The 56,614-nt window shown below is 76.0% G+C and carries 55 protein-coding genes (2 of these 55 cut by a window edge); 23 read left to right on the top strand and 32 right to left on the bottom strand.

Annotation, left to right across the window (positions count from 1 at the left end; genetic code table 11):
* The 3 genes from BLS21_RS20480 to BLS21_RS20470 all read right to left on the bottom strand — a co-directional run.
* On the bottom strand, positions 1-1,160 hold the 5' portion of the coding sequence (locus tag BLS21_RS20480; protein ID WP_175479674.1) for a putative nucleotidyltransferase substrate binding domain-containing protein. It extends 676 nt beyond the left edge of the window; only the first 1,160 of its 1,836 coding nucleotides appear in the window; the start codon lies at positions 1,158-1,160; its stop codon lies beyond the left edge, outside the window.
* 70 nt (positions 1,161-1,230) lie between these two features.
* Entirely contained in the window at positions 1,231-2,874 is a 1,644-nt protein-coding gene (locus tag BLS21_RS20475; RefSeq protein ID WP_091222909.1) for an APC family permease, read from the bottom strand.
* Positions 2,875-2,911: 37 nt separating this feature from the next.
* Entirely contained in the window at positions 2,912-4,378 is a 1,467-nt protein-coding gene (locus tag BLS21_RS20470) for an aldehyde dehydrogenase family protein (RefSeq protein ID WP_091222907.1), read from the bottom strand.
* Positions 4,379-4,700: 322 nt separating this feature from the next.
* Here BLS21_RS20470 and BLS21_RS20465 point away from each other — a divergent pair, with 322 nt between their 5' ends.
* A complete protein-coding gene (locus BLS21_RS20465; RefSeq protein ID WP_091222905.1) occupies positions 4,701-5,321 on the top strand; it encodes an antibiotic biosynthesis monooxygenase in 621 nt (206 codons plus the stop codon).
* A 102-nt stretch (positions 5,322-5,423) separates the two neighbouring features.
* Positions 5,424-6,044: a hypothetical protein gene (locus BLS21_RS20460; protein ID WP_091222901.1), complete on the top strand. Its 621-nt coding sequence runs from the start codon at positions 5,424-5,426 to the stop codon at positions 6,042-6,044.
* A 197-nt stretch (positions 6,045-6,241) separates the two neighbouring features.
* Here BLS21_RS20460 and BLS21_RS20455 read toward each other — a convergent pair whose 3' ends face one another.
* From BLS21_RS20455 to BLS21_RS20435, 5 genes are all read right to left on the bottom strand, one after another.
* Entirely contained in the window at positions 6,242-7,315 is a 1,074-nt protein-coding gene (locus tag BLS21_RS20455; RefSeq protein ID WP_091222899.1) for an acyl-CoA dehydrogenase family protein, read from the bottom strand.
* Positions 7,315-8,481, bottom strand: a complete 1,167-nt coding sequence (locus BLS21_RS20450) for an acyl-CoA dehydrogenase family protein (RefSeq protein ID WP_091222896.1) — start codon at positions 8,479-8,481, stop codon at positions 7,315-7,317. Before BLS21_RS20450 ends, BLS21_RS20455 begins: the two co-directional genes overlap by 1 nt.
* A gap of 90 nt (positions 8,482-8,571) precedes the next feature.
* A complete protein-coding gene (locus BLS21_RS20445) occupies positions 8,572-8,925 on the bottom strand; it encodes a hypothetical protein (protein ID WP_091222893.1) in 354 nt (117 codons plus the stop codon).
* Positions 8,926-9,031: 106 nt separating this feature from the next.
* On the bottom strand, positions 9,032-11,305 hold the full coding sequence (locus BLS21_RS20440) for a SpoIIE family protein phosphatase (protein ID WP_091222959.1): 2,274 nt from the start codon (positions 11,303-11,305) through the stop codon (positions 9,032-9,034).
* A 7-nt stretch (positions 11,306-11,312) separates the two neighbouring features.
* Complete coding sequence (locus tag BLS21_RS20435; RefSeq protein WP_091222891.1) at positions 11,313-12,107, bottom strand: alpha/beta fold hydrolase; 795 nt, start codon at positions 12,105-12,107, stop codon at positions 11,313-11,315.
* 156 nt (positions 12,108-12,263) lie between these two features.
* Here BLS21_RS20435 and BLS21_RS20430 point away from each other — a divergent pair, with 156 nt between their 5' ends.
* Positions 12,264-12,989, top strand: coding sequence for a hemerythrin domain-containing protein (locus BLS21_RS20430; protein WP_091222888.1), 726 nt, complete (start codon positions 12,264-12,266; stop codon positions 12,987-12,989).
* An 82-nt stretch (positions 12,990-13,071) separates the two neighbouring features.
* Here the strand turns inward: BLS21_RS20430 and BLS21_RS25330 are convergent, their stop codons facing one another.
* The 4 genes from BLS21_RS25330 to larE form a co-directional block, all read right to left on the bottom strand.
* A complete protein-coding gene (locus BLS21_RS25330; RefSeq protein ID WP_175479673.1) occupies positions 13,072-13,239 on the bottom strand; it encodes a hypothetical protein in 168 nt (55 codons plus the stop codon).
* A gap of 91 nt (positions 13,240-13,330) precedes the next feature.
* Positions 13,331-14,512, bottom strand: a complete 1,182-nt coding sequence (gene larC, locus BLS21_RS20425) for a nickel pincer cofactor biosynthesis protein LarC (protein WP_091222885.1) — start codon at positions 14,510-14,512, stop codon at positions 13,331-13,333.
* A complete protein-coding gene (gene larB / locus BLS21_RS20420; RefSeq protein ID WP_091222883.1) occupies positions 14,509-15,237 on the bottom strand; it encodes a nickel pincer cofactor biosynthesis protein LarB in 729 nt (242 codons plus the stop codon). The genes larC and larB overlap by 4 nt, the downstream gene beginning before the upstream one ends.
* Entirely contained in the window at positions 15,234-16,043 is an 810-nt protein-coding gene (gene larE, locus BLS21_RS20415; protein WP_091222881.1) for an ATP-dependent sacrificial sulfur transferase LarE, read from the bottom strand. The genes larB and larE overlap by 4 nt, the downstream gene beginning before the upstream one ends.
* A 163-nt stretch (positions 16,044-16,206) precedes the next feature.
* Here larE and larA point away from each other — a divergent pair, with 163 nt between their 5' ends.
* Positions 16,207-17,490 carry a nickel-dependent lactate racemase gene (larA, locus tag BLS21_RS20410; RefSeq protein WP_091222878.1) on the top strand — a complete coding sequence of 428 codons (1,284 nt, stop codon included), beginning with the start codon at positions 16,207-16,209 and terminating at the stop codon, positions 17,488-17,490.
* A 9-nt stretch (positions 17,491-17,499) separates the two neighbouring features.
* Here the strand turns inward: larA and BLS21_RS20405 are convergent, their stop codons facing one another.
* Both BLS21_RS20405 and BLS21_RS20400 read right to left on the bottom strand, forming a co-directional pair.
* The gene (locus tag BLS21_RS20405) at positions 17,500-18,627 is read right to left on the bottom strand and encodes an aminotransferase class I/II-fold pyridoxal phosphate-dependent enzyme (RefSeq protein ID WP_091222875.1); all 1,128 of its coding nucleotides are present in this window, start codon (positions 18,625-18,627) and stop codon (positions 17,500-17,502) included.
* Positions 18,624-19,574, bottom strand: a complete 951-nt coding sequence (locus BLS21_RS20400) for an ornithine cyclodeaminase family protein (protein ID WP_091222872.1) — start codon at positions 19,572-19,574, stop codon at positions 18,624-18,626. Before BLS21_RS20400 ends, BLS21_RS20405 begins: the two co-directional genes overlap by 4 nt.
* Before the next feature lie 83 nt (positions 19,575-19,657).
* Here BLS21_RS20400 and BLS21_RS20395 point away from each other — a divergent pair, with 83 nt between their 5' ends.
* Both BLS21_RS20395 and BLS21_RS20390 read left to right on the top strand, forming a co-directional pair.
* Positions 19,658-20,131 carry an Lrp/AsnC family transcriptional regulator gene (locus BLS21_RS20395; protein WP_091222869.1) on the top strand — a complete coding sequence of 158 codons (474 nt, stop codon included), beginning with the start codon at positions 19,658-19,660 and terminating at the stop codon, positions 20,129-20,131.
* Between the two features lie 173 nt (positions 20,132-20,304).
* Positions 20,305-22,632, top strand: a complete 2,328-nt coding sequence (locus BLS21_RS20390) for a HelD family protein (RefSeq protein WP_091222867.1) — start codon at positions 20,305-20,307, stop codon at positions 22,630-22,632.
* 107 nt (positions 22,633-22,739) lie between these two features.
* Here BLS21_RS20390 and BLS21_RS20385 read toward each other — a convergent pair whose 3' ends face one another.
* The 4 genes from BLS21_RS20385 to BLS21_RS20370 all read right to left on the bottom strand — a co-directional run bounded on the left by BLS21_RS20385 (position 22,740) and on the right by BLS21_RS20370 (position 26,716).
* On the bottom strand, positions 22,740-22,943 hold the full coding sequence (locus tag BLS21_RS20385; protein WP_091222864.1) for a hypothetical protein: 204 nt from the start codon (positions 22,941-22,943) through the stop codon (positions 22,740-22,742).
* A 98-nt stretch (positions 22,944-23,041) separates the two neighbouring features.
* Positions 23,042-24,277, bottom strand: a complete 1,236-nt coding sequence (locus tag BLS21_RS20380) for a cytochrome P450 (RefSeq protein WP_091222861.1) — start codon at positions 24,275-24,277, stop codon at positions 23,042-23,044.
* A 116-nt stretch (positions 24,278-24,393) separates the two neighbouring features.
* A complete protein-coding gene (locus BLS21_RS20375) occupies positions 24,394-26,019 on the bottom strand; it encodes an SIR2 family NAD-dependent protein deacylase (RefSeq protein ID WP_091222858.1) in 1,626 nt (541 codons plus the stop codon).
* Positions 26,020-26,092: 73 nt separating this feature from the next.
* Positions 26,093-26,716 (bottom strand): hypothetical protein, encoded by a 624-nt coding sequence (locus BLS21_RS20370; protein ID WP_139177238.1) that lies wholly within the window; start codon positions 26,714-26,716, stop codon positions 26,093-26,095.
* A gap of 97 nt (positions 26,717-26,813) precedes the next feature.
* Here BLS21_RS20370 and BLS21_RS20365 point away from each other — a divergent pair, with 97 nt between their 5' ends.
* Complete coding sequence (locus BLS21_RS20365; RefSeq protein WP_139177236.1) at positions 26,814-27,677, top strand: DUF1206 domain-containing protein; 864 nt, start codon at positions 26,814-26,816, stop codon at positions 27,675-27,677.
* A 185-nt stretch (positions 27,678-27,862) separates the two neighbouring features.
* On the top strand, positions 27,863-28,699 hold the full coding sequence (locus BLS21_RS20360) for a DUF1206 domain-containing protein (protein WP_091222848.1): 837 nt from the start codon (positions 27,863-27,865) through the stop codon (positions 28,697-28,699).
* A gap of 44 nt (positions 28,700-28,743) precedes the next feature.
* On the opposite strand, the gene fabG is transcribed toward BLS21_RS20360, so the two are convergent.
* Together fabG and BLS21_RS20350 are read right to left on the bottom strand one after the other, a co-directional pair.
* Positions 28,744-29,517 (bottom strand): 3-oxoacyl-ACP reductase FabG, encoded by a 774-nt coding sequence (gene fabG, locus BLS21_RS20355; RefSeq protein ID WP_091222845.1) that lies wholly within the window; start codon positions 29,515-29,517, stop codon positions 28,744-28,746.
* Between the two features lie 83 nt (positions 29,518-29,600).
* Positions 29,601-30,812: an acetyl-CoA C-acetyltransferase gene (locus tag BLS21_RS20350; protein WP_091222842.1), complete on the bottom strand. Its 1,212-nt coding sequence runs from the start codon at positions 30,810-30,812 to the stop codon at positions 29,601-29,603.
* 139 nt (positions 30,813-30,951) lie between these two features.
* Here BLS21_RS20350 and BLS21_RS20345 point away from each other — a divergent pair, with 139 nt between their 5' ends.
* Positions 30,952-32,085 (top strand): MFS transporter, encoded by a 1,134-nt coding sequence (locus tag BLS21_RS20345; RefSeq protein WP_091222840.1) that lies wholly within the window; start codon positions 30,952-30,954, stop codon positions 32,083-32,085.
* 39 nt (positions 32,086-32,124) lie between these two features.
* Here BLS21_RS20345 and BLS21_RS20340 read toward each other — a convergent pair whose 3' ends face one another.
* Positions 32,125-32,493, bottom strand: a complete 369-nt coding sequence (locus BLS21_RS20340; protein WP_217636222.1) for a substrate-binding domain-containing protein — start codon at positions 32,491-32,493, stop codon at positions 32,125-32,127.
* Between BLS21_RS20340 and BLS21_RS25325 the strand changes: the two genes are divergently transcribed.
* The gene (locus BLS21_RS25325; RefSeq protein ID WP_175479662.1) at positions 32,492-32,638 is read left to right on the top strand and encodes a hypothetical protein; all 147 of its coding nucleotides are present in this window, start codon (positions 32,492-32,494) and stop codon (positions 32,636-32,638) included. The two genes, BLS21_RS20340 and BLS21_RS25325, sit on opposite strands and share 2 nt — an antisense overlap.
* 99 nt (positions 32,639-32,737) lie before the next feature.
* Here the strand turns inward: BLS21_RS25325 and BLS21_RS20335 are convergent, their stop codons facing one another.
* The 8 genes from BLS21_RS20335 to BLS21_RS20300 all read right to left on the bottom strand — a co-directional run bounded on the left by BLS21_RS20335 (position 32,738) and on the right by BLS21_RS20300 (position 39,986).
* Positions 32,738-33,046, bottom strand: a complete 309-nt coding sequence (locus BLS21_RS20335) for a hypothetical protein (RefSeq protein ID WP_091222834.1) — start codon at positions 33,044-33,046, stop codon at positions 32,738-32,740.
* A gap of 78 nt (positions 33,047-33,124) precedes the next feature.
* The gene (locus BLS21_RS20330; RefSeq protein ID WP_217636221.1) at positions 33,125-34,018 is read right to left on the bottom strand and encodes an endonuclease I family protein; all 894 of its coding nucleotides are present in this window, start codon (positions 34,016-34,018) and stop codon (positions 33,125-33,127) included.
* Between the two features lie 173 nt (positions 34,019-34,191).
* Positions 34,192-35,436: an ABC transporter substrate-binding protein gene (locus BLS21_RS20325; RefSeq protein WP_091222831.1), complete on the bottom strand. Its 1,245-nt coding sequence runs from the start codon at positions 35,434-35,436 to the stop codon at positions 34,192-34,194.
* Positions 35,433-36,683: a branched-chain amino acid ABC transporter permease gene (locus BLS21_RS20320; protein WP_091222829.1), complete on the bottom strand. Its 1,251-nt coding sequence runs from the start codon at positions 36,681-36,683 to the stop codon at positions 35,433-35,435. Before BLS21_RS20320 ends, BLS21_RS20325 begins: the two co-directional genes overlap by 4 nt.
* Positions 36,676-37,566 carry a branched-chain amino acid ABC transporter permease gene (locus BLS21_RS20315; protein WP_091222826.1) on the bottom strand — a complete coding sequence of 297 codons (891 nt, stop codon included), beginning with the start codon at positions 37,564-37,566 and terminating at the stop codon, positions 36,676-36,678. The genes BLS21_RS20320 and BLS21_RS20315 overlap by 8 nt, the downstream gene beginning before the upstream one ends.
* Complete coding sequence (locus BLS21_RS20310; protein ID WP_245700617.1) at positions 37,563-38,429, bottom strand: ABC transporter ATP-binding protein; 867 nt, start codon at positions 38,427-38,429, stop codon at positions 37,563-37,565. The genes BLS21_RS20315 and BLS21_RS20310 overlap by 4 nt, the downstream gene beginning before the upstream one ends.
* On the bottom strand, positions 38,417-39,205 hold the full coding sequence (locus tag BLS21_RS20305) for an ABC transporter ATP-binding protein (RefSeq protein WP_091222824.1): 789 nt from the start codon (positions 39,203-39,205) through the stop codon (positions 38,417-38,419). Before BLS21_RS20305 ends, BLS21_RS20310 begins: the two co-directional genes overlap by 13 nt.
* 415 nt (positions 39,206-39,620) lie before the next feature.
* Positions 39,621-39,986: an STAS domain-containing protein gene (locus BLS21_RS20300; RefSeq protein WP_091222821.1), complete on the bottom strand. Its 366-nt coding sequence runs from the start codon at positions 39,984-39,986 to the stop codon at positions 39,621-39,623.
* A gap of 230 nt (positions 39,987-40,216) precedes the next feature.
* Between BLS21_RS20300 and BLS21_RS20295 the strand changes: the two genes are divergently transcribed.
* Both BLS21_RS20295 and BLS21_RS20290 read left to right on the top strand, forming a co-directional pair.
* Positions 40,217-40,510 (top strand): hypothetical protein, encoded by a 294-nt coding sequence (locus BLS21_RS20295; RefSeq protein WP_091222818.1) that lies wholly within the window; start codon positions 40,217-40,219, stop codon positions 40,508-40,510.
* A 210-nt stretch (positions 40,511-40,720) separates the two neighbouring features.
* Positions 40,721-41,083, top strand: a complete 363-nt coding sequence (locus BLS21_RS20290) for a hypothetical protein (protein ID WP_091222816.1) — start codon at positions 40,721-40,723, stop codon at positions 41,081-41,083.
* Positions 41,084-41,180: 97 nt separating this feature from the next.
* On the opposite strand, the gene BLS21_RS20285 is transcribed toward BLS21_RS20290, so the two are convergent.
* Positions 41,181-44,309 (bottom strand): hypothetical protein, encoded by a 3,129-nt coding sequence (locus BLS21_RS20285; RefSeq protein ID WP_091222813.1) that lies wholly within the window; start codon positions 44,307-44,309, stop codon positions 41,181-41,183.
* A gap of 42 nt (positions 44,310-44,351) precedes the next feature.
* Here BLS21_RS20285 and ppk2 point away from each other — a divergent pair, with 42 nt between their 5' ends.
* From ppk2 to BLS21_RS20260, 5 genes are all read left to right on the top strand, one after another.
* Positions 44,352-45,284: a polyphosphate kinase 2 gene (ppk2, locus tag BLS21_RS20280; protein WP_091222810.1), complete on the top strand. Its 933-nt coding sequence runs from the start codon at positions 44,352-44,354 to the stop codon at positions 45,282-45,284.
* Between the two features lie 46 nt (positions 45,285-45,330).
* Positions 45,331-46,842 carry an aldehyde dehydrogenase family protein gene (locus BLS21_RS20275; RefSeq protein WP_091222807.1) on the top strand — a complete coding sequence of 504 codons (1,512 nt, stop codon included), beginning with the start codon at positions 45,331-45,333 and terminating at the stop codon, positions 46,840-46,842.
* Positions 46,839-48,452, top strand: coding sequence for a GMC family oxidoreductase (locus tag BLS21_RS20270; protein WP_091222804.1), 1,614 nt, complete (start codon positions 46,839-46,841; stop codon positions 48,450-48,452). Before BLS21_RS20275 ends, BLS21_RS20270 begins: the two co-directional genes overlap by 4 nt.
* A gap of 70 nt (positions 48,453-48,522) precedes the next feature.
* On the top strand, positions 48,523-48,867 hold the full coding sequence (locus tag BLS21_RS20265) for a nuclear transport factor 2 family protein (RefSeq protein WP_091222801.1): 345 nt from the start codon (positions 48,523-48,525) through the stop codon (positions 48,865-48,867).
* 65 nt (positions 48,868-48,932) lie between these two features.
* Positions 48,933-49,271 (top strand): hypothetical protein, encoded by a 339-nt coding sequence (locus BLS21_RS20260; RefSeq protein WP_091222798.1) that lies wholly within the window; start codon positions 48,933-48,935, stop codon positions 49,269-49,271.
* Positions 49,272-49,296: 25 nt separating this feature from the next.
* Here BLS21_RS20260 and BLS21_RS20255 read toward each other — a convergent pair whose 3' ends face one another.
* Positions 49,297-50,616, bottom strand: a complete 1,320-nt coding sequence (locus BLS21_RS20255) for an MFS transporter (protein ID WP_245700616.1) — start codon at positions 50,614-50,616, stop codon at positions 49,297-49,299.
* 120 nt (positions 50,617-50,736) lie between these two features.
* Between BLS21_RS20255 and BLS21_RS20250 the strand changes: the two genes are divergently transcribed.
* The 3 genes from BLS21_RS20250 to BLS21_RS20240 all read left to right on the top strand — a co-directional run bounded on the left by BLS21_RS20250 (position 50,737) and on the right by BLS21_RS20240 (position 54,167).
* Entirely contained in the window at positions 50,737-51,756 is a 1,020-nt protein-coding gene (locus tag BLS21_RS20250) for a GlxA family transcriptional regulator (protein WP_091222954.1), read from the top strand.
* Between the two features lie 219 nt (positions 51,757-51,975).
* Complete coding sequence (locus BLS21_RS20245) at positions 51,976-53,565, top strand: DEAD/DEAH box helicase (RefSeq protein ID WP_245700615.1); 1,590 nt, start codon at positions 51,976-51,978, stop codon at positions 53,563-53,565.
* 101 nt (positions 53,566-53,666) lie between these two features.
* Positions 53,667-54,167, top strand: coding sequence for a hypothetical protein (locus BLS21_RS20240; protein ID WP_091222793.1), 501 nt, complete (start codon positions 53,667-53,669; stop codon positions 54,165-54,167).
* Between the two features lie 34 nt (positions 54,168-54,201).
* Here BLS21_RS20240 and BLS21_RS20235 read toward each other — a convergent pair whose 3' ends face one another.
* Positions 54,202-54,732: a helix-turn-helix domain-containing protein gene (locus BLS21_RS20235; RefSeq protein WP_091222790.1), complete on the bottom strand. Its 531-nt coding sequence runs from the start codon at positions 54,730-54,732 to the stop codon at positions 54,202-54,204.
* Between the two features lie 63 nt (positions 54,733-54,795).
* On the opposite strand from BLS21_RS20235, the gene BLS21_RS20230 reads away from it, so the two are divergent.
* From BLS21_RS20230 to BLS21_RS20220, 3 genes are all read left to right on the top strand, one after another.
* Positions 54,796-55,134, top strand: coding sequence for a hypothetical protein (locus BLS21_RS20230; protein WP_217636220.1), 339 nt, complete (start codon positions 54,796-54,798; stop codon positions 55,132-55,134).
* A gap of 1 nt (position 55,135) precedes the next feature.
* Entirely contained in the window at positions 55,136-56,077 is a 942-nt protein-coding gene (locus BLS21_RS20225; RefSeq protein ID WP_091222785.1) for an alpha/beta hydrolase family protein, read from the top strand.
* A gap of 104 nt (positions 56,078-56,181) precedes the next feature.
* Positions 56,182-56,614: the 5' portion of a plastocyanin/azurin family copper-binding protein gene (locus BLS21_RS20220; RefSeq protein ID WP_091222781.1), read on the top strand. The gene runs 65 nt beyond the window's last position; 433 of the gene's 498 nt are visible here — the first part of the coding sequence; the start codon lies at positions 56,182-56,184; its stop codon lies off the right edge, out of view.

Raw genomic sequence — 56,614 nt, 5'->3', positions numbered from 1 at the left:
AGGCCGGCCACCACGGCCTCGGCGACGGCGCGCAGCTCGGCCTGCATGGCCTCGTCGGCAGCGCCGTACCAGACCAGCGCGCTGTCGACGTCGGACGACGGCACGGCCTCCCGGCGCGCGAGGCTCCCCAGCGCCAGCCAGGTGAAGGGCACCGACGGCTCGCCGACCTCGGCGACGGTGAGCTGGACCAGGCGCCGGGTCAGCGCGTCGGACACCACCGAGTGGATGCCGGCGATGTCCGTGGCGGCCACCCGGGCGTCGTGGAGGGCGAGCACCGCAGGGCGCAGCTGGGCGGACGCGGCCACCAGGTCCTGCACCGTGCGGGCGCGGGCGATCGCCGACCGCAGGTGGAAGCTGCTGCGCGGGGCGGCGGCGAGCAGGTCGGCGTCCTCCAGCACGCCCAGCACGCGGCCGTCGGGGCTGAGCACCGGCAGGTGCCGGATCCCCCGCTCCAGCATGTCCAGGAGCACCTCGCCGCTCATGCCGTCGGCGGCGACCGTGTGCGCCGGGAAGCTCATGACCTCCTCGACCGGCGTGTCGGTGGCGACCCCCCGGGCGACGACCCGCGCCCGCAGGTCCCGGTCGGTCACGATGCCGAGCTCGCCCCCGCGCACGGCGACGACGGCCGCGGTCGCGCCCACCTCGGTCATCCGCTCGGCGGCCTCCCGCACCGGCGTGCCGGGGGCACAGACGACGGGTTCGGTGCGCAGCAGGTCGGCGACCGCGCGGTGGGCGGCGTCCACGACCGGCTCGACGTCGTGCCGGCGCGGCACCGGGTCGGCGAGCAGCGAGCGGGCCACGAAGCGCAGGCCGGCCGGCTGGGTCAGCACCGGCCGCGCGGCCGCGGCGGGGATGCGGTAGCAGAGCGTGTCCTCGGCGGCCACCACGCTGAAGCGGGCCGGCAGCCCGGAGAGCATCGACGCCTGTCCGAACAGCTCCCCCACACCGAGCTCGTCCAGGACCCGGCCGTCGTGGACGATGTCCAGCGCTCCCCGGCGGACGACGCGCAGGTGCTCGACGGGTGCCTCGCCCTGCTCGATGAGCACGGTCCCGGCCGGGAGGTACTCGACCTCGGCGGCGTCGGCGACCCGCTGCAGCTCCTCGGCGGAGAGCGCGTCGAACGGTGGCCAGCCCTGCAGGAACTCGGCGACGTCCCTCACGGCACCGTCCGGCCACCCTCCAGGGCCCCGCGCCGAGCCTGCGAGGTGCGGGCGGGAGGGTGGTCCTCCCTCAGCGCAGGCCGCCCACCGGGACGTCGGCGCGCCCCGGGTCCTCGTCCGGGTCGCCGAGGCGCGCGGCCGGGACCGCCGTCCCGACACCCGACGGGGCGGGTGCACCCGGCACCGTGCCGACGGCGTGCTCGGGCAGCACGCCGGTGTTGTGCCGGGCCCGCAGCAGGTAGTAGGCCAGCCCGACCAGCGCGATGGCACCGATGAAGACGAAGGCACCCCACTGCAGGTACCAGTGGTGCGGCTCGGTCGCGTTGTAGACCTCGCGCCGCGGCCAGGCCAGGTTCAACGCCATGCCCCCGCCCCACAGCACCGCCAGGATATTGACCGGCAGGCCCCAGCGGCCGAGCGAGAAGTACCTCCCGTCGTTGCGCTCCCCGGGGACCGGCCAGCGGCCCCGCAGCCGGCTGAGCAGCATCGGCACGGTGACCAGCAGGTAGGCCAGGTAGATCATGATGATCGCGATGCTGGTGATCACCGTGAAGATCTGCGGCTGCCGGATGTTGATCAGCAGGATGCTGATGGACAGGACGCCGATGACGACCGCGGGCACGACCGGCGTCTTGCGCTTGGGGTCGACCTTCGACAGCCGGGAGCTGAACGGCAGGTTGTTGTCGCGCGCCATCGCGAACATCATGCGGATCGTCGCGGTGTGCACCGCCAGGCAGCACACGGTGATGGCGATCATGATGCAGACCAGGAACGCCTTGCCCAGCCCGGTGCCTGCGACCTGGAGCAGCACGTACTGCAGGCCGCCGGTGCTCGAGGACAGCTGCGGGTCGTTCAGGTCCTGGACCGCCATCAGGCCGAAGAGCAGGATCAGGCCGCCGAGGAGGAACGACGCGGTGACCGCACGGACGATGGCCTTCGGGGCGGTGCGCCGCGGGTCGATCGTCTCCTCGCCCAGCGAGCTGGCGGTGTCGAAGCCGTACATCACGTACGCCGAGGCCAGCGCGGCGACGAGGAAGGCGCCCAGGTAGCCCAGGTCCCGGCCCTCGCCCATCCCGGCGGTGTCCGTGAGGACCTCGACCGGGCTGCGGGTCATCGCCACGGCCAGGATCACGATGATCAGCACGGCCGCGACCAGCTCGATGAAGACGCCGGCGCTGTTGATCCGCGCCATGAGCTTCACGCCGTAGGCGTTCACCGCCGTGGTGAACAGGATGAGGGCGCTGCCGAGGATGACGGCGTTGACGGCGAAGTCGTAGGTGCCGGTGCCGTCACCGACGACCTGGAAGCCCGACCACAGCTGGGGCAGCGTGATCTGGTAGGCGAGGACGGTCGCCGAGAGCGTCACGATCGAGGCCGTGAGCATCATCCAGCCGGTCATCCACGAGGTGGTCCGGCTGCCCAGTCGCTTGGTCCAGTTGTAGAGCGACCCGGCCACGGGGTACTTCGCGGCCAGCTCGGCGAAGCACAGCGCCACCATCAGCTGGCCGAGGAAGACCATCGGCCAGGACCACAGGTAGGCCGGGCCGCCGGCGCCGTAGCCGAAGTAGAACAGCTGGAACGTGCCGGTCAGGATCGAGATGTAGCTGACGCCGGCCGCGAAGCTGGAGAACTTGCCGATGCTGCGGTCGAGTTCCTGCTTGTAGCCGAACTCGGCGAGGTGGGAGTCGCCATCCGGCGTGGGGTGCGCGCTCATGGGCTGTCCGTCCGGTGGATGAGGTGGGGGGGAGAGGTCAGCCCTTGAACCAGCGGACTGGCCCGGGGGCGGTGTTGTGCCAGATGTGCTTGGCCTCGCGGTACTCGGCGAGGCCGGACGGCCCGAGCTCACGCCCGTTCCCCGACCGTCCGAACCCGCCCCACTCCGCCTGCGGCAGGTAGGGGCCGAAGTCGTTGATCCACACCGTCCCGTGCCGCAGGGCTCGCGCCACCCGCTCGGCCCGGGCGGTGTCGGCGGTCCAGACCGCGCCGGCGAGCCCGTAGTCGGTGTCGTTGCCGAGCGCGATCGCCTCCTCCTCCGTGGTGAACCGCTCCACGGTGAGGACGGGCCCGAAGGACTCCTCCTGCACGATCCGCATGTCGCGGCGGCAGTCGGCGAACACCGTCGGCAGGTAGAAGAACCCACCGGCGAGCTCCGGCTCCTCGGGACGGCGGCCCCCGGTGACGAGCCGGGCACCCTCGCGGACACCGGCCGCGACGTACTCCTCCACGCCCGCCCGGTGCTGCGCGGAGACCAGCGGGCCGCTCTCGGTCTCCGGGTCGAACCCGTTGCCGAGGCGGATGCGCTCGGCGCGCTCGGCCACGGCCGCGACGAACTCGTCGTGGATCTCGTCCTGGACGATGAGCCGGGTGCCGGCGGAGCACACCTGGCCGGCGTGCAGGAAGACCGCCGTCAGGGCGTTGTCGACGGCGGTCTCGAGGTCGACGTCGGCGAAGACGATGTTGGGGTTCTTGCCGCCCAGCTCGACGGTCACCTTCTTCACCGTCTCGGCCGCCGCCCGCAGGATCGACTGCCCGGTGCTGAGGCCGCCGGTGAACGACACCAGGTCCACGCCGGGGTGCTCGACCATCGCCGCCCCCACCTCGCGGCCACCGAGGACGAGGTTCACCACGCCCGCGGGGGCGCCGGCCTCCTCCAGCAGCTCGGTGAGCCGGATGGTGGTCAGCGGGGTGACCTCGCTGGGCTTGACGACGATCGTGTTGCCGGCCGCGAGCGCCGGTGCGACCTTCCAGGACACCTGCAGGAGCGGGTAGTTCCACGGCGTGATGAGCGAGCAGACGCCCACGGGCTCGTAGACGACCCGGCTGATCACGTCGGTGCGGCCGGCGTCGACCAGGCGGCCTGGGTCCTTGTCCGCGAGGTCGGCGTAGTAGCGGAACACCGAGGCCACGTCGTCGACGTCCTGCCGGCTCTCACCGACGGTCTTGCCGGTGTCCAGGGTCTCCAGCCGGGCGATGTCCTCCCGGTCCCTCACCAGGAGGTCGGCGACGCGGCGCAGCAGCGCGCCGCGCTCGGCCGCCGGGGTGCCCGACCACGCGCCCGCGTCGAAGGCCGCCCGGGCGGCACCGACGGCGGCGGCGACGTCCTCGACGGTCGCCTCGTCGACCTTCGCGACGACGCTCTGGTCGAACGGGTTGACGACCTCGCGCTGGTCCGACGAGGACCCCGGCCGCCAGGTGCCGCCGATGAAGAGGCTGGGCATGACCCTCCGATATCTGTTGCGGTATGCGGGACTGTTGTGGTCAGCGAGACAGCTTGGTAGGTGGCTCCGGCCACGTCAAGGATCGCCCGCCGATCGGTCGGGGGGGTCGGCGGGGTCGGCTGGTGGGGTGTGCGGTCAGGGCACCCGCTACCGGGCCGCCCGAGGCCGGCAGCCGCTGCCCGTCCGGCTCCGGGGCCCGTCCCGGCGCAGGGCGCACCAGGTCGTTGCCACGTGCTGCCGCCGCGAGGACCCTGGGCGCCGCGGCGATGCCGCAGGAGCACCGCCGTCCTGGAACCGCTGCGTCCTGGAGAGGAACGGTGCCGTGTACGCACGCTCGACCACCATCCGTGGCAACCCGCAGTCGATGGACGCGGGGATCGACTTCGTCCGCGACGAGTTGATGCCCGCCGTCCGCGGCATGGACGGCTGCGTCGGGCTGTCCCTGCTCGCCGACCGGGACTCCGGGATGTGCATCGTCACGACGTCCTGGCGCGACCGGGAGGCGATGCAGGCCAGCGCCGAGGGGGTGCGGCCGATGCGGGACCGGGCGGTGGAGGTCTTCGGCGGCGGGTACGAGGTGCAGGAGTGGGAGGTGTCGGCCATGCACCGCCGGCACGAGGCCCACCACGGCGCCTGCGCCCGCGTGACGTGGATCCGCGGCGAGCCCGACGGCATGGAGCGCGCCATCGACGCCTTCCGGATGAGCGTCATGCCGCGGCTGGACGACCTCGCCGGCTTCTGCAGCGTCAGCCTCATGACCCACCCGGCCGAGGGCATGGCCGTCTCGGCGGTCACCTACGACAGCCGGGAGGACATGGTCGAGAACCGCGAGAGCGCCCGCGCGCTGCGCGACGACTTCGCGACGAGGATGGGCCTGGCCGTCACCGACGTCCGGGAGTTCGACCTGGTCCTCGCCCACCTGCGGGTACCCGAGACCGCGTGAAGAAGGACCTCCCTGCCCCCACCGCTCCCAGGCTCGCGGCGGGACCCTGCAGGGAGGCCATCCGCAACCCCCCGGCCGGGCCGCCGGGAGAGGAGAGAGCACGTGTACGCACGCACCACCACCGTCCAGGGCGACCCGGCGGCCATCGACGAGGGCGTCGCCTTCCTGCGGGACCGGGTCATGCCGGCCGTCGAGGGACTGCCCGGCTACGTGGGCCTGTCCATGCTCGCCGACCGTGACTCCGGGCGCTGCATCGCCACCACGTCCTGGAAGGACGAGGCCGCCATGGCCGACACCGGCGAGCAGCTGCGGCCGCTGCGGGCCCGCTTCGCCGAGGTCCTCGGCGGCTCGGTGGAGCTGCACACGTGGGAGATCGCCGTGGTGCACCGGGTGCGCGAGGCGCCCGACGGAGCGTGCACCCGGGTCACCTGGACCCGGACCGACCCCAGCCGGATGGCGCCGGCCCTCGACGCCTACCGGACGCGCCTGCTGCCGCGGCTCGAGGAGCTCGACGGCTTCTGCAGCGCCAGCCTGCTCGTCGACCCCCGGGAGGGCCGGGCCGCCGCCTCGGCCACCTACGCCGACCGCCTGACGCTGGAGCGCTCCCGGACCGACGCCACGGCCGTCCGCGAGGAGTTCGCCGCCGCGGGGAACGGGGAGATCACCGAGGTGGCCGAGTTCGAGCTCGTCCTCGCCCACCTGCGGGTCCCCGACACCGCGTGAGCACGGCGGGGCCGGTCGGCCGACCGGCCCCGCGACGGGGTGTGGCGCCCCGGGTCCCCGCCCGCCCGGGTCTCCTCCTGCGACCTCCACCGCTGCTTCCAGGAGGAAGCAGCGGTGGAGGTCGCAGGGACCACGTCCCCCCTCGCCCGCTCGGGGCGGCCTCGGGAGGGACGGCAGCAGGGGCAGGGAGCCCTTCCTCAGACCACCCGGGTCAGGGCCGGCCAGAGCCCGTCGCCGCCCTGGGCGAGCAGGCCCACGCCCAGCACCTGCGACCAGGTCAGCTCGGAGCCGGCCTCGTCGCGCCACGACCACAGCCGCCGGGTCAGGTGGTGCAGCCGGTGCTCCTGGGTGAACCCGATCGCGCCGTGCACCTGGTGCGCGAGCCGGGCCACGACCTCGACCGCCGCACCGGCGCGCACCTTCGCCGCCGCCGCGGCCAGCACGACGTCCTCATCGCGGTCCAGCGTCTGGACGGCGGCGTCGACCAGGGCGGTCACCGCCGTGACCTCGCCGGCCATCTCCGCCAGCTCCATCTGCACCGCCTGGAACCTGCCCAGCGGCCGGCCGAACTGGTGCCGCTCCCCGGCGTACTGCACCGTCCAGGCCAGCACCTGCTCCAGCGCCGCCGCCAGCTGCACGGCCCGCGCCAGCGCGTAGCGGGCCCGCACCTCGCCGGCCTGGGCGGCGGTCAGCAGCGCGCCGGACGCCGCGGTGCCCCCGAGCACCAGCGACCCGCGCGGCTCCCCGGCCAGGTTGCGCGCGTCGCTGGTCGCCAGTTCCTCGGCGTCCACCAGCGCGAGCACGGCGCCCTCGATGCCCTCGGGCGGCTGCGCCAGGACGGCGACGTGCCTGGCGACCCCCGCCCACGCGACGTCGGTCGCGGTGCCGGTCAGCGTCCAGCGCCCCGGCCCGTCGCCGTCGTCCGACGGCTCGGCGTGCACCGCGCCCGCGATCGCCAGCGTCAGCGGCTCGGCCGGGTCGGGCAGGTCGAGGTCGGCGGCCAGCAGCGCCGGCCCCGCGGCCAGCAGCTGCTCGGCCACCGGCACCGCTCCCGCGCCGGCGGCCAGCGTGCGGACGACGGCCACCGCGTCGGCCAGCTCGCCGCCGGAACCGCCGGCCTCCTCGGGCAGCCCCACCCCGGTCAGCCCGGCCTCGGCCAGATCGGCCCACAGCCCGGCGTCCCACGCGGTGTCGGCGGTGAGGGCGAACGGCTCGTGCGACGAGAGGATGTCCCGGACGGTCTCGACCACCAGGTCCTGGTCGGATGCCATCAGCGCAGCCCCAGCCCGCGCGCCACGATCCCGCGCAGGATCTCGTTGGTCCCGCCCCGCAGCGTGTAGCCCGGCGCGTGCAGCTGTGCCTCCGCCAGCGCCCGCCCCAGCGGGTCCGGCGAGTCCAGCGACGGCGTCACCTCGACCACCCGGCGGATCTCGTCGGCCACGTCGGCCTCGAAGGTCGTCCCCACGTCCTTGACCAGCGCCGCCGGGATGTCGGGCAGCTCGCCGCGGTCCAGCGCTGCCGCGATCCGCAGGGAGAGCTGGCGCAGCGCCAGCAGCCGCGCCGAGAGCCGGCCCAGCGTGGCCAGCTGCGCGCGGTCGCCGGTGTCGCAGGCGCGCCGGCCGAACTCCGCGAGGAGGGGGTAGGTCGACAGGAACCGCTCCGGCCCGGACCGCTCGAAGGCCAGCTCCGCGGTCACCTGGTGCCAGCCGGCGCCCTCCTCCCCGAGCAGCATGTCGCCGGGGACGACGACGTCCTCGAACACGACCTCGTTGAAGTGGTGGCCGCCGTCGAGGATGCGGATCGGGTTGATGGCGATGCCCGGCAGCGACAGGTCGACCAGCAGCTGGGTCAGGCCCTGGTGCTTGCCACGCGGGCCCTCCCCGGGCGGGCCGGTGCGCACGAGCGTGATCGCGTAGTGCGAGTGGTGCGCGTTCGACGTCCACACCTTGGCGCCGTTGACCACCCAGTCGCCGTCGGCGTTGCGGGCCGCGCGGGTGCGGATCGAGGCGAGGTCGGAGCCGGAGTCCGGCTCGCTCATGCCGATGACGAAGTAGCACTCCCCCGCGGCGATCCGCGGCAGGATCGCCTGCCGCTGCGCCTCGGTGCCGTAGCGGAGCAGGTTCGGCCCGGACTGGCGGTCGGCGATCCAGTGCGCCGCCACGGGGGCGCCGGCGGCCAGCAGCTCCTCGGTCACCGCGTAGCGCTCCATCGCCGAGCGCTCGTGCCCGCCGTACCGCTTCGGCCAGGTCATCCCCAGCCAGCCGCGCTCGCCCAGCTTGCGGGAGAACGCGGGGTCGACGCCGGACAGCCACGTGTCGACGTGCGTGGTGAAGGTGCCCGCGGCCAGCTCGTCGGCCAGGAACCCCCGCACCTGGGTGCGGACCTCCTCGGCGGCCTCGGACGGCGGCGCGGGCGCCAGGGTCAGGGAACTGCTCATGCGGTGCGACTCCCCACGTCGGTGTGGCTGTGCCCCCCTGGTTGTACAGGGCGGTGGCGTGGGCAGCGCGCCGGCGTCCGGGGACCCCGGTCAGCCGGGAGACGCCTGCGGGGGGACGTCGGGCGGGTCGCCGTCGTCCTCCTCGCCCTCGTCCTCCTCGGGACCGCGGGTGAGCTGGCGCAGCTCGGCGACGACGTCCCCGGCCACGGTCGCCAGCGAGGTCACCGCGCCGGACACCAGCCGCCGCACCCCCGGGCCGTCGAGGCCGAGCAGCGCGCCGAAGCCGGCCGCGACGTCGACCCCGGGGAGGGCACCGGGCACACCGTCCGCCCGCGCCTGGCCGTCGGCCAGCTCCGGCGACCACCGCATCGCGTCGCCGGACATCGTGATGTCGCCGGTGGCCCCGTCGATCGACTCGGTCACCGCGTTGGGTCGACGCTCCATGGCCGCCTCCCGCGCCACACGTGCCTGCGCTCGATGGTGGCCCGCGCAGGCCCAGGAAGCCAGGGCTGTCCGAGGGAACCCGTGCCGGGACCGCGGCGTGTCGGACCTAGGGCGACCGACCGATCGCCAGCAGCGCCACGTCGTCGGCGCGCACCCCGCTCGCCAGCTCGGCCAGCAACCGGTCGCACAGCTCGTCGGGGTCGGTCGTGCCGGCCCGCACCGCCGCGTCCCGCAGCGCGGCCAGGCCCCGGTCGAGGTCGGCGTCCCGGCTCTCCACCAGCCCGTCGGTGTAGAGCAGCAGCGTCGCCTCCGGGGCGAGCACCCCCGCCCACTCCACCGCGGGGCCCGGCGCCGCCGGGGCACCGAGCATCCGGCTGGGTCGCACCTCGAGCAGCTCCGCCGTCCCGCCGGCGACCAGCAGCGGCGCCAGGTGCCCGGCCGAGGCGACCCGCAGCCGGCCGCTGCCCGGGTCGAGCACCGCGAACAGGGCGGTGGCCATGAGCTGCAGGCCCAGCAGCGACCAGCTCGCCTGCAGCCGGTCGATGACCGCGCTCGGCGGCGGCCGGTCGACCAGCAGCGCCCGGTAGACGCTGCGCAGCTGGCCCATCACCGCCGCCGCGCGGATGTCGTGCCCGACGACGTCCCCCACCGCCAGGGCCACCTGTCCGCCCGGCAGGGGGACGACGTCGTAGAAGTCGCCGCCCACGTCGGCACCACGGCTGGCCGGCAGGTACCGGACGGCGACCGACAGCCCCGGCACCGGCGGCGGCGCCGGCGGCAGCAGGTTGGCCTGCAGCGTGTGCGACGTCCGGGTCTCCAGCTCCAGGCGCTGCGCCTTGTCCACCACCTGCGACACCTGCAGCGCCAGCTGCTCGGCCACCTCGACGTCGGCCGGCGTGAACGGCCCGCGCCGCCGGTCGCTGCCCAGGCTGAGGACACCGAGGACGCGCCCGTCGGCCAGCAGCGGCACGCAGACGAGGTTGACCAGCTCCAGGGCGCGGGCGAGCTCCAGGTGCTCCTCGTCGGCGGTGATCTCGGCCAGCCACCGGTCGGTCACCTCGCGGATCCACACCGTCCGGCCCAGCTCCACGGCCTGCACGGCCGGGTGCGGTGACTCGTGGTGCGGCAGGTGCCGCTCCTGCAGCGCGGCGGCCAGGCCCTGCCGCGACGGGTCGCCGTGCCGGGCGGCCGCCCGGACCAGGCCGTGCTCGACGGTCAGGTCGATGACGCAGACGTCGGCCAGCCGCGGGACCGCCAGCTCGGCCAGCCGCTCCGCGGTCTCGGTGACGTCCCCGGCCGAGGCCATCAGCTTGGCCGCGTCGAGCAGGAACGCCGAGCGCTCCGCGTGCCGCGCGGTCTCCTCGTACAGCCGCACCCGCTCGATCGCCTGGCCCGCCTGGCGACCGACGGTGGCCAGCAGGTCGGCGTCGGCCTGGACCAGCTGACCCCGTTCGCCCGGCGGGGTGAGGTCGATCAGCCCGGTGTCCCCCGCGACGCCGAGCAGCAGCACCAGCGCGCCCAGGTGGCGGGCGTCGGCGTCCACCGGGACGACGACCAGCGCCTCCTGCCCGGCCTCCTCCATCGCCGTGGCCAGCCCCGGCCACACCGACCGCAGCCCCGCGCCCAGCGGCACCGTGTGCACCCCGCCGTCGCGCACGAGCTCCGCGCCGCCGAAGGCCGCGGCCTCCATCGCCTCCAGCAGCTCGGGGGCGATCCCGTCGGCGGCGGCGAGCTCCAGCGGCGGCACCGACGGCCCGGTCCGCGGGCTGGCCCGCCGCTCGGTGGCCAGCCACAGGGCCGCGCCGCTGGCCCCGACCGCCTCCCGGCTGCGCCGCACGATCACCTCGGCCACGTCACCCGCCGAGGACGCCGCCGACACCTCCGAGACGACCTGCTGCAGCGTGTGCGCCCGGCGCTCGGACTCCGCCGCCGCGCGCTGGGCCGCCAGCAGCGCCCGCTCGTACCGGCGCCGGGACGTCGCCTCGAACACCGTCGCCCGCACCAGCAGCGGCGCGCCCTTGTCGTCGCGCACCTCGACGGCGTTGAGCAGGCACGGCAGCAGCGACCCGTCGGCGCGGACCAGGTCGAGCGCCACCTCCCGCACCATCCCCTGCATCCGCAGCAGCGGCGCCAGGTGGGTCTCGTAGAACACCCGGCCGCCGATGCTCAGCAGGTCCTGGAAGCGCAGCCCGATCAGCTGGCCGACCGGCCGCCCGCTCCACTCGCAGAAGGTGCGGTTGGCCTTGACGAGCTGCCCGTCGGGGAGTGCGGAGAAGTAGCCGCACGGGGCGTTCTCGTACAGGTCGGCCGGGTCGTCCTCCAGCAGCCGGCGCAGCCCGGCGGGACCCTCGCGGGGGTCCGGTCGCCGCGGCTCGTCCATCACCGCGCTACCCGAGGAAGGCCCGGATCGCGGCGGTCGTCTCCTCCGGCGCCGACAGGTGCGGGCAGTGCCCGGTGGCCGCCAGCTGGGTGAAGACGCTGCCCGGCACCTGGGCGTGCACGTACCGGCCGACCACCTCGGGGGCGATGGCGTCGTCGGTGCACTGCAGCACCAGCGTGGGCACCCGGACGCCGGGCAGGTCGGCGCGGTTGTCGGAGAGGAAGGTGACGCGGGCGAACTGCCGGGCGATCTCGGGGTCGGTGCGGCAGAAGCTGTTGGTCAGCTCGGCGGTGAGCTCGGGCCGGTCGGTGTTGCCCATGATCACCGGCGCCATCGCAGCCGACCAGCCCAGGTGGTTGCTGTCGAGGGACTCCAGCAGCGCGGCGATGTCCTCCCGCGAGAAGCCGCCGGTGTAGTCGCCGTCGTCGACGTAGCGGGGGTTGGGCCCCACCATGACCAGCGCGCCGAACAGCCCCGGGGCGCGGGCCGCGGCCAGCACGCCCATCATCGCGCTCACCGAGTGCCCGACGAAGACGACGTCGTCCAGCCCCAGCTCGAGGCAGATCTCCACGACGTCGGCGGCGTACCCGTCCAGCGACCCGTACTTGACCGGGTCGTAGGCCGACAGGTCCGACCGGCCCGACCCGACGTGGTCGAAGAGGACGACGCGGTGGTCGACCGCGAACTCCGGGGCGACGAGGCGCCACATCTCCTGGTCGCACCCGAACCCGTGCGCGAAGACCACCGGCCGCCCGTCCTCCACCCCGCTCACGCGGACCCGGTTCCGGGCGATCACGCTCACCGCGGCAACGTAACCGCCGCGGGGCCCTCCTGTCCCTCCCCCGTCCGCGAGTCGTGACCCGGGCGGAGGGACGCGGCAGGGACCCGAAGCCCTGTCGCGCGGGGGCCGCCGGCCCTAGGCTCGCCGCGTCCGGACCCCCGTCTCCGGAGGTGTGCCATGCCCACCTTCCCGGCGCTCCACCACTCCCCCGCCCGCACGGCCGCGGCCGGTCGCCCGGACGACGTCCCGACCTCCCGCGCGGTCGCCTCCGAGCTGGTGCTGCACCGGCTGGTGCGCCGCGAGCTGGGCCTGCTGGCCGAGCTGTGCGCGTGGGCGTCCGCCGACGACGCCGACCGCACCCGGGACCTGACCCGGCACGCCGACCTGCTCGCCCGCCTGCTGCTGCACCACCACGCCGTCGAGCGCGAGCTGCTGTGGCCGGCGCTGCTGCGCGCGGCGCCGGCCGCGCGGCCGCGGGTGGAGGCGTGGCACGCCCGCGTCGCCGGCCTCGACTCGCGGCTGCGCGGCCTCTCCACGGCCGCGCGGCAGTGGGCGGTCGCCGCCTCGGGCAAGGCCCGCGACGCCGTCACGCTGGCCTGCATGGACCTCGCCGACGCCGTCGACGCGCAGACCGCCGAGGAGGAACGGGAGCTGCTGCCGCTGCTCGGCGCGCACCTGTCCCCCGCGGCGTGGGCGGAGGTCACCCGGGCGGCACGCTGCCCGCTGTCGCGGCGCGAGCGCTCGCTGGTGCTCGGCCTGGCGCTCGAGGACGCGTGCGCCGCCGACCGGGCGCGGCTGCTCGCCGGGCTGCCGGCGTCCACCCGGCTGGCCTGGCGGCTGGTCGGCCGGCGCCGCCACCGCGCGACCGTCGTCCGGCTGCGCGGCGAACCGCCCGCTCGCTGAGGCCCCCGGCCCCCTCCCGAGGCTCGCCGCGGCCCCGTCCCGGGTCCCGCCCCGAGCCCGCGGTGGGGAGGACGGGGTCCTCTCAGTAGCGAGAGGTGCCGCAGTCCGCGCAGCGCTTGCGCGGGGGCAGGGTCTGCTGCTCGCAGTTGGCGCAGGTCCAGGCGCTGCGGTCGATGCGCGCGTGGCGGCGGGCGCGTGGGCTGCGCCGGAGCCGGGCATCGGTCCGGGTCTCGGTGGTGGTCGGGCTCATGGCACCTCCTGGGGTCGCAGCCCTCACGCTAGGCAGCCGACGTGTCACGGAGATGACATCCGGGTTGCCGTCGTCCACCATCCCGGGACGGTCAGCCGCCGGCCAGCGACTGCGCCAGCCCCAGGGCCTGCGCCAGGACCGCCTTCACCGGCCGGTCCAGCGCCGCGGCCGCCCGGACGACGTCCTCCCACTCGGGCACGGCGTTGAGGACCTCCCCGTCGGGCCCGAGGCCGAGCTTGACGGCCACCGGCTGGCCGCCCACGTCCACCGTCCGGAACCGGCGGGCCAGCACCTGCCGGGCCACCCCGGACTCACGGACCCCCAGCGTGGTCGTCCCCCGGAACAGCACGGCCCGCACTGCCGGGACGGCGAGCGGCTCGGCCAGCGCGCTGACCACGTGCGCCGGGCGTCCCTTCTTCATCAGCACCGGCGTGAGCCAGGCGTCGAGGGCCCCGGCGGCCAGCAGGTCGGCGAGGACCGCCGGCCAGGCCCGCGGGTCGAGGTCGTCGACGTTGGCCTCGAGCACCACCACCTGCTGCGGGTGCTCCGCCGCGAGGGCCTCCCCCACCACCAGCCGCACCACGTTCGGCCGGTCCGCGGGGTCCCGGCCGCCGGCTCCCGTGCCGGTCCCCGTGGGCCGCATCGGCGGCAGGGGGCCGTACCCCGAGGCCAGGCTGGTCACCAGCGCCACCCCCGTCGGCGTCGCCAGCTCCTCGCCGGCCGGTCCGCCGGAGGCCGGCGCCGACGCGTCGGCGAGCAACGCCAGGACGGCGGGTCCGGGGACGGGCAGCAGCCCGTGCGCCGTCCGCACCGACCCGCCGCCCAGGGCGATCGGGGAGGCGACCAGCCGGTCCAGGCCGAGGGCGGCCACGCCGGCGCACACCCCGACCACGTCGGCGACCGCGTCCAGGGCACCCACCTCGTGGAAGTGGACGTCGTCGGCGGGGACGCCGTGCACGGCGGCCTCCGCGCGGGCGAGCGCGGCGAAGACGTCGGACGCCGACGAGCGCAGCGGCTCGGCCAGCCGGTCCAGCAGTCCCCGCACGTCGGCCCACGTCCGGTGCGGCTGGTCCCCGGCCGGCACGTCGACGTGCACCCGGACGGCGGCCAGCCCGCCGCGCCGGACGTCCTCGCGGCGCAGGGTGATCGGCAACCCGAGCGGCTCGAGGGCCGCGGACATCGTGGCCAGCGGGATCCCGGCACCGACCAGCGCCCCGAGGAGCATGTCGCCGGAGACGCCGCTGCCCAGGTCGAGCCAGCCGACCCGGCTCACGCCGGCGGCTCGCCGGAGCGACCGGCAGCGGTGCTGCGGGCGGAGTCGACGGCGCGGGCCACCCGGGCGGCGAAGACCCCGGCGCCGAACCCGTTGTCGATGTTGCAGACGACCACCCCGGGGGCGCAGGAGTTGAGCATCCCCAGCAGCGCGGACAGCCCGCCGAAGCTGGCGCCGTAGCCGACGCTGGTCGGCACCGCGACGACCGGCGTCCCGACCAGCCCGCCGACGACGCTCGGCAGGGCGCCCTCCATCCCGGCGACCACGACCACCACGTCGGCGTCCCGGAGCACCGGCCGGGCGTCGAGGACGCGGTGCAGGCCGGCGACCCCGACGTCGGTGACCCGGACGACGCCGGCGCCGTGCACGCGCAGGGTGGTGGCCGCCTCGGTGGCCACGGGCTCGTCGGAGGTGCCGGCGCTGACCACGGCGACCAGCCCGGCCGGCCGGGGCAGCGGCCCGACCGCGACCGTGGACCGCTCGACCAGCGCGTCGGGCCAGCGCGCGGCCAGCTCGGCGACGGTCTCGGGCACCGCGCGGGTCACCAGCGCCGGCCGGTCCGGCGCGGCCGCGCGCAGCGTCGCGACGATGGCGACCACCTCCTCGGTGGTCTTGCCGGCGGCGTAGACGACCTCCGGGTCCCCGGTGCGGGCGCGCCGGTCGGTGTCGACGCGGGCGAACCCGAGGTCCACGTACCCCCGGCCGGCGGGGACGGGGTCGGTCACCGCGGCACCGGGGTCAGGGTGAACGCGCGCCCCGGGCGGTAGGGCTCGTCGTCGAGGACAGCGGTGCGGATGCCGGGGTCCACGGCGCGCATGGCGGCCAGCACCGCGGAGACGACGTCGGGGGTAACGCGGTCCCGGTCGGCGGCACCGACCTCGATGCGCACGTCGTCCTGCCGCAGCCGGCAGCGCACCACCGCCACCCCGGTGCGGGCGGTCAGCAGCGCCTCGCCCACCTCGACGGCGTGCAGCCGCGCGGGCGTCACCGCCGTCCCGGTGTAGAGCCGGCTGGCCAGGCACGGCGACGCGGGCAGGTCCGCGTGCGGCAGGCCCAGCTCGCGGGCCAGCGCCCGGACGTCGTCCTTGGTCGCCCCGACCTCGACGAAGGGGTGCCGCACCCCGGCCTCGGCCGCGGCCTGCAGCCCGGGGCGGTACTCCCCGAGGTCGTCGACGTTGGCGCCGCTGAGCAGGACGTGCCCGCCCCCGGCCACGGCCACCAGGTCGCCCATCGCGTCGTAGAGGTGGGACTTGCAGACGTAGCACCGGTTCCGCGGGTTGGCCAGGTAGCCCTCGTCCTCGAACTCCCGCGACCGCACGGTGCGCAGGTCCCAGCCCTCCGCCGCCGCCGTCCCGAGCACCCGCGCCGTGGCCGCCGCGGGGACGGCCGGGGTCACGCTGTGCACGACCAGCGTGGTGCCCGGCGCGGCCCGGTGCGCGGCCGCGGCCAGGGTCAGGCTGTCCACGCCCCCGCTGCAGGCGACCGCCCGGTACGGCAGGCCGGCCAGCAGGTCCAGCAGCCGCGCCCTCATGTCAGGTCCTCTCCTCGTGCGACCGACGGGCCGCCGTCCCATCCTGCGGCATCCGCGCCGGGCGGACCCGTCCGCGGTCCGCCGCCGCGGTGGGGCCGTGGCTAGGCTGCCGTCGTCGGTCGCCGCCCGGCCGACGTCCCGCCGGCAGATGGAGGACGGTCCGATGACGGCTGCACCCCCGACCGTGTCCCTCGCCTACGGCCGCGGCGCGATCGACGTCCCGCTGCAGGACGGGGCCCTGGTGATCACCCCGCAGGACGACCCGGCGCTCCCCGACCCGGCGACGAGCCTGCGCGACGCCCTGCGCGACCCCCTCGGGGTACCCCCGCTGCGCGAGCAGGTGCGCCCCGGGATGACCGTCGCGATCTCCGTCTGCGACGGGACCCGGGCCCAGCCGCGCCGGCCGGTCCTGCACGCCCTGCTGGAGGAGATCGACGCCGCCGCGCCGGGGTGCGAGGTCGTCGTCCTCGTGGCCACCGGCACGCACCGGGGCAACACCGCCGAGGAGCTGCGCGAGATGCTCGGCGCCGACGTGCTGTCCCGGTGCCGGGTCGTGAACCACGACGCGCGGGACCGCAGCTCGCTCACCTCCCTGGGCACCGCCGGGGACGGCGTGCCGCTGGAGCTGAACACCCTGTGGGTCCAGGCCGACCTGCGGATCACCACCGGGTTCGTCGAGCCGCACTTCTTCGCCGGCTTCAGCGGCGGGCCGAAGATGGTGGCCCCCGGCCTGGCCGGGATCGACACCGTGATGGTGCTGCACGACGCCACCCGCATCGGGAGCCCGCTGGCCACCTGGGGCGTCGTCGAGGACAACCCGGTGCACCGCGACATCCGGGCGTGCGCGGCGCTCGCCCCTCCCCACCTGGCCCTCGACGTGCTGCTGGACCGCGCCAAGCGGATCACCCACGTCGTCTGCGGGGAGCTGTTCGCGATGCACGCCCGCGCCTGCGAGCTCGCCCGCGCTGCCGCCATGCGGGCCGTGCCCGAGCCGATGGACGTCGTCGTCACGACCAACTCCGGCTTCCCGCTGGACCAGAACCTCTACCAGGCGGTGAAGGGGATGGCCGCCGCCGAGCGCGTGGTGCGCCCGGGCGGCAGCGTCCTGGTGGCCGCCGAGTGCGCCGACGGCCTGCCCGACCACGGCTCCTTCGCCGAGGTCCTCGGCGCGGCCGACGACCCCGCGGGCCTGATCGAGCTGATCTCCTCGGAGGGGTTCAGCGTGCCCGACCAGTGGCAGGTGCAGATCCTGGCCCGCATCCTCGGCAAGGCCGACGTCCAGCTGTACTGCGACGGACTGGGCCCCGACGCGGTGCGCGCCGCCCACCTGACCCCCACCGCGGACCTGACCGCCTCGATCGCCGAGGCGGTGGAGCGGCACGGTCCGCGAGCGCGGGTCTGCTACCTCCCCGAGGGACCGCAGACCATCCCCTACCTGGCGGGCTGACCCACCCGGTCAGGCCGCGCCCAGCGCGGTCAGCACGTCGGCGACCCGGTCCAGCGCCGCCGCGGTCCGGGCCGGGTCGAGCGCGTGGCTGAGCCGCAGGTGCCCCTCGGCGCCCAGGTACGCGCCCGGGCAGACGAGCACACCCGCCCGCTCCCGGATCGCGGTCGCGACGGCGACCGAGTCGGTCTGCCGCAGCAGCCGCGGCAGGCCGAGCGCCGTCGCGGCCGGGGGGTCGAGCTCGACGAGGTCGGGGTGCGCCGCGACCCAGTCGAGCAGGGTGCGCCGGCCGGCGCGGGCCAGGGTCCGCTGCCGGTCGAGCAGCCGGGAGCGGGTGGCGGGCTCGAGCGCCCGCTCGGCGAGGAGCATCGACAGGCTGGCGGTGGCGATGGCGGCGTACTCGTGGCGCCGCCAGAGCGCCTCGACGGCGTCCTGCGGTCCCACGACCCAGCCGACCCGCAGCCCGCTCAGGCCGTACGCCTTGGACAGGCTGCCGACCACGAGCACCCGGTCGGAGCGTCCCCAGGCACTCGGCGCCTCGGGACCGTCGAGCTCCGATCCGCGGTACACCTCGTCCGAGTGCAGCCAGGCCCCGCTCCGCTCGGCCGCGGCCACGACGTCGTCCAGCTCGGCGTCGGTGAGGACGGTGCCGGTCGGGTTGTTCGGCGTGTTGACCGAGACCAGCGCCGTCCCGGGGCGCACGGCGTCGGCGAGCGCGTCGAGGTCGGGACGCCAGCCCTGCTCCTGCCGCAGTGGCAGGTCGACCACGTGGGCACCGGCGTTGGCGGCGAGTCCGCGGACCTGCTGGTAGCCCGGCGTCATCACCGCCACGCGGTCGCCGGCCCCGGCGAGCAGCTGCACGACGAGGCTGTTGGCCTCGGCCGCGCCGACGGTGACGAGCACCTGCTCGGGCCGGCAGCCGGGGTGGAGGGCGGCGATGCGCTCGCGCAGCCGCTGGGTGCCGTTGACCTCGGGGTAGTGCAGGGGGTGCCCGGCGAGCGGGCCGAGGTCGCCGTCGAGCAGCGCGCCGAGCGGCACGGGGTCGACGCCGCTGTCGGCGAGGTTCACCTCGACGCGCTGCTCCCAGTCGGACTGCCACCGCTCCAGGTCGAAGGCGGCGAAGGGCGGGGGCGTGGTCATGCGGTCTCCGTTCCGGGGTCGACCAGCAGGGCGGCGACGGCCAGGTCCTCGATGCCGAGGCCGACCGAGCGGAAGAACGCGCGGCCCGGCGGGCGCGGCGGTGCGGTCCCCGTGACGAGCTCGGGGAGGTCGGCGAGGACCTCGACGCGGCCGGCCTCGACCAGTGGCCGCAGCTCGCCCGCGGCCACGGGGGCGCCGGCGCGGCTGTCGACGTAGACGGCGCAGCGGGCGACGTCCCCGGGAGCCAGCTCGTGGGCGCCAGGGGCGTTGGTGGACAGGGAGGTCACGAGGGCGTCCTCGAGGGTGTCGGCGAGGTCCACCACCGGGCGCGCGGCCGAGGTGCACAGGCAGACGACGTCGGCGTCGCGGACGGCCGTGGCCGCGTCGGGGACGACCTCGACCTCGACCGCCAGCGCCCGCAGGGCCGCCAGCCGCGCCGGGTCCCCCGCGGCGAGCGCCGGGGAGCTGACGACGACCCGCCGCCACGCCCGGACGTCGCGGACGTGGCGCAGGTGGGCCAGCCCGACCGGCCCGGCGCCGACGACGGCGAGCGTGCCGGCGTCCGCGGGGGCCAGGGCGTCGACCGCCACCGCGGTCGTGCCCGCGGTGCGCTCGACCGTCAACCGGGCGCTGTCGCACAGGAGCAGCGGCTGCCCGTCCCCGGTCGAGAGCAGCAGGGTCCAGGCGGTGACCCGCTCCCCGGCCGGTCGGGCGGCCAGGTACGGCGACAGCTTGACGCCCGCGGCCCGCGGACCGCAGAGCGCCCCCGGGTAGACGATCACGTCGCTCGCCCCGTCGGGGAGGGGCAGCCGCACCTGCGGGGGCTGGGCGGCCGTGCCGGCCGCCAGCTCGGCGAAGCCCCGGCGCAGGGCCGCGCGGACGGCGGCCACGCCGGGCAGCCGGCGGTCGACGTCGGCGGCGTCGAGGACCAGCGGAGAGGGGCTCATGGCGGTCGAGCCTGCGGGACACCTGCCGCTCGTGACAACGAACTGGTCACCATCGGCATCGAGGACGCAACTATCGTCGGCTCGTGCGCTTCCTGGACGACGTCGATTGCGCGATCGTGCGCCAGCTGCAGGAGCAGGGCGACCTGCCGAACGTGGCGCTGGCCCGGAGGATCGGGCTGTCCCCGGCTGCGACGCTGCGCCGGGTGCAGCAGCTGCGCCAGGACGGCGTGGTCACCGGGGTCCACGCCGTCGTCGACCACGAGCAGGTCGGCCTGCGGGTCGAGGCGTTCGTCCTCGTCGTGCTCCGCGAGCACACGCCCGAGGGCGACGCGCGGTTCGCCCGGGAGCTGGCCCGGCTGCCCGGCGTCCTGCGTGCCGACTCCGTCACCGGGGCCGACGACGTCCTCCTCCACGTCGCCGCCGCCGACACCCGTGAGCTGCAGGAGGTGCTGCGCACCCTGCCCAGGATCGGCGCGTCGCGCGTGACCACCCTGCTCCGCCTGGAGTCCGTGAAGCCGCCGTCGCCCGCACCGGTGCGCCCGACGCCCCGGCGGTGAGTGGTGCCGACGGCGGTCCGACGCAGCACCGCCACCGCGCTCGCCCGCCGGGTGGGCCCCGCGTCCGGTGCGTGGCCGACCGCACGGCGGCGCCTGGACCCGGCAGCGGGAATGCGCGGGCACCATGGACGTTCGTCTGTTGCCGCAGACGAGTACCGACGGAGAGACGCGCAGTGTCGACGACGCAGCCCGAGGCCGTACCCCATCCCGAGATCGAGACCGAGCAGCAGTACGTCCGAGAGCTCTACGGCCGCCTGGACGCCGCCCGCGACCTGGCCGAGCGACGGCTGAAGCAGGCCATCTCCTGGCCGGCGGTGGACCCGCAGGCGCTGCAGGAGCGCGACGCCACGGTCCGCTTCCAGACCGAGCGGGTCACCGCCCTCGACGCCGCCGAGGCGGGCCTGTGCGTGGGCCGCATCGACCGCACCGACGACGGCCCGCTCTACATCGGCCGGATCGGGCTGGCCGCCGACGACGCCGGTGGCGACCCCGCGCTGGTCGACTGGCGGGCGCCCGCGGCGCGGCCCTTCTACACCGCCACCCCGGTGCACCCGCTGGGCGTGGCGCGCCGTCGGCACATCCGCACCCGCGGGCGGACCGTCGTCCGGCTCGACGACGAGGTCCTCGACGGCGGCGTGCTCACCGACGGGGCCGCCGGGTCGGGCCTGACCGGCGAGGCCGCGCTGATGGCCGCCCTCGACACCGCGCGCACCGGCCGGATGACCGACATCGTGCGCACCATCCAGGCCGAGCAGGACCGCATCATCCGCGCCGACGACCGCGGCGTCCTGGTCGTCCAGGGCGGGCCGGGCACCGGCAAGACCGCGGTCGCGCTGCACCGCGCGGCGTACCTGCTCTACACGTACCGCGAGCGGCTGGCCCGCCGCGGCCTGCTCGTCGTCGGCCCCACGCCGACGTTCCTGCGCTACATCGCCGACGTGCTGCCCTCCCTCGGCGAGACCGGCGTGCTGCTGGCCGGGCTGGGCCAGCTGCGCCCCGGCCTCGACGCCCGCGGCACCGAGTCGCCGCAGACCGCCGCGGTCAAGGGGCGGCTGGAGATGGTCGGGGTGCTCGAGCGCGCCGTCGCCGACCGCCAGGTGGTGCCCGACGGCCCCCGCGAGGTGACCGTCGACGGGTTCGCGCTGCGGCTGCGGCCGATCGACGTCAAGCGGGCGCAGAACGCCGCCCGCAGGGCCGAGCGGCTGCACAACCTGGCCCGGCCGGTGTTCGCCCGCCGCGTGGTCGACCTGCTCACCCGGCGCTACGCCGAGCGCATCGGGACGGGCATCGACGGCGGCGCGGACCTGTTCGACCGCGAGGACACCGCCGCGCTGCGCCGCGAGGTCGCCGAGGAGCCCGCCGTCCGGCTGCTGATCGACGACCTGTGGCCGGTGCTCACCCCCGAGCGGCTGCTCACCGAGCTGTTCGCCGACCCGGCCCGCGTCGCCGCCGCCACCCCGGGCTGGGACGACGCGACGCGCGCGCTGCTGCACCGCCCCCGCGGGTCGGCCACGTCGTCCCAGCAGTGGACGCCGGCCGACGTCCCCCTGCTCGAGGAGGCCGAGGAGCTGCTCGGCTTCGACGACAGCGCGCAGCGGGCCCGCGCCGAGCGGGACCGCCGGCGCCGGCTGGCCGAGGCGCAGGAGACCCTCGACGTGCTGCACGGCTCGCGCTCCATCGACCTGGAGGACGAGCACCTGGAGGCCGAGGTGCTCAGCGCAGGCGACCTCATCAGCGCCGAGGAGCTGGCCGAGCGGCAGCGGGCGCTCGACACCCGCACCACCGCCGAGCGCGCCGCCGCCGACCGCACCTGGACCTTCGGGCACGTCGTGGTCGACGAGGCCCAGGAGCTCTCCCCCATGGCCTGGCGGCTGCTGGTGCGTCGCTGCCCCACCCGGTCGATGACCGCCGTCGGCGACCTCGCCCAGACCGGCACGCTCGCCGGCGCCGCCGCCTGGGACGAGACGCTGCGCCCGCACGTCGGCGACGCCTGGCGGCTGGAGGAGCTGACGGTCAACTACCGGACGCCCGCGGAGATCATGGCCGTGGCCGCCGACGTCCTCGCCGCGGGCGGCACGGGGGCCGGCGCCCCGCGCTCGGTCCGGCCCGGCACCGTGCCGCCCTGGGCGGAGGTGACCGGCGAGGCCGGGCTGGCCGCGCGGGCCGCCGAGGTGGTCGAGGAGTGGGCCGGGCACGAGGGCACCACCGCCGTGATCGCGCCGGCCGGCCGGGTTCCCGAGCTCGCCGCCGCGGTCGCGGCCCGGGTGGACGGCGTGTCCTGCGGTCCGGACGCCGACTCGTCGCGGGGGCCGGTGGTGCTCACGCCGGGCGAGGCCAAGGGCCTGGAGTTCGACGCGGTGCTCGTCGTCGACCCGCAGCGGGTCCTCGACGAGGGCGTGCGCGGGCACAACGACCTCTACGTGGCGCTCACCCGGGCCACCCAGCGGCTCGGCGTGCTCTCCCCCGGCGACCTGCCCGCGGAGCTCGCTCGCCTCGCCTGAGGGAGGACCACCTCCCCCGTCCGGCCCCGTCCCGAGGCTCGCCCCGAGCGTGCGAGGGGTGAGGAGGACGGGGTCCTCCCGCCTGCGGGCGGGCTGGGACCGGCCGGTCAGTGGCGCGGGAGCGCCTCCCGGCGGCGGGTGGCGACCTCGACGGAGGCGGCCACGACGGCCGCGGCCACGAGCAGGACGCCGCCGACGCCGACCAGCGGCACACCGCCCATGGTGTCCCTGTCCAGCTCGGCCCAGACCACGCCGGCGACGAGCGTCAGCAGCCCGACCACGCCCACCAGCGGCGCCAGCCACCTGCCCATGTCGCCCCCTCGTCCGTACGGCCCTGCGATGAGACCACGCGCTGGCGACACCCCGCGGCCGCTCCCGTGCGCCGGTGACGCTGCGCGACCGGTCCGGTTCACTGGGTCCTGCGGACCCGCAGCACCACGCCGCTGGCCGGCTTGGCCGGGATGCGCCGCAGCGAGATGGACAGGTCCTGCGGCGGGACGTCGGCCTCCAGCCGGGCCAGCCGCACGGCCAGCGCCGACAGGACGGCGACGGTGACCTGCTCGCCCGGGCAGCGGTGGTTGGTGCGCGGGTCACCGGCGCCCTGGGGCACGAGCTCGAAGGCGCCGATCCCGCGGCCGAGGAACCGCTCGGGCCGGAAGGCGTACGGGTCGCCCCAGAGCTCCGGGTCGTGGTCCTGCCCGTAGAGGTCGAGCAGCACCATCGAGTGCTGCGGCACCCGCTCGCCGTCCCACTCGACCTCGCGCGGCGCGCGCCCGCCGATGAACGGCGCGAACGGGTAGAAGCGCCGCACCTCGTGCGCCCACGCCTCGGCGAACGCGGGGTCGCCCGAGGCCAGCCGCTCGCCGTACTCCGGCCAGCGGGCCAGGGCGTGCCCGGAGAAGGCGACGAACCAGCTGATCGCCACGGTCGGCCGGACCACGTTGAGCACCTCGACCGCGGCGGTGTGCGGGTCGAGCCGCTCGCCGTCGGCGTCGCGGTGCCGGGCGACGACGTCGACGACCGAGCCGTCGGGGACCGTCGCCGCGCCGCTGCGCACGTCCTCCACCAACCGGGCCAGCCACGCCTCGCGGCGGCCGCGCGCCCGGCGGGCCCGCCAGTGCCGGGGTCCGGCGGTGGCGAAGCCGTCGACCATCGCGGTCAGGTCCCGGGCCACGGAGGGCAGCTCGTCGTCGGACAGCGGGACGCCGGCCCAGTCGCACACCGCGCGGGTGAGCACCCCGGCGGCCTCGTCGAAGAGCACGACCTCCCCGCGGCGCGCCCAGCCGGGCGCCGCGGCGTCCCAGGCGGCGGTGGCGGCGTCGACCAGGGCGGCGACCCGGTCGCCGTCCATCAGCAGACCCACGAACATCGCCTTGCGGATGCGGTGCGCCTCGCCGTCGAGGGTGTGCACAGCGCCCTTGCCGAACAGCGTGCCCTGCACCGGCTCCGGGATGGCGTGCGAGCGGCGCACGTGGTGCTCGTCGTAGAGGAACCGGGCCGCGGCGGGGCCCTCGATGCCGAGGACGGGCAGGCCGCCGAGCCGGGCGGCGACGGTGCGGCGGCCCCGCGCCCGCCGGGCGTCGGGCAGCCAGCCGTAGCCCTTGGCGATCAGGAGCGGGCTGTTCTCGAGTCGGGGTCGGCGCACGGGCTCCCGTTTGCCCAGGCCCGCGTCCCCTCACACAGCGGGCGTGTGCGAGACGGCGGCCCTCTGCAGGGTCCCGCCCCGAGCCCGCGAGCGGTGAGGGGCAGAGGGGTCCTCTCTCAGCCGGGGCGCTGCTGCTGCAGACGGTCGTCGCGCGGGGCGCTGGCCTCGTCCGACGGCGGTTCGCCGGGCGCGCACACCTGCGAGCCCAGCCGGCGCAGCAGCGCGGTGACCTCGCCGACCGCCGAGGACGACGCCCCCTCGGGCACCGTGCGCTCCACCTGCTGCAGCGCCTCGGCCAGGGCCCGTTCCTCGTCGGAGAGCATGCCCCGGTAGGCCGGGTCGAGCAGGTAGCCGGTCGGCGGGGTGGACAGGCAGCCGATGCAGTCCAGCAGCACCTCCAGCAGCCGGGCGGCCTCGCTCGGTGGGATGTCGGCCGGCGCGATCGCCACCGTCTGCACGTCCTGCTCCCACAGCCGTGCGCGGGCCGGGTCCTCCAGCAGCGCCAGCACCGTGCCGCTGCGCTGCCGCGGTGCCGCGCCCGGGGCCCGGGTGGCGCTGCGCACCTGGTGGGCGATGCGGATCAGGTCGTCGTCCTGCATCGAGGTGCCGACGAAGAGCACGTGCCGGGTGAGCAGCAGCGAGTGCAGCACCCCGGCCAGGGCCGCGCGGGTGTCGCCGAACTGCAGGTACTCCTCCCGGGTGAGCACGACGCTCTCGGGGTGCGCGGCGTCGCCGTGCAGCTTGAGCAGCCACGGCCGGCCCGGGGCGGCCTCGTCGAAGGGCAGCACCGAGAGGTCGCGGCCGATGTCGGCGGCGGCGAGCTCGACCAGCGGGTCGTAGTTGGTGGTGACGAACTCCTGCACCGGCAGGTCGGCGATCAGCGCGTGCGCCAGCGCGTAGTGCCCGGGCCCGAACCGCTCCTTGACGAAGGTCTCCAGCTGCTCGCGGCCGAGCTCGCGGGCGAGCAGCGCGGCCGCGTCCTGGGCCGGCAGCCGGGACAACCCGGCCCGCAGTGCGTCGTCCAGCCCCGACCGCTCGGCCAGCTCGTCGAGCAGCTGCTCCCAGGTGGGCAGGCCCGCCGCGGCGCTCACCCCCGCGCCGACGAAGACGGCCAGCTGCCCGCGGCCCGCCCGCTCGCCGAGGTCCTCGGCCAGCTCCCACAGGTGCCCGGGCAGGTCCCAGTTGCCCGCCTCGGCGCGGCGGACCCGTTGCGCCGCGGCCAGGTCGCTGGGCCCGCGCAGCACCAGCGCGACGTCGACGTCGTGCCCGTCCGCGGCCTCGCGCAGCACCGGCAGCAGCCGCTGCAGCAGCGTGCCGCGCTGCCCGGCCGCCCCGCCCCAGCCGGTCCCGAGCGCCGGCAGCGCGACCAGCCGACGGACCCGGCCGTGCACCGGGGCCGGCACCTCCCGCCGGGCGACGGCGGCCAGCGCCTCCCGCGCGCCGTCGACCAGCCAGCGCAGCGCGTCCTCGGGGTCGCGCTCGCGCTCGTCGACGGTGTCGACCAGCCACAGCTGCCGCCCGGGCTCGCCGGCGCGGCGGCCGGGGACCTCGAGCACCCGCTCGCCGCCGTCCCAGGCGAGGTCGAGGCAGACGCCGTCGTGGTCCTCGCTGCCCACGAGGTCGTCGGGCAGCAGCCGGCGCCACTCGGGCGTGACCCGCAGCGACCGGTCGGTGGGTACGAGGACGTCGTCGCACACCAGCCGCCGGAGGTCCGCCCCGACGACGAAGACGTGTCCGCTCACGGCCGGAGGGGTGCCCCGCCGGGCAGGGGGTGAACCGGCACCGGATCGGGCGTTGCCCGGCCGGGCCGGGCGCTCAGCGCGGGATGCCGCAGCCCCCGGCGCCGCAGGCGCACCCGGCGCAGGCGGCGGGCCTGACGGGTGCCGGCTGCGCGGCGATGGCGCGCAGGCTCGAGGAGCCGACGAGCAGCACGACGCCGAGCACGCCCATCCCGAGCGCCCCGACGACGGTGGCGCCGCCGGCCGCGCGCGCCCAGCCGGCGACCAGCCCGGTGACCACCAGCAGGCCGGTGACCAGCGCCCACCAGACGAGGGCGGCCTGACCGCTGCGGCGCACCGCCCCGCCGCGGCCGAGCAGGGTCAGCGCGCCGACGAGCAACCCGGCCGGGACGGCGAGGAGCAGCGCCCAGCTCGCCAGACCCGCGGAGGCGGAGGCGAGCGCGATCCCCAGCACGCCGGCGGCGGCGACCGCCCACCCCCGCGCCCGGGAGCCGCTCCCGGCCGCCAGCTGCCCACCGCGCCAGGCGACCAGCGCGCCGGCCACGCCCAGCACCAGCCGCGCACCGCCGTCGGCCCAGGAGACCGCGACCGCCGCGACGACCAGGAGCGCCACCCCACCGGCCAGCCACCGGGGCCACGCCCGCCGGGCCTGCTCCGGACTCGTCCGCTCCACCGCCGTCATCGCTGCACCGCTCGCCACGCCCCAGAGTGTCCCCCACCGTCCGGGCGTCCCGGCGCGAGCCGTGTCACCCTGCGAGGTGTGCCGCAGCTGCGCGGCCGGCGGAGCGGGGAGCGGAGTGGCGACCGAGGCGGATCGGACGGCGGGTGCGCCCCTGGCGCACCGGGCCGCGCACAGCGCGGCACTGCGCACGGTGGCCCGGGTCGGCCTGGTCGGCTACGCGCTGCTGCACCTGCTGGTCGCCTGGCTGGCCCTGCAGCTGGCCTGGCAGGCCGGACGGTCGCAGCCGCCCGACCGCGGCGCCGCCGTCGACCAGGACGGGGCGATGGCGCTGGTCGCGGACTCCCCCGTCGGCCCCCTGTTGCTGTGGCTGCTGACCGCGGGGCTCGCCGGGCTGTGCGTGTGGCAGGCCGTCGAGGTGCTCCGCCACCACCGCCGGCTGCCCGCCCCCGGCCCCGTCCGGCGGCGCGCGGTCGTCCAGCTGGTCAAGACGGTCGGGACGGCGCTGGCCTACGGCTTCCTCGCCGTCTCGGCGGCCCGGGTCGCCCTCGGCCGCGGCAGCGATCCTGCAACGGACACCCGGGCGGTGCGCGGCGTGCTCGCCTGGCCCGGCGGCCAGCTGCTGGTCGTCGCCATCGGCGGAGCCGTCGTCGCCATCGGCGTCTACCACGTGCGCAAGGGCCTGCGGTCGGACTTCCTCGACGAGATCGACCTCTCCACCGTCTCCCCCGCGCTCTGCACCGTGGCGCACCGGGCCAGCCAGGCCGGCTTCGTGCTCAAGGGCGTGGCCCTGGTGCTGGTCGGCGCGATGGTGGCCTGGGCGGCGGCGACGTTCGACCCGGCGCGGGCCACGGGTCTGGACGGCGCGCTGCGGGCGGTGGCCGCCCAGCCGCACGGCGCCTGGGTGCTGACCGGGGTGGCGGTCGGGCTGGCCGCCTTCGCGGTGTACTGCCTGACCCGCGCCCGGCACCCCGTGGGCTGAAGGACCCCGTTTCCGCCCTCGGGCTCGCGCCGAGCCCCTGGACGGGGCCACCGCGGCGGGATCGGCGGTCTCGCCGCAGCAACGGGGCGGAGCGCGGACCCGGCGGCGGGGGCCCCGCTGTGCCACGCTGATCACCCCACGGGGACGGTCACGGGGACGGTGCTGTGGGGTGGGAGGAGCCGGCCATGGGCGGCATGACGGGGCGGGCGGCGGGAGCTGCGGGCCGGGCGGGCGACAGCGACGCCCTCGAGCACCTGGCGCGCATCGGCCTGATCGCGTACGGCGTGGTGCACCTGCTGGTCGCCTGGCTGGCGCTGCAGCTGGCCTGGGGCGGGGGCAGCGGCCAGTCCGCCGACCAGGCCGGCGCGCTGGCCACGCTGGCCGAGCAGCCGCTGGGCCGGCCGCTGCTGTGGCTGCTGGCCGTCGGGCTGATCGCGCTCGCGGCCTGGCAGGCGGCGGAGGTGCTGCGCTGGCGCAGCCGGCTGTCGTCGTCCGGGGACGCCCGGAAGAAGGCCGTGGAGAAGACCGTCAAGGCGGTGGCCAAGGCCGTCCTCTACACCGTGCTCGCCGTCCTGGCGGTCCGCACCGCCACCAGCGGCGGTGGCGGCGGGGGTCAGCAACAGGCGGCCGGCGTCTTCGGCTGGCCTGCCGGGCGCTGGCTGGTGGGGCTGGTCGGCCTCGTCGTCATCGGCGTGGGCGTCTACCTCGTCCACAAGGGCGTCTCCAAGCGGTTCCTGCAGGAGGTCGACCTCGGCCAGGCCCCGCCGCAGACGACGCGCCTGGTCACCCGCCTCGGGCAGGCCGGCTTCCCCGCCAAGGGCGTCTCCCTCGGTGTGGTCGGTGGGCTGCTGGTCTACGCCGCCGCCACCTTCGACCCGGCCCGGGCCACGGGCCTCGACGGCGCGCTGCGCACCATCCTCGGCGCCCCCTTCGGCAAGGTGCTGCTCACCCTGGTGGCGATCGGCATCGCGGCCTTCGGCGCCTACTGCTTCGTCCGCGCCCGCTACCCCGAGCGCACCTGACGGAGGACCTCCCTGCCGCCCGCCCCTGCAGGGAGGCCGTCGCCTCAGGTGCGGGGGCCGCCGGCGACGTAGACGACCTGGCCGGAGACGAACCCGGCCTCCTCGCTGACGAGGAACGAGACGGTGTGCGCGATGTCCGCCGGTGTGCCGGCGCGCTGCACCGGGATCGCCGCGGCCCGCTCGGTCACGTACTCCTCCCAGTTGCGGCCGATGCGCTCGGCGGTCGCCCTCGTCATCTCGGTCTGGATGAATCCGGGGGCGATCGCGTTGGCGGTGACGCCGAACTTGCCGAGTTCGAGGGCGAGGGTCTTGGTGAAGCCCTGCAGACCGGCCTTGGCGGTGGCGTAGTTGGCCTGCCCGCGGTTGCCCAGCGCCGAGGTGCTGGACAGGTTGACCACCCGACCCCAGCCGGCCCGGACCATGTGCTGCTGCACCGCCCGGGTCATGAGGAACGAGCCGCGCAGGTGCACGTGCATGACGAGGTCCCAGTCGGCGTCGGTCATCTTGAACAGCAGGTTGTCGCGGGTGACCCCGGCGTTGTTGACCAGCACCACCGGCGGGCCGAGCTCGGCGACGACCCGCTCGACGGCGGCCTGCACCTGGTCGGCGTCCCCGACGTCGGCCCCGACCCCCAGGGCGCGGCCGCCGGCGGCCTCGATGGCCTGGACCGTGGCGGCGGCCGCGGACTCGTCGAGGTCGACCACCGCCACGGCGAACCCGTCCTGCGCCAGCCGCTGCGCGGTGGCGGCGCCGATGCCGCGCGCCGCGCCGGTGACGATCGCGACGCGCTGCTGGTCGGTGGGGCGGGACTCGGACATGCGGCAGCTCCTGTGGGGTGAGCGGGAGGGCCGGCCCCCTGCAGGGCCCGGCGCGGGTTCGCGAGCGGTGGGGAGGGCCTTCTTCAGACCCGCTCGAACAGGGCGGCGAGGCCCTGGCCGCCGCCGATGCACATCGTCTCCAGCCCGTAGCGGGCGTCGCGGCGGGCCATCTCGCGGGTCAGGGTGGCCAGGATGCGCCCGCCGGTGGCGCCCACCGGGTGGCCCAGCGAGATGCCCGAGCCGTTGACGTTGGTCCGCTCGAAGTCGGCGTCGGTGAAGCCCCACTCGCGGGTGACGGCCAGCACCTGGCTGGCGAAGGCCTCGTTGAGCTCGATCAGGTCCACCTCGGCGAGCTTGACGTCGGCCAGCGCGAGCGCCTTGGCCGTGGCCGGCACCGGCCCGATGCCCATGGTCTTGGGCGGCACCCCGGCCACCGCCCAGGACACCAGCCGCGCCAGCGGCCGCAGGCCCAGCTCCGCGGCCTTCTCCGGGCTGGTGACCACGCAGACGGCCGCGCCGTCGTTCTGCCCGCTGGCGTTGCCGGCGGTGACGGTGGCCTCGGGGTCGTCCCTGCCCAGGATCGGGCGCAGCTTGGCGAGGGTCTCCACGCTGGAGTCGGGGCGGATGTGCTCGTCGCGGTCGACGACGACCTCGCCCTTCCGCTGCTTGACCGTCACCGGCACGATCTCCTCGGCGAACCGGCCCGCCTCGGCGGCCGCGGCGGCGCGCTGGTGGCTGCGGACGGCGTACTCGTCCTGCTCCTCCCGGGGGATCTTGTACTCCCGGCGCAGGTTCTCCGCGGTCTCCAGCATCCCGCCGGGCACCGGGTGGTTCTGCCCGCCGGCGGTCACCCGGCCGCGGGCCAGCCCGTCGGCCAGCAGCACGCCCGGGCCGGCCTTGACGCCCCAGCGCATCGCGGTCGAGTAGAACGGCGCGTTGCTCATCGACTCCGCGCCACCGGCCAGCACGACCTCCGACGCGCCGGTCTGCACAGCCATCGCCGCGTAGACCACCGCCTGCAGGCCCGAGCCGCAGCGGCGGTCGATCTGGATCCCGGACGCGGTCACCGGCAGCCCGGCGTCGAGTGCGGCGACCCGGCCCAGCGCCGGGGCCTCCATCGTCGGGTAGCAGTGCCCGAGCAGGACGTCGTCGACCGACTCCGGCGGCAGCCCGGTGCGCTCCACCACCGCCCGGATCACCGTCGAGGCCAGGTCCTGCACCGGGACGTCACGCAGGGAGCCGCCGAAGCCGCCCACCGGGGTCCGCAGGGGCTCACAGATGACCGCATCGCGCACGGGGTCCTCCTCGTTCGTCGCCGTCGGCACCCGTGAGTCTGCCCCCGGGCGGACGGCGGTGTCGCGGCGGCCTCTCCGCACGTCGCGCGCGGAGTCGGCGCGCTCTCCGTAGCCTGCCGCGGTGGCCTGGAGGCGAGCGGTGTTCACCTTGTTCGCGGTCGCGGCCGGCACGAACGTCCCGACGCCCCTGCTGCTGGTCTACCAGGAGCGGCTCGATCTCTCCGCCGAGGTGCTGACCGCGCTGTTCGGCTGCTACGCCGCGGGTCTGGTCCCGGCGCTGTTCCTGGCCGGCCCGCTCTCGGACCGGCTGGGCCGCCGCCGCGTCGCTCTCCCCGGCGTCGTCCTCGCCGGGCTGGCGTCACTGGCCTTCGCCGCGGCCGGCGGGTCGCTGGCGCTGCTGTTCACCGCCCGGTTCCTGCAGGGCGTGGTCAGCGGCGTGGTGTTCAGCGTCGCGAGCGCCTGGGTCGCCGAGCTGTCGACCGCCTCCGGGGAGGGGGCCGGAGGGCGGCGGGCCGCGGTCGCGATGACCGCGGGCTTCTCGCTCGGTCCGCTCACCAGCGGGCTGCTGGGTCAGTTCGCGCCGGCGCCCACGGTGCTGCCCTACCTGCTGCACTCCGTGCTGGTGGGCGTGGGGCTGGTGCTGGCGGTGCGGGTGCCGGAGACCGTCGTCCTGCCCGGCCGACGGCGGGACGACGGCGATCCAGCCGTCCCGCTGCTGCCGCCGGGCAGCCTGGGCCTCGCGGCCACCGTGCTGGCCCCGGTCGCGGTCTGCGTCTACGCGTTCCCGTCGTCGGTCATCTCCGCCGTCCCGCTGCTCGGCGAGCTGCCGGCCGGTGGGGTCGCCGTGACGGGCGTCCTCGCCGGCGTCACGCTCGGCGCGGGGACGCTCGTCGCCGGGCTGCAGCGCCGGCTGGGGTCGTGGACCGCCGTCACCGGCGCCGCCCTCGGTGCGGTCGGGTACGCGACCGCGGCCCTGTTCGTGGCCACCGGCGCCTGGCCGTGGCTGCTGGCCGCGGCACCCCTGCTGGGGTCCGGCGGGGGCCTGTGCCTCGCAGCCGGGCTCACGGTCACCGGCCGGCTGGCCGCGCCCACCCGCCGGGGCGAGCTGACGTCGGTCTTCCTGGCCTGCGCCTACCTGGGCTTCGCCGTCCCGTTCCTGATGGCAGCCGCGACCCGCTCGGCGCCGGCCTGGGTGCCGCTGGGCGTCGCCGCGGCGCTCACCGGGCTGCTCGCCGTCCGGCTCCTGCCGGTGGCGCACCGCGGCCGGCTCTAGCGGGACGCGCCCCCACACTCGTCCGGTCCGGGAACCTCGTCATCGGGGTGGGGACGTCGTGCCGCGGATCACGAGCTGCGGGGGCAGCGCGACGTCCTCCGGTCGACGCGGAGGGGAGTCCAGCCGCTGGACGACGGCCCGGACCGCCAGCTCGGCCATGCGCGGCACGTCCTGCCGGACCGAGGTGAGGTCGATGCCGGGCAGCCGGGCGAGACGCGAGTCGTCGTAGCCGACGACGGACAGGTCATCGGGCACGCGCACACCCGCTCGCAGCATGCAGTCGAGCAGGCCGATGGCGGACAGGTCGTTGCTGGCGACGACCGCGGTCGGGAGCCGGTCCGACAGCAGCAGCTGGGCCGCGTCGGCTCCCTCGTCCTCGGTCGAACCGGCCCAGGGGGAACCGGACATGCCCGCGCTGCTCGCGGACCTCGACGCTCTCGGCGTCCCGCTGACGGCGATCGTGGAACACGACATGTACCCCGCGCCCCTACCGATCGCGGTGCGCACGCACCGCTACTACAGCGACTGCGGCGTGCGGACCACCCGCGCGTGATCCCCGTGGGGGCCGCGGCCTGACGGAGGCGGCGGGTCCGGCCGTCGGGACGACGGCCGGACCGCCACGCCCGGGAGGCTGCGGTACACCGGGGGACGATCAGAAGGCGATGGCCGCGCTGGGGACGACCAGGCCGCGCGGCACGAACTCCTCCACCACCGGCTGGCCGGGGGCCGCCTGGCCGCCTGACACGGAGGCCGTGGCGGGTCCGACGACCTCGGCGAAGAACCGGTCGCACTTCTCCTTGGACTCCCAGATCTCCAGCACCTGGAAACCGGTGGTCGTGGGCCGGCCGACGTGCAGCAGCATGCCGTCGATCCCGCCGGTGCTGCGTCGCGCCACCTCGGCGTGCACGGCGTCGTAGAACTCGATCGGCGCCGGGACGTCCATGACGAGCCCGTGGGTCATGGCGAACTCCGTTCTCCTGTGCAGCCGGGGTCGGGCGGTCTCGTCAGCCTCCCGCGCCGACCGGCGTCGAGCACGGCCTCAAGGACCCCCTGGCGGTCCCAGGAGCGGCACCAGGCGGCGGGCCAGCTCGGGGTGGTCGATGAAGGGGTTGCGGTTCCCCTGCCGCTCGGAGATGGCGGCGTTGCGGTGGCGCTCCCACTCGGTGACCGGCTCCTCCTCGTGCCAGGCCACCAGCACTCGCTTGCGCTCCGGCGGCATCTCGCCGGCGTCCACCAGACCCGGGTAGCGCAGGAGGAAGTAGAGGACGGCCCGGGCGGCGGGCCCCTTGCGGTGTGCCGGCTCGAACCGGTTCGCCCCGCTCTTGCCGCAGTCGTCCCGCACCACGTCGCGCGCCAGGCCGGCCGCCGGCTCGGGAAAGTCCTCGAACTCGTCGTAGGGGGTGTTGCCGCGGAAGCCGTTGCAGCGGGTCTCGCACGCGAACAGGTGGTGCAGGTCTCCGCGCATCGGCTCCCGTCTGGTGAACCAGCTCTGCGGGACCACGTGCTCGCAGTTGAACGGCAACGCATCCTCCACCTCGCGCAGCACCTCGGAGGCATCCCGTGCCTCCGGGGCACCGAGCCGGGAGGTCAGCTCCTGGACGCGGGCCTCGGCGATGGCGAGGTCGGCGCGGATCAGCTCCTCCGGGTCCCACTCGTGGCTGGTGTACAGGCTCCGGAGCTTCCCCGTGGGCTGCAGGTCGACCCAGGGGTACAGCTCCCTGGCCGGCTTGTACGCCGACTTGCGCACGTGGGTGCGCGTCACGAGGTCCGCGAACTGCTCGGGCGCGACCTCGCCGTAGTAGCTGTCCGCGGCGGCGGCATCGGCATCGGCGTCGTAGTAGACCCGCTCCCGGGCCTCGGCCAGCTTGGCGAGCGAGGCCGCCACGTCGGCCGCCGTCAGCCCGGGCATCTGCAGGACGTCGGCGGCGCTCACCGGGCAACACCTACCCGGGGAGCGTCACCGTGGCGTCAACGTTCGGTCACGTCGGCGCGCCCCCGCGCTGGTCGGAGCACGCAGGGACGTCGGACCGGTCCGCGACCCGGCTCCCGCAGCGCGACGGCGCCCCCTCCCGGAGGAGGGGGCGCCGTCGGAGGCTCACCGCAGGGTCAGCGCAGGCCCTCTGCGAACTCGCCCTCGAACGCCTCCTGGACGACGGTGGCGCCACCCGGGACGTCGGCCGGCCGCAGGATGAAGCTCTGCAGGCTGGGCGAGCGTCCGGTCTCGAAGCCGTCGATCGGGACGACCAGGCCGCCGGTGTCGACGTCCTGCAGCTCGTTGAAGGCGTTGACCACGCCCGCTCGGGTGAGGTCACCGTTCTCGCAGGCCGCGTCGAGGACCTGCTTCATGATCGCGCTCATGCCGTAGCCGACGAGCACGCCGAGGCTCGGCTGCACGTTCGGGTAGGCCTCCTGGTACTGCGCGAGCAGCTCGGGCTGGGCGTCGAAGGCCGACACCGGGCTGGCCACGTACAGGTTGTCCTTGAGCGCCTGCGCGGCCGGCCCCTGCAGCAGGCCCGGCGCGAACACCGGGTTGCTGCCGATGATCGGCACGTTGAGCCCCTGGGCCGCCGCCACGCCGGCCGCGGACGCGGTCTGCGTCGGCGCGACGGTCAGGGCGATGGCGTCGACCCCGGCCGCGGCGAACTGGGTGATCTGCGCGGTCATGTCCTGGTCGGTCGACTTGATCTGCTGGGGGATGATCGTCAGCCCGCGCTCCTCGGCCACCGCCTCGCTGCCGGCCAGGCCGTTCTCGCCGTACTCACCCTCGAAGTAGATGTGGCCGACGGTGTCGCCGTCCTGCAGCAGCCCCTGGTCGAACAGGTAGGAGTAGCCGTTGGCCAGCTCGACGTCGTAGGTGGCGCCGACGACGCCGGTGCCGGGGATCTCGGTCAGCGTGCGCGCCCAGGCCGACGGGAAGTTGACGATCTGGTCGGACTCGTACTCCGGCGCCAGCGCGGTGTTGATCGGCGAACCGATCGTCTGCTGCATCGCCAGGATGTTGGGCTCCATGCCGCTGTAGAGCTGCACGCCGTTCTGCGGGACGTAGTTGGTGTCCTGGACGTCGAGCTCGACGGTGTAGGTGTCGCAGACCTGGTTGTCCTGCCAGAACAGCGTGTTGGCGTTGGTGATGTCCTGGCCGAGCGCGGCGAACACGCCGGTCAGGTCGGTGAGGACGCCGAGGGTGATCGTCGTCCCCTCGATGCCGACGTCGGTCAGGACCTCGCCGCCGGAGCCGCCTTCTCCCCCTCCGCCGCCGCCGGACTCCGGTGCCCGCGTGCTGCAGCCGGCGGTCGCCACGACGACGGCCGCGGCGACCGCGGTGGTCGTGCGCAGTGCCTTGCCTGTTCTCATCTGGTGTCGCTCCCTTGCGATGGACGGACGGAGGGGGTCGGTGCGGAGCCGGGTTGCTCCGGGGGTGGGGTGGTCGCTCCCCCGCGGGCGGGCGCACGGCCCCGGCGGAGGCGTTGGGTGAGGCGCTGCGCGATGCCGGCCAGCCCGGCGGGCTCGAACAGGACGATGAGGATGATCGCGGCGCCGTAGAGGAACCGGGCGGCGAAACCGGCGGAGATGCCGCCCTGGCCCGGTGCGCTGACCAGCGGCAGGACGTCGGCGTACTGCTGGAACAGCAGCGGGAGCGCCGTGACGAACAGCGCGCCCAGCGCCGCGCCGCCCACCGAGCCCAGCCCGCCCAGCACGATCATCGCCAGGTACTGGATGGAGACGACGAGCGTGAAGGACTCCGGGGCGATGCTGCCGATGGACAGCGCGTAGAGCACCCCCGACAGGCCCGCGTACATCGAGCTGACCAGGAACACCCGCGCCTTGTAGGCCTGCACGTTGACGCCCATGACCGACGCGGCGACCTCGCTGTCGCGCAGCGTCTGCAACGCCCGGCCGGGCCGGCTGCGCAGCAGGTTGCGGGCGAAGACGTAGGCGGCCAGCGCCAGGACCAGCCCGAGGTACCACAGCCGCTCGGCCTCCCGGAACGGCACGCCCAGCACCCACAGCTGCGGGTCGCTGTTGCCGAAGGTGAAGCCGAACAGCGAGAACTCCGGCGCCGCGCGGCCGTTGAAGCCACCGGTCACCGGCGTCCAGGTGTTGATCACGTGGACGCCGATGAAGACCAGCCCCAGCGAGGCGACACCGAGGTAGATGCCCCGCAGCCGCGCCGCGATCGGGCTGAAGACCAGCCCGGCCAGCCCGGCGAGCAGCACGCCGACGACCATGCCGACGATCGGCGGCAGGCCCAGCCCCTGCAGCGCGGCCCGGGTGCCGAGTCCGCCGGACTCCCCCGAGATGTAGGTGTAGCTGACCGCGCCGACGGCGAGGAAGAAGGCGTGCGCCAGGGACAGCTGGCCGGTGGTGCCCACGAGCAGGTTCAGCCCGATGGCGCCGATGGCCGCGCCGAACACCGCGAAGCCGGTGCGCAGCCAGAACTCGTCGAAGTACAGCGGGAAGACCAGCAGGAAGACCAGCAGCGCGGCGATGAGCACCCACTTGACCACGGTGCCGCGGCGGATGGTCCGGGCCGGCCGGGCGGGCGTGGACGACGCCGCGCGGGAGCCCCCCGCCGGGCGCGAGACGGTCTGCTCAGACACGGGTCAGCTCCTTGGTGCCGAAGAGCCCCGAGGGCCGGACGAGCAGGACGGCGATCATCACGACGTAGGGGACGACCTCGCCGAAGCCGCGGCCGAGGAAGAGCAGCTGCTCCTGGTAGCCGGCGGCCAGGGACTCGGCGAGCCCGATGAGCAGCCCGCCCACCAGCGCGCCGCCGGTGGAGTCCAGGCCGCCGAGGATCGCCGCCGGGAAGGCCCGCAGCGCGGTGGCGTACACCGCCGAGCTGACCCCGGGCGTCGGGCTGCCCACCAGGAACAGCGCGGCCACCCCGGCGAGGACGCCGGCGACGACCCAGGCCAGCGCGGAGACCCGGCCTTGCCGGATGCCCATCAGCGCCGCGGTCTCGCCGTCCTCGGCTGACGCGCGCATGGCCACGCCCCAGCTCGAGTACTTGAACGCGACGAAGAACAGCGCGATGAGGACGCCGGCGACGATCATGGCGATCAGCCGGTTCTGGGTGATCCCGATGCCGCCGATGCGGACCGACTCCCCGCCCCACGGGTGCGGCACGTTGAGGATGTCCGGGCCGATCCGCCGGATCAGCTCGGTCAGCAGGATGATGTCGACGCCGATGGTGACGATCGCCAGGCTGATCACGGGCGCGCCGCGCAGCCGGTTGATGATGAGGCGCTCGATCAGGAACGCGGCCAGCGCAGTGACCACCAGGCCGACGAGCACGGCGAGCAGGAAGCCCAGCGGCTCGGACAGCCGCGCGATCGAGTAGGCGCCGAGCAGCAGCAGCGAGCCGTGGGTGAAGCTCACGACCTCGCTGGCCTTGAAGATGATCACGAAGCCGAGCGCGATCAGCGCGTAGATGGCGCCGAGCGACAACCCGTTGAGCAGGAGCGAGAGGAACTGGGTCACGAGGTGGTCCCTGGCGTCTCGGTGGTGTGGTGGGCGGCGGCCTCGGCGGGCGTGTCGTCGTCGCCCGAGCCGAGGTAGGCGCGGATGACCTCGGGGTCGGCCTGCACCTGGGCCGGGGTCCCGTCGGCGATCCGGCGTCCGAAGTCCAGGACGGTGACCCGGTCGGCCAGGGACATGACCATCCCCATGTCGTGCTCGACGAGGACGATCGAGATGCCGAGCGCCGAGCGGATCTCCCGGATGGCCTCGGCCATCCGGCTGGTCTCCTCGGCGTTCATCCCGGCCACCGGCTCGTCGAGCAGCAACAGGCGCGGCTCGGTGCACAGCGCCCGGGCCACCTCGACCCGCTTCTGGTCGCCGTAGGACAGCACGCCGACGGGGGTGTGCAGCTTGTCGCCGAGGTCGAGGAACTCGGCGATCTCCCGGATCCGCTCGCCGTGCACCCTCCCCTCCCGGGTGGCGCGGGGCAGCCGCAGCCCGGAGGAGAGGAACCCGGCCTTGGTGAGGTGGTGGCGGCCGAGCATGAGGTTCTCGGCCACCGACTGGGCGCCGGAGAGGGCGATGTTCTGGAACGCGCGGGCCACGCCGACCCCGGCGATCTGGAACGGGCGCATCTGGTCGAGCCGGACGTCGCCGAACCGGACCTCCCCCGAGGCGGCCTTGTAGACGCCGGAGAGGACGTTGAACATCGTCGACTTGCCGGCGCCGTTGGGCCCGATGACCGCGTGGATGGTCCCCGGCGCGACGGTGAAGGAGACGTCGTTGAGCGCCTGGATGGCCCCGAAGCGGACGCTGACGTGCTCGACCTCGACCGGCGGGACGTCGGACCGGGTCTCGGTCGCGGCCGCGGTCACGCCGTCCACCGCGAGAGCGTGCGGCGGGAGTGGCGGCCGACCGGCCCGGAGGCCCCCGGGTCGCCGTGGCCGAGGTAGAGCCTCTGCACCTCGTCGGTGCGGGCGAGCTCCTCGGCCGGCCCGGAGAGCGACACCCGGCCGACGTCGAGGACGTAGGCCAGGTCGGCCACGCCCAGCGCCATCGTGGCGTTCTGCTCGACCAGCAGCACCGAGGTGCCCTGCCGGTTGATCTCGGCGACCACCTCGCCGATCTGGCCGATCACCCGCGGGGCCAGCCCCAGCGAGGGCTCGTCGAGCAGCAGCAGCTTGGGGCTGGCCATGAGCGCCCGGCCGATGGCCAGCATCTGCTGCTCACCGCCGGAGAGCAGCCCCGCCCGCTGTCCGCTGCGCTCGGCCAGCACGGGGAACAGGTCGTGCACCCGGGCGTGCGCGGCGGCCTTGGCGGCGCGGTCCCGGTTGCCCATCCCGCCGGCGCGCAGGTTCTCCTCGACGGTGAGCCGGCCGAAGATCCGCCGGCCCTCCGGGACCTGGACGACGCCCCGGCGGACGATCTGCCCGGGGTCGCGGCCGGTGAGGGCCTCGCCGTCGAAGTGCACCGAGCCCTCGTCCACGCGGCCGCGGTGCAGCCGGAGCGTCCCGGAGATGGTCCGGAGCAGCGTGCTCTTGCCGGCGCCGTTGCTGCCGAGGACCGCGACGACCTTGCCGTCGGGGACCTCCATGGTCACGCCGCGCACGGCCTCGACAGCGCCGCCGTAGGTCACCCGCAGCGAGTCGATGATCAGCATGCGGGCCGCTCCGCGGTCGTCCCCGACGGGTCGGCCGGTGTCCGTCGTGGGCCGCGCCGTGGAACGGCATCGGCCTGTGAGCTGAGGCACATGGCCGCAGACTGTAGGCGCACGGCGCGCCGATCCGTCCAGTGTCCACCCGGATCGTGATCTGTAGGTGACCTGAACTGGTGACGGGCTCCCCACCAGCGCATTCAGGTTGCAGAGCCCAACTTCCGGACGAGTACGACGGACCCGCCGCCGAGCGGATCACGTCGTGACGGAGGGTCAGGACGACGGCCCGGGCCCGGCCCTGGTGACGTACTGGAACGGCCTCCGTGCAGGATCCCGCCACGAGCCTGGTGACTCACCGGAACGGCCACCCTCCGGGGCCCCGCGCCGAGTATGGGCGGCGTGGGGGGAGGGTGGTCCTCGCTCAGGCCGCGCCGACTCCTGCGCCGGACGAGGGCTGCTCGACGGCGAGCAGGTCGTAGAGGCCGGTGATCTGCAGCGGCCGGACGACCGCCCGGCTGGAGGCGAGCACCCGGAGGGCGACGCCGGCCTCGGTCGCGCGGCGGTGGGCGCTGGCGAGCACGCACAGACCGGCGGAGTCGAGGAAGGTCACGGCGTCGAGGTCGATGGTGAGCGTCGGGACGCCGTCGGCGAAGGCCGTGTCCAGGACCTCGCGCAACTGCGGAGCGGTGGAGGAGTCGACCTCACCGCGGACGGTGAGCAGGACGCCGGTGGCGGTGGACCCGGTCACGTCGATGGAGACCAGGTCGGGGACGGGAGCAGCGGTCACGGTGCGCCTCTCGGAGGTAGGCGAACCCGTGCGGAGGACCACGACGACAGCCGTGGCACGACGCGGAGTCCGATATCCGGTGCCGCGGCTGACTGTTGAACCGCTACCCCCCGACCGTAGGGACCTCCGACACCGATATCAAGGCCTGCCGGGGAGCGGGGACCGGCGGCCCCGGACCCCGACCTGGTGCGGCGACCGGGTCCGCTCCGCGGACGGGGATACTGGACGGCGTGGCGCGGCGACTGATCGGGTGGGGTGGGGTCTGGCTGGTCGGCTCGATCGCCGCCTTCCTGCTGCTCGACCCGATCCTCGCCTCCTTCCTGGCCATCGTCGGCCTGTGTCTCTGGGGCGTCGCGGTGCTGTCCAGCGGCTGGGAGCAGCACCCCTCCTTCGAGCAGCGCGAGCTCGCCCGTGCCCGCCGGCGCGCCGAGCGCCGGGAGCGGACCAAGGACGCCCGGGCCCGCGACCGCGCCCGGTGGGAGGCCCACCAGCGGCGCAAGGCGGAGCGCGGAGCCGGCCGGTGAGCCGGTCGGTGGCGCTCCGGTAATCCGGTCGACGGCGCCGCGGCGCGTCCGTAGCGTCGTCCGCATGCGGTCCTGACCCGTCCCCCGGAACGCCCCGCGGGTCGAGCACGTGCTCCCCGTCGTCCGCGCCGTCCTCCTGCGCCGGCGCCTCCTCCCCGCTGTCCTCCCGGCTGCCGGTCGCGCAGCCCTGCCCTCCTCCGGAGGTCTGCCTTGTCACGCCCGCACCGCGCCCTCGACGGCGCACCCGCCACCGCCCGCGCCGCCCTCCCCGAGACGGAGGCGGCCGACCTCGACCGCCTGGCGCACGCCGTCCTCGCCCGCCCCGGTGCCGCCCTCGGCGCCGTGCTGCGCGCCGTCCTGCCCGGCACGGCCGGCGCCCGGTGGCTGCGGTCGGAGGGCCTGCCGCCCACCACGCGCGCCGCCGACATGACCGCCGAGCAGTGGCTGTCGCTGCACCGCTGCTGCGCCGCGGCCGGGCACGTCCCGGGGCCCGCCAGGGCCGGCGGGCGCAGCGGTCGACCGTCGGCGCACGGGCACGCGCCCGGCGCGATGGCCGCGCCCCGCTGGCACTGAGGGAGGACCCCCTTGCCCCCCGCCGGCCCCGAGCTCGCGGCGGACCCCTGCAAGGGAGCCGCCGAGGCCCGTCACCAGGGGCGCCGTCGGTCCCGACTCACGGTCCGACGGCGTCCTCGGCGGCGAGCGCGGCGGCACGGTCGGGGTGCGCGAACGCCTCGGCCAGCGCCTGGCGCAGCGGCCACGCCCCCGCCCCCCAGGCCAGCGCGCGCCCGAGCGCGTCCGGTGTGCCGTCGACGTGGTCGACCCCGTTCCCCGGCCACCACGGCACCACCCGACCACCGACCCGCAGCGGCTCGTGGACGGCGACCTCGCCGGACAGCTCGCCCACGCCCAGCCGTGCGGCGGCCAGCCCCGCCCCCGGGACGTCGGCCCAGCGCAGAGTGCGCGCCGGGCGGCTCTCCACCCGCGCCCGGACCACCTCCCCGGCCAGCGGCAGGTCCAGCAGGTCGGCGACCGGACCGGGCGCCCCGCCCGCGGGCACGAGCGCGGAGTCGACCAGTGGCAGGAACCACGGCGCGTCGAGGACGACGGCCTGCGCGGCGGGCACCACGCGGTCCGGGGCCACGCGCACCCGGTCCGGCGGGGCCGCGTCGACGCCGTCGAGTGCCGCGGCGAGCCGGGCGTGCACGGTGCGCAGCACCGCCGGGGCGACGGTCCGTCGCGGGTCGCCGAGCCGGTGGAGCAGGTCGAGCGCGCCGTCGACGTCGGCCAGGACGTCGTCCACCGAGGCCGGGAGCCGCAGCAGGTCGAGCAGGGCCGGGGCGGCGTCGGCCGGTTCGTACAGTCCCCGCAACTCCGCCGCGTCCGGGTGCCGCAGCCGGTCCGGACGCCGCCCGCCGAGCACCGGGTGGGTCCCCAGCCACCAGCGCAGGTAGCCGGGCGCCGGCACCCCGTCGAGGACGACATCGGCCCACGCCCGCGCGGGCAGCTCGGCCAGCAGCGGCAGCGCGCCGGCCCAGTCGGCGACCAGTTCGAGGTCCCGGACGGCGGTCAGCGGCGGCCAGGACGGCGCCGGCGCGTCGGCGGGCAGCCGGTCGAGGACGGCGTCGGCCCAGTCCTGCGCGCCGTCGACGTCGAGGTCGTCGGGGTCCTCGGCGGAGACGAGCGCGAAGCCGTCGAGCACGCCCACGGCGCGAAGCACGTCCGGGTCGGCGTCCACCGCGGGGTCCAGCGTCCCCAGCGCCCCGTCGGCCAGCACGGCGGCGAACCGCGACCCGGGCAGCACCAGCTCCCCCGCCGGCGCCCAGCCGCCGTCGGCGTCGGGCAGCGCCAGCTCGGCCAGCCACGGCAGCTCCCCGGGCGCGGGACCCGCCGCGGCGACCAGCGCCAGGACGGCGTCGGCGAACGCGGCCGGATCGCGGTCGGGGTCCCAGCCGTCGTCGGCCGCGTCGACCGAGGCCTCGACCGCCGCCCGCACCTCCGGGTCGTCGAGCACCGCGGCAGCGGTCGCCGGGCGGGCGCCGAGCCGCTCGAGCAGCCTGCGAGCGGCGGGCAGGACGACGGCGTCCGGATGGGCCACCCGCAGCCCGAGCGGGCCCAGTCGTGCCACCGGCAGCCCCCCGTCGGGCAGCAGCACCCCCGACGGCCCGTGCGCGGTGCGGCCGTCGGCGAGCGGCACCGGCAGCGCAGCCAGCTCCTCGCGCTCGGCGCCGTCCAGGGCGGCGTAGAGCCGCGCCCACCACGCGGGCGGCCGGGCGACGCCGCGGACCGCCTCCACCGCCTCGGCGGTGCCGACCCGGCGCACCCCGAGGGCGGCCAGCGCGGGCAGGTCGACCCGGCCGGCCCAGGCCGCCGGCAGCAGCCCGGGCAGGACGCCGGTCAGCGCGGCCACCCGGTCCTCCGTCGGCTCGGCGAGCACCGCGGCCCGGCCGGGCGGCTGGCGGTCGCGCTCCGTCCCGGCCACCGGCAGCCACGCGGCCTCGCGCAGCCGCTCCAGCGCCGCGGTGCCCAGGGCTGCGTCCAGCTCGGCGCCGGCCAGTCCGACGCGCGGCACCAGCGCGAGCACACTGCCGTCCCCGCCCACCCGGTCGGCCAGCCCCGCGACGAGGTCGGCGTAGGCACCGGCCGCCTCGGCCACCAGCGCGTCGGTGACCGGCCCGGGGAGCACGTGCCGCCGGTCGGGCCCCAGCGGGAACGGGGCGATCAGCCGGGCGGGCAGGGTCAGCGGCTCGTCGCTGGGCGTCGGGGCGTGCACCCGCTGCGGCAGCGGCAGGGGCACCGGACGGCCGTCGTCGTCCACCGGCACCGCCCAGGTGAGCGACCAGGCGCGGCGCTCCCGCTCCTCGACCGGCCGGCCGGCGAGCAGCTCCTCGGGCAGCAGGCCGCCCCGCTGCTCGAGCCGCCAGGTCGTCGTCCGGTCACCGTCGGTCAGCTGGACCCGCGTGTCCGCGTACCGCACCGCCAGCGACCGCACCGCGCCGCCGAGGACGACGTCGATCCCGGCGAGGCCGGGCAGCGCGAGCAGCAGCTCGGCCTCGAGCTCCTCGAGCGCGGCCCGGACGGCGGCCCTCGACCCGGCGCGCAGCGGCAGCACCACCTCGGTGGCGAAGCCCTCGGGCGGGGTCCCCTCGGCCGGCCAGGGCAGCCGCAGCACCGGCACCGCGCCGTCCCGGCGGGCCACCTCGTCGGTCAGCGCGGGGATGCCGGCGACCTCGGCCCGGGTGCGGTCGGCGCTGAACGCGACCCCGCCGGTGGTGGAGTGCACCGCCGGCTCGTCGGTGACCGCGAGCACCGCGGCGAAGCCCACCCCGAACCTGCCGACCGTCTCGATGCGCGGCCCGCCTGAGACCACGGACCTGCCCACGGTGTCGGGCCTCGAGCCGCCCGCGCCCCCGGACCGGCCTGCGGACCCCTGCTGCTCGCGCTTGGCCGACGCGCGGAGGGTGGCCAGGCCCTGCACCCCGGCGGCGTCGAGCGGGGCTCCGGTGTTGGCCGCACGCAGCACCTCCCTCCCGGCGCCGTCGTCGGCCAGCTCGAGCCGCAGCCGCCCCGGCACGCCCGCCCGGGCGGCGGCGTCGGCGGCGTTCTGCGCCAGCTCGACCAGCAGACGGTCGCGGTAGCCGCCGCGGACGAGGTCATCCTCGGCGTTGGCGTCCTCGCGGAAGCGGGCCGGGGAGTCGGCCCAGGCGGCGAGCACCCGGCGCCGCAGCCCGGCGGTGTCGAAGGGATCGGCTCCCGGGACGTCGGAGAGGTCGGCTCCCGAGGCATCGGAGGGGTCGGCCACACCGTCAGCATGGCAGCGGCGCGGAGGGGTACCCCCCGGTGCGTGTCCGAGATCGACGTGTCCCAGTACCGGTTGCAGGCCCTCCCCGACGACGACTCCGACGAGGACTGGGACGACGACGGGGAGCTCTTCGGCCCCGACGGCGAGCGGATCGAGACCTGGCGGGAGGGCTATCCGTACAGCGAGCGGCTGCCGCGCAAGGAGTACGAGCGGGAGAAGCGCCGGCTGCAGATCCAGCTGCTGCGGCTGCAGGGCTGGGTGAAGGAGACCGGCCAGCAAGTCGTCGTCCTCTTCGAGGGCCGCGACGCCGCCGGCAAGGGCGGCACCATCAAGCGCTTCACCGAGCACCTCAACCCCCGCGGCACGAAGGTGGTCGCGCTGGACAAGCCCTCGGAGCGCGAGCAGACCCAGTGGTACTTCCAGCGCTACGTGGCGCACCTGCCCGCCGCCGGGGAGATCGCCCTGTTCGACCGGTCCTGGTACAACCGCGCCGGCGTCGAGCGGGTGATGGGCTACTGCACCGACGAGCAGTACCAGCGGTTCATGCGCCAGGCGCCGGAGTTCGAGCGGATGCTCGTCGACAGCGGCATCCGGCTGGTGAAGTTCTGGTTCTCGGTGTCCCGGCGCGAGCAGCGCACCCGCTTCATCGTCCGGCGGATCGACCCGGTGCGGCAGTGGAAGCTCTCCCCCACCGACCTGGCCTCGCTGGACCACTGGGACGACTACACCGCGGCCAAGGAGGCGATGTTCGCCGCCACCGACACCGACCACGCGCCGTGGACGGTGATCAAGAGCAACGACAAGAAGCGGGCCCGGCTGGAGGCGCTGCGCTACGTGCTCTGCTCGCTGCCCTACGAGGGCAAGGACGAGGCGGTCGTCAGGCAACCGGACCCGAACATCGTGGTGGCCGCGGCCGACGTGCTGGAGTCCGACCGCGAGGCGCTCGAGCGGGAGGAGCTGGCCCCGGCCCGCTGAGCGGGACCACGGGCGCGGCTGCTACCGGCGAGTAACCTGCGTTCCCATGCCACTGGCCGAGCAGAGGGGCGGCGCCGGGAGCCCCGCCGCCGAGACGTTCGAGTCGACCGCGCCCGCCACGGGCGCGGTCGTCGGCGTGTTCCCCGTGCACGGGCCGGACGACGTCCGCGCGGCCGTGGACCGTGCCCGCGCGGCCGCCGCGACGTGGGCCGACCTCGGCTTCGACGGCCGCCGGACGCGGCTGGCGGCCTACCGCGGCCACCTCGCCCGCCGGGTGCACGAGCTGGCCGACCTGGTGCACCGGGAGAACGGCAAGCCGCACGCCGACGCGATCCTCGAGATCACCCTCACCGTCGACCACCTCGCCTGGGCGGCCACCCACGCGCGCAAGGTGCTCGGCCCGCGCCGGGTGAGCCCGGGCCTGCTGGCGGCCAACCACGCGGCGTGGCTGGAGTACCAGCCGCTCGGCGTCGTCGGCGTGATCGGCCCGTGGAACTACCCGGTGTTCACGCCGATGGGCTCGATCGCCTACGCGCTGGCGGCCGGCAACGCCGTCGTCTTCAAGCCCTCCGAGCACACGCCGGCCGTGGGCACGTGGCTGGCCGACGCCTGGCGGGCCGCCGTCCCCGACGTCCCGGACGCCCTGCAGGTCGTCACCGGCCTCGGGGAGACCGGCGCGGCACTGTGCCGCGCGGGCGTGGGCAAGCTGGCCTTCACCGGCTCGGCTGCCACCGGCCGGAGGGTCATGGCCGCGGCCGCTGCGACCCTCACACCGGTCCTCATGGAGCTCGGCGGCAAGGACGCGATGATCGTCGACGACGACGCCGACGTGGCCGCCGCGGCCGACGCCGCCGTGTGGGGCGCGATGAGCAACGCCGGGCAGACCTGCATCGGCATCGAGCGGGTCTACGCCACCGAGCGGGTGTACGACGCCTTCGTCGCCGAGGTGACCGAGAAGGTGCGCGGACTGCGCCCGGGCACCGACGACGCGGCCGCGTACGGCCCGATGACGATGGCCGCCCAGACCGACGTCGTCCGCCGGCACCTGGACGACGCGGTCGCCGCCGGTGGCCGGATCGCGGCCGGGGGCACGGTGGAGGGCCGCGTGGTCGCGCCGACCGTGCTGCTCGACGTCCCGGAGACCTCCGCCGCGGTCCGCGAGGAGACCTTCGGCCCGACGCTGACCATCACGCGCGTGCGCGACGCAGAAGAGGCCCTCGAGCGGACCAACGCCAACCCCCACGGCCTGGCCGGCGCCGTGTTCTCCCGGTCCAGGGCCCGCGCGATGGACCTCGCCCGCCGGATGCGGAGCGGCATGACGTCGGTGAACTCCGTGCTCACCTTCGCCTCGGTGCCGGCGCTGCCCTTCGGCGGCGTGGGCGAGAGCGGCTTCGGCCGGATCCACGGCGAGGACGGGCTGCGCGAGTTCACCCGCGCCAAGGCCATCACCCGCCGGCGTTTCGGGATCCCGGTGGACCTGATGAGCTTCGCCCGGCCCGCCGCGGCCGCCGACGCGCTCGCCCGCGTGGTGGGCCTCGTGCACGGGCGGCACCGGTGACCAGCAGCGAGGAGTTCGACGTCGTCGTCGTGGGCGCGGGCTCGGCCGGCTGCGCGCTGGCCGCGCGGCTCTCCGAGGACCCGTCGCTGCGGGTGCTGCTGCTGGAGGCCGGCGGTTCGGACGACGTCCTGGAGGTGCAGGTCCCGGCCGCGCTGCACAAGGTCTGGCGCACCCGGCGGGACTGGAACTACACGACCGAGCCCCAGCCCGGTCTGGGCGGGCGGCGGCTGTTCTGGCCGCGGGGCAAGCTGCTGGGCGGGTCGTCGTCGATCAACGCGATGATCTACGTCCGGGGGAGCTCGTGCGACTACGACGAGTGGGCCGAGCTGACCGGCGACCCGTCGTGGTCCTACGAGCACGTGCTGCCGCTGTTCCGCCGGATGGAGGACAACGCCCGCGGTGCCGACCGCTTCCACGGCGCCGGCGGGCCGTTGCGGGTGGAGGACCCGCGCTCGCCGCACACCTGGTCGCGGGCGGCCGTGGAGTCCGCGGTCGCCGCCGGGTACCCGCGCAACGACGACTTCAACGGCGCCACCCAGGAGGGTGTCGGGCTCTACCAGCTCACCCAGCGCCGCGGCCGCCGCTGGTCGGCCGCGGACGCCTACCTGCACCCGGCCGCCGCCCGGCCCAACCTGACCGTGCGGACCGGCGCGCTGACCACCCGGGTGCTCCTCTCGGGCGGGCGGGCCACCGGCGTCGAGTACCGGTCCGGCGGGCAGGCCCGCACCGCGCACGCCGCGGCCGAGGTGGTGCTGGCCGGCGGGGCGGTCAACTCGCCGCAGCTGCTCATGCTCTCCGGCATCGGGCCGGGAGCGCACCTGCACGAGGTCGGCCTGGACGTCGTCCACGACCTCCCCGGGGTCGGCGGCGGCCTGCAGGACCACCCGCTGGTGCCGGTCGTCTGGCACACCCGGTCGGGGCGGTCGCTGTTCCGGGCGGAGTCGCCCTCGGGCTACGCGCGCTGGTTCGGCGCCCGCCGCGGGCCGCTGACCTCGAACCTGGCCGAGGCCGGGCTGTTCACCCGCTCCCGGCCGGAGCTGCCGGAACCGGACCTGCAGTACCACTTCCTGCCGGTCAAGTTCTGGCGGCAGGCGGAGGTCGACCCCGACGTCGACGCGTTCACCGCCGCTGCCGTCCTGGTGCGGGTGCACTCCCGCGGCTCGGTGCGGCTGCGCTCGGCCGACCCGACCTGGGCGCCGGCCATCGACGCCGGCTACCTCGCCGACGAGCGCGACCTCGACGCGCTGGTGTGCGGGGTCGAGAAGGCGCGCGAGATCGCGTCGACCGGCCCCCTGGCCGCCGTCCTGGCCGAGGAGTGGTCCCCCGGCGGCACGGTGCGCTCCCGGGAGGGGCTGCGGCAGGCGGTGCGCGAGACCCTCGAGTCGCTGTACCACCCGGTGTCCTCGTGCCGGATGGGCACCGGCGACGACGCGGTGGTCGACCCGCAGCTGCGGGTGCACGGCGTCGACGGGCTGCGGGTGGTCGACGCCTCGGTGATGCCGACGCTGGTGCGCGGCAACACCAACGCCCCGACGATCATGATCGCCGAGCGGGCGGCCGACCTGATCACCGGCCGCACCGTCGACCCGGCCCTCACCGGCACTGCCTGAAGACCCTGCCCGCCGGCACGCTCCCGGGGCATGCTCGCTCCCGACCGGAGAGGAACCCCGGGAGGAACACATGGCCCGTACACCGCAGGAGATCTTCCGGCACCACGTGGCCGCGGTCGGTGCAGGCGACCTCGACGCCGTCGTCGCCGACTACGCCGAGGACGCGGTCCTCGTCACCCCCGAGGGCGTCACCCGGGGCAGGGACGGGATCCGGCAGGTGTTCACGTCCCTGCTCGGTGACCTCCCGGACGCCACCTGGGAGGTGCCCACCCAGGTGTTCGAGGGGGACGTGCTGCTGATCGAGTGGACGGCGGTCGCCGAGAAGGCCCGGGCGGAAGGCGTCGACACCTTCGTCTTCGCGGACGACGCGATCCGGGTCCAGACGGTGCGGCTCTCCCTGGAGCGCACTGCGTAGGCCGGCCTCCCCAGCGGGGTCCCCCTCCGGTGTATCCGTCGGGGGCCCTCGACGCTCGGACGGGTGTGAGCACCGGACGGCCACCCGAGTCCTGGCCCTACCTCCCCCTGCTGGAGCTCGCCCACGCGCTGGGCCACGCTGACGGCGGTCTCGCCGCGAGCATCGAACCGGCGGAGCCGGTCGGCCCGGGGTCGACGTCCTGCCGGGGTCGCGAGCCCGGGGAGTTCGCCCTCCTGCTGTGGGCCGACCGGCCGGGCGCTCCCCCGAGCGGCCTCCGGCTGAACGCGCCCCTCTGGTACGCCCACGGCTTCGCCGAGGGCCTGGCCGCCGAGCGGAACCGGGCCGAGCCGGCCGGGATCGCGCGGACGGGCGGCCCCCTGCAGGGTCAGGCCGCGAGCCTGTGAGCGGTGAGGAGGACGGGGTCCTCCCTCAGCCGTGGGCCTGGGCGGCCGCGGCCTCCTCGCGGTCGGTCGGCAGCGCCGTGCCGACGGCGGGCTGCGGGGTGCGCGGGACGAGGAAGGACATGGCCGCCGCGGCGATGCACAGCGCGCCGGCGAGGAACCAGGCCAGGTCGTAGGAGCCGGTCACGTCGCGGATCACGCCTCCGCCGAAGGCCGCGAACGCCGACCCGACCTGGTGCGAGGCGAACACCCAGCCGAACACCACCGGCGCCCGGGGGCCGAAGAACTCGCGGCACAGCGCCAGGGTCGGCGGCACGGTGGCCACCCAGTCCAGGCCGTAGAAGACGATGAAGGCGACCATGCTGACGTGCAGGTCGGGCCCGAAGAGAGCCGGCAGCAGGAACAGCGACAGCCCGCGCAGCCCGTAGTAGGCGAGCAGGAGCAGCCGCGGGTCGGTGCGGTCGGTCAGCCAGCCCGACAGCACCGTCCCGGCGATGTCGAACACCCCGACGACGGCGAGCAGCCCGGCCGCCGTGGTGATCGGCATGCCGTGGTCGTGCGCGGCCGGGATGAAGTGCGGCTGCACCAGCCCGTTGGTCGACAGCCCGCAGATGAAGAACCCGCCGGCCAGCAGCCAGAACGGGACCGTCCGCGCGGCGGAGAGGAGCCCGCGCAGCGCCGTCCGCGCGGCGCCGGTGCGCACCGGGTCGGCGTCGTCGGCCGCCGTCCCGCCGTAGGGGACGACGCCCACGTCGCGCGGCCGGTCGCGCAGCAGCCACAGCACCAGGGGGACGACGGCCAGCGCGGCCGCGGTGGTGCCCAGCGACGCCGAGCGCCAGCCCCAGGCCGCGTCGGCCCAGGCGACCAGCGGGAGGAACACCAGCTGCCCGGTCGCCCCGCCGGCGGTGAGGATCCCCGACACCAGGCCGCGACGGGCCACGAACCAGCGGCCGGTCACCGTCGCCACCAGCGACAGCGCCATCGACCCGGTGCCCAGGCCCACGAGGAAGCCCCACAGCAGCACCAGCTGCCAGCTCGCGGTCATGAAGACGGTCAGCCCGCTGCCGGTGGCGGTCAGCAGCAGCGCCGCGACGACGACCCGGCGGATGCCGAAGCGCTCCATCAGCGCGGCGGCGAACGGCGCGGTCAGCCCGTACAGCGCCATGTTGACCGCGACGGCAGCCGAGATCGTCGTGACCGACCAGCCGAACTCGGCGCGCAGCGGCTCGATGAGCACCCCGGGCACCGCCCGGAACGCCGCGGCGCCGACCAGGGCCAGGAAGGTCACCGCGGCGACCCACCAGGCGGGGTGGACGCGGTACGCGCGCGGCGCGGCGGTGCTCGTCACGACGGAGAGCATGGCGGACGCCGCGGACGACCGGACAGTGGCCCGGCGGCCAACACGTGCAAGGATCCGGCCATGACAGCAGGCCCGAGTCCGGCCGTGACACCCGGCCCGGGTCCGGCCGTGACACCCGGCCCGGGTCCGGCCGGGACACCCGGCCCGGTCCACGACGTCGCCGTCCTGGCGCTGCCCGGCTCCATCGCCTTCGAGCTCGGCCTGCCGCACCGGCTGCTGGAGTCCGCCGTCGACGCCGACGGGCACCGGCTCTACCGCGTGCGGGTCGCGACGCTCGACGGCGGCCCGGTGCGCACCTCGGCCGGCTACTCGATCACCCCCGAGCACGACGCCTCGCTGCTGGCCTCCGCCGGCACGGTCGTCGTCCCGGGGGTGCACGGCGGGCCGGCGATGACCGACGGCACGCTCCCCGACGGTCTCGGCGAGACGCTGCGGGCCGCCGCCGGGCACGCACGGCTGGTGTCGATCTGCACCGGGGCCTTCGTGCTCGCCGCCGCCGGCCTGCTCGACGGGCGCCCGGCCACCACGCACTGGATGCACGCCGAGGCCTTCGGCCGCCTGTTCCCCGCCGTCCGGCTCGACCCCGGCGTGCTCTTCGTCGACGACGGCGACGTGCTCACCTCCGCGGGCAACGCCGCCGGCATCGACCTGCTGCTGCACCTGGTCCGCCGCGACCACGGCCACGAGGTGGCCAACCGGGTTGCCCGGCGCAACGTCGTCGCCCCGTGGCGCGAGGGCGGCCAGACCCAGTTCGTCGAGCGTCCGCTGCCCGAGATCGGCGACTCGGGGACGGCGGCCACCCGCGCGTGGGCCGTCGAGCGGCTGGCCGAGCCGCTGACGCTGGCCGACCTCGCCGCCCACGCCCGGATGAGCGTGCGCACCTTCACCCGCCGCTTCCGCGACGAGACCGGCCTGTCGCCGCTGCGCTGGCTGGCCGGGCAGCGGATCGCGCTGGCGCGGCAGCTGCTGGAGTCCACCGACGCGCCGATCGACCGGGTCGCCACCGAGGCCGGCTTCGGCTCGCCGGCGTCGCTGCGCCAGCACCTGCGGGCCACCATCGGGGTCGCCCCGGGCACCTACCGGCGCAGCTACCGCGGCCGCGGTGTGACCGGCCCCTCCCCCGCCTGAGGGCACACGCGCCCACCACGTCTGGTTGAGTACAGGTACCGGCGTTGCCCTGCTGCCCATCCGGGGCGCGGGACTCGACGTCGGGCTGCGGCAGCGCCACCCCGGCGCGCCCGGCTGTCCGACGTCCCGCTGACGACGTGCGCCGCCCTGCCCCGTGCAGGCCTGCCGGCGCGCTGGTGCCGGGCCGCCCGACGGCGAACCGAGCCCGAGGAACACCCGATGACCCCGCACGACCCGTCCACCCCTGCCCCCGAGGCCACCCGCCGTCGCCGCCGCGGCGGCCGTGGCCGGGGCAGCCGTCCCGCCCCCGCCCCCCAGGCCGAGCAGCAGCAGGGGCCGGCCGTCGTCCCGGCGCCCACGGTGGTCCCCGTCGGCTCCGACGCCACCGTGCTGCCCACCGACGCGACCTTCGCCGACCTCGGCGTGCCCGCCCCGCTGGTCGAGGTGCTCGCCGCCAGCGGCATCACCGCGCCGTTCCCGATCCAGGTGGCGACGCTGCCCGACACCCTCGCCGGGCGCGACGTGCTCGGCCGCGGCCGCACCGGCTCGGGCAAGACGCTGGCCTTCAGCCTGCCGCTGGTCGCCCGGCTGGCCGCCTCCGACAGCCGCCGGCAGCCCAAGCGGCCGCGCGCGCTGGTGCTGGTGCCGACCCGCGAGCTCGCCAACCAGGTGCTCGCCGTCGTCGACCCGCTGGCCCGCGCACTCGGCATGAAGGCGACCACCGTCTTCGGCGGCGTCGGGCAGAACCCGCAGGTGCAGGCGCTGGCCGGCGGCATCGACGTCCTCATCGCCTGCCCCGGCCGGCTCGAGGACCTCATCGGCCAGGGCCACTGCGACCTCTCCGCCGTGGAGATCACCGTCCTGGACGAGGCCGACCACATGGCCGACCTCGGGTTCCTGCCCGGCGTCAAGCGGCTCATGGACCGCACCCCGGCCACCGGCCAGCGGCTGCTGTTCTCCGCGACCCTGGACAACGGCGTCGACGTGCTGGTCAAGCGCTACCTGTCCGCCCCCACGACGCACTCGGTCGACCCCGCCGTCGCGCCGGTGTCCACGATGACCCACCACGTGTTCCGGGTGGAGGCCGCCGACAAGCCGACCGTCGTCCGGGAACTGGCCTCCGGGCTGGGCCGCAGCGTGCTGTTCACCCGCACCAAGCACCAGGCCAAGAAGCTCGCCAAGCAGCTCACCGCGGCCGGCGTCCCGGCCGTCGACCTGCACGGCAACCTCAGCCAGAACGCCCGCGAGCGCAACCTCGAGGCGTTCAGCACCGGCAGCACCCGGGTGCTGGTCGCCACCGACATCGCCGCGCGCGGCATCCACGTCGACGACGTCGCGCTGGTCGTCCACGTCGACCCGCCGGCCGAGCACAAGGCCTACCTGCACCGTTCGGGCCGCACCGCCCGGGCCGGCGCCGGTGGCACCGTGGTCACGGTCTCCACCCCCGACCAGGCCGGCGAGGTGCGCACCCTCGCCCGGCAGGCCGGCATCACCCCGACGGTGAGCGCCGTCCGCCCCGGTGCCGCGGAGATCAGCGCGCTGACGGGACCGGCGGCCCCGTACGTCGAGCCGGCGGCCGCGCCGGAGCCCCAGCCGCAGGGCCAGGGCGGCGGCCGGCGCCGCCGGTCCGGGAGCGGCTCCGGTCGTGCCGCCGGCCAGGCCGGCACCGCTTCCGGCGGCGGGACGACGTCCGCCCGCGGCCAGGGCCGGACCTCGGGTCCGGCGCGCACCCGCGCCGAGCTCGCCGCGCGCGCCGGGACGCACTCGGCGGCGTCGTTCAGCGGACGCTCCCGCCGCGGCGGGCGCTGACCGGGCCGGGGCGGCAACGACGGTTGACGCCCCGGCTGGTGGGCACTGGACCGTCCGACCGAGGGCCAGGTCCTGACCGTCCGCGACCAGCGAGGAGCACCATGGCACTGCCCATCACCCTGTCCGAGATCGCGCCCCGCATCTCGGCCGGCGCGTTCATCCTCAACAGCGGCCTGGGCAAGCGCGGCGCCGACGAGGGCACCGCGGCCGGGCTGCACGGCTTCGCCACCGGCACCTACCCGTTCCTCAAGAGCGTCGACCCCGCGACGTTCGTCAAGGTCCTGGCCTACAGCGAGATTGCCGTCGGGACGGCGCTGCTCACGCCGTTCGTGCCCACCGCCGTGGCCGGCGCGGCGCTGACCGCCTTCTCCGGCGGGCTGCTGGGGCTCTACCTGAACACCCCCGGGATGCGGAAGCCGGGCAGCCTGGCGCCGACCCAGGAGGGGCTGACGGTGGCCAAGGACGTGTGGCTGCTCGGCATCGGCATCGGCCTGCTCACCCGCGGGACGATCGACCGGGAGCCGCGCCGGGTGCGGAAGGCCGCGAAGACCCTGGCCAAGGCCAACAAGAAGGTCGCCAGGGCCGCCGAGCGCGCCGCCTGACGCGGCACGGGGCCGGGGGGCCCGGCCCCGTGCCTCATCCCGGCAGGAACACCTGGCTGACGATCCGCCGCCGGCGCACGCCGTCGGGCTCGAGCGCCATCCGCGCGGTCAGGACCGCGCGCAGCTCGGTCACCAGCGCGGTGAACTCCTCGTCGTCGAGCCACAGCGCCACCTGGCGGTAGCCGACCCCGTCGGCCGCCGGGTCCAGCCCCGGGCCGGCCGCCGCGTCGGCGTACCGGTCGAAGTCCGCGAGCAGCGCGGCGACGAAGGTGGCGAAGGCCCGCCGGTGCTCGTCGACCGACATCGCGGCGGCGTCCGCGGCGCCGACCGATGCCGCCCCGGTCACCAGCCGGTAGCTGCGCTCGGCTGCGCCACGCACCTTCCGCTCCCCCACCACGGCCAGCACGCCCGCCTCGGCCAGCACCCCGACGTGCCGGTACAGCGTCGCCGCCGGGACGTCGGTCAGCTCGCTGCGCAGGTCGGCCGTGGTCAGCGTGCGGTCGCCGAGGAAGGCCTGCACGATCCGCAGCCGCACCGGGTGGAGCAGCAGGTCCGCCGTCGCCATGACGCCACCGTTCTCATCGTTGACATCGTTCTCAACTTAGGTAACGATCATGCCATGGCGACCGTGACCACGACACCCCGGACCCTGACCGTCTCCCTCACCCGTGCCGAGCGCGTCCTCGGCCTGCTCCGCGACCTCGAGGTCCCCCTGTCCGCGGTGCAGGGTGTCGAGGTCGTCCCGGACGGCCTGGCCGCCGCCCGCGGGCTGCGCGCGCCCGGCCTCGGGCTCCCCGGCCTGCGCCTGATCGGCACCTGGCGGGGGCGGGGGGAGAAGACCCTGGTCTCGGTGCGGCGCGGCCGGCCGGCCGTGCGGGTGCGCCTGACCGGACAGCGCTTCGACACCCTCCTGCTCGGGGTGGACGACCCGGCCGCGGTGGCCGGGGCCCTGACCGCGGCGCGCTGAGGTGCGCGAGCTACCGGTGCGGGTGCCCGGCAGTCCTCCGCTCGCCGGCACCCTCACCCTCCCCGACGCCCCGGCGCCGGTGCCCGCGGTCCTGCTGGCCGCCGGGTCCGGCCCCCTCGACCGCGACTCGAACCACCGCCGCCTGCGTTTCGACGTCACCCGGGCACTGGCGCACGCCCTGGCCGAGGGTGGGCTCGCCTCGCTGCGCTACGACAAGCGCGGTGTGGGCGGCAGCCCCGGCGACTGGCGGGCCGCCGGCCTGTACGACAACGTCGACGACCTGGCCCGGACGCGCGATGCACTCCTCGCCCGGCCCGAGGTGGACCCCGGCCGCATCGTGCTGGCCGGGCACAGCGAGGGCGCCGTCCTGGCCGCCGCGCTGGCCGGGCGGGCGGGCGGGCGGCAGGGCGTCCCGGCGGCCGGCGTCGTCCTGCTCGCCATGAGCGCGACCCCGGGCGCGGACCTGCTCCGCTGGCAGGCCCGCCAGATCGCGCCCACGCTCCCCGCGCCGGTGCGCGGCCTGCTGCGGCTGCTGCGCACCGACCTGGAGGCGAGGGTGGCGGCCAACCACCGCAGGATCCTCGCGACCACGAGCGACGTGGCACGGATCGGCGGCGTCCGCGTCAACGCGCGGTGGACCCGCGAGTTCCTCCGCCACGACCCGCGGACGGACCTCGCCCGGCTGACCGTCCCGGTCCTGGCCATCACCGGCGGCAAGGACCTCCAGGTGCCGGCCGACGACCTCGCCGTCCTCGCCGCGACCGTGCCCGGACCGGTCGAGGTCCGGCGCGTCCCCGACCTGACGCACACACTGCGCCGGCAGCCGCGCGCGGCCTCGCTGCGCCACTACCGGGAGGAGCTGCGCCGTCCGGTCGACCCGGAGCTGTGCTCCAGCGTGGTCGCCTGGTGCCGGAGCGTGACGGGAGTGCCCGCGTCGTCGTGATCCCCGGGGCGGGGGGTTCCCCGAGGTGCTTGACCCCTGCAGCATCTCGGACCACGGGGAGCCGCCGCCGGGGCGGGGTCCCGTCGGCTCCCAGGAGGTTCCGCGTGTCCCAGGCGACCACTCCCACCCGCTCCGCCCGCCACGCCGCGCCGCTGGTCCTGGCCCTCGGCATCGGCCTGCTCAGCGGCTGCTCCGGGGACGAGGGCGCCGCGGACGCCGCACCGTCGAGCAGCGCACCGTCCAGCAGCGCGGCCACGAGCAGCGCGGAGGCGAGCACCCCCGCGTCGTCCGCGCCCGCCACGAGTGCTCCCGCGGAGGCCGAGAGCGAGACGGTCGCCGTCACCGAGGGCGAGATGTTCATCGAGCTCTCGGAGGACTCCTTGGGCGCCGGCACCTACACCTTCGAGGTGACCAACACCGGCAACATGCCGCACGACTTCGTGGTCGAGCAGGACGGCGACGACGTGGTCGGCACCGACGTCCTCCAGCCGGGCGAGTCGACCACCCTCGAGGTCGACCTCGCGCCGGGCGACTACG

This window comes from Geodermatophilus siccatus, from assembly GCF_900103785.1.
GTDB classification, from domain to species: domain Bacteria; phylum Actinomycetota; class Actinomycetes; order Mycobacteriales; family Geodermatophilaceae; genus Geodermatophilus; species Geodermatophilus siccatus.
Note: the sequence above shows the minus strand (reverse complement) of the source record. Positions and strands in the feature narration are given on the sequence as shown.

Coding starts and splice junctions, on each gene's coding strand:
- BLS21_RS20455 (WP_091222899.1), bottom strand. CDS start 7,315: ATGGCATCCGACCAGGACCTGGTGGTCGAGACCGTCCGGGACATCCTC.
- fabG (WP_091222845.1), bottom strand. CDS start 29,517: ATGTCCGAGTCCCGCCCCACCGACCAGCAGCGCGTCGCGATCGTCACC.
- BLS21_RS20400 (WP_091222872.1), bottom strand. CDS start 19,574: ATGAGCCCCTCTCCGCTGGTCCTCGACGCCGCCGACGTCGACCGCCGG.
- BLS21_RS20245 (WP_245700615.1), top strand. CDS start 51,976: ATGACCCCGCACGACCCGTCCACCCCTGCCCCCGAGGCCACCCGCCGT.
- BLS21_RS20265 (WP_091222801.1), top strand. CDS start 48,523: ATGGCCCGTACACCGCAGGAGATCTTCCGGCACCACGTGGCCGCGGTC.
- BLS21_RS20335 (WP_091222834.1), bottom strand. CDS start 33,046: ATGACCCACGGGCTCGTCATGGACGTCCCGGCGCCGATCGAGTTCTAC.
- BLS21_RS25325 (WP_175479662.1), top strand. CDS start 32,492: ATGCCCGCGCTGCTCGCGGACCTCGACGCTCTCGGCGTCCCGCTGACG.
- BLS21_RS20240 (WP_091222793.1), top strand. CDS start 53,667: ATGGCACTGCCCATCACCCTGTCCGAGATCGCGCCCCGCATCTCGGCC.
- BLS21_RS20440 (WP_091222959.1), bottom strand. CDS start 11,305: ATGGACGAGCCGCGGCGACCGGACCCCCGCGAGGGTCCCGCCGGGCTG.
- larA (WP_091222878.1), top strand. CDS start 16,207: ATGACGGCTGCACCCCCGACCGTGTCCCTCGCCTACGGCCGCGGCGCG.
- BLS21_RS20445 (WP_091222893.1), bottom strand. CDS start 8,925: ATGGAGCGTCGACCCAACGCGGTGACCGAGTCGATCGACGGGGCCACC.
- BLS21_RS20450 (WP_091222896.1), bottom strand. CDS start 8,481: ATGAGCAGTTCCCTGACCCTGGCGCCCGCGCCGCCGTCCGAGGCCGCC.
- BLS21_RS20470 (WP_091222907.1), bottom strand. CDS start 4,378: ATGCCCAGCCTCTTCATCGGCGGCACCTGGCGGCCGGGGTCCTCGTCG.
- BLS21_RS20325 (WP_091222831.1), bottom strand. CDS start 35,436: ATGAGAACAGGCAAGGCACTGCGCACGACCACCGCGGTCGCCGCGGCC.
- BLS21_RS20340 (WP_217636222.1), bottom strand. CDS start 32,493: ATGTCCGGTTCCCCCTGGGCCGGTTCGACCGAGGACGAGGGAGCCGAC.
- BLS21_RS20405 (WP_091222875.1), bottom strand. CDS start 18,627: ATGACCACGCCCCCGCCCTTCGCCGCCTTCGACCTGGAGCGGTGGCAG.
- BLS21_RS20275 (WP_091222807.1), top strand. CDS start 45,331: ATGCCACTGGCCGAGCAGAGGGGCGGCGCCGGGAGCCCCGCCGCCGAG.
- BLS21_RS20305 (WP_091222824.1), bottom strand. CDS start 39,205: ATGCTGATCATCGACTCGCTGCGGGTGACCTACGGCGGCGCTGTCGAG.
- BLS21_RS20360 (WP_091222848.1), top strand. CDS start 27,863: ATGGGCGGCATGACGGGGCGGGCGGCGGGAGCTGCGGGCCGGGCGGGC.
- BLS21_RS20475 (WP_091222909.1), bottom strand. CDS start 2,874: ATGAGCGCGCACCCCACGCCGGATGGCGACTCCCACCTCGCCGAGTTC.
- BLS21_RS20430 (WP_091222888.1), top strand. CDS start 12,264: ATGCCCACCTTCCCGGCGCTCCACCACTCCCCCGCCCGCACGGCCGCG.
- BLS21_RS20385 (WP_091222864.1), bottom strand. CDS start 22,943: ATGGGCAGGTGGCTGGCGCCGCTGGTGGGCGTGGTCGGGCTGCTGACG.
- BLS21_RS25330 (WP_175479673.1), bottom strand. CDS start 13,239: ATGAGCCCGACCACCACCGAGACCCGGACCGATGCCCGGCTCCGGCGC.
- larE (WP_091222881.1), bottom strand. CDS start 16,043: ATGAGGGCGCGGCTGCTGGACCTGCTGGCCGGCCTGCCGTACCGGGCG.
- BLS21_RS20235 (WP_091222790.1), bottom strand. CDS start 54,732: ATGGCGACGGCGGACCTGCTGCTCCACCCGGTGCGGCTGCGGATCGTG.